General features: G+C 59.6%; 50 protein-coding genes (2 of these 50 cut by a window edge). 43 read left to right on the top strand and 7 right to left on the bottom strand.

Translation table 11 applies throughout. The features are described 5' to 3' along the window. Both hisS and aspS read left to right on the top strand, forming a co-directional pair. Nucleotides 1-803, top strand: partial view of a histidine--tRNA ligase gene (gene hisS, locus HMPREF3175_RS09335; RefSeq protein ID WP_070492234.1) — the 3' portion only. 559 nt of this gene lie to the left of the window's left edge; only the last 803 of its 1,362 coding nucleotides appear in the window; its start codon lies off the left edge, out of view; it ends in the stop codon at nt 801-803. A 145-nt stretch (nt 804-948) separates the two neighbouring features. After that, the gene (gene aspS / locus HMPREF3175_RS09330; RefSeq protein WP_070492232.1) at nt 949-2,739 is read left to right on the top strand and encodes an aspartate--tRNA ligase; all 1,791 of its coding nucleotides are present in this window, start codon (nt 949-951) and stop codon (nt 2,737-2,739) included. A gap of 9 nt (nt 2,740-2,748) precedes the next feature. Here the strand turns inward: aspS and dtd are convergent, their stop codons facing one another. Next, a complete protein-coding gene (gene dtd, locus HMPREF3175_RS09325) occupies nt 2,749-3,189 on the bottom strand; it encodes a D-aminoacyl-tRNA deacylase (protein WP_070492230.1) in 441 nt (146 codons plus the stop codon). Nucleotides 3,190-3,350: 161 nt separating this feature from the next. Here dtd and HMPREF3175_RS09320 point away from each other — a divergent pair, with 161 nt between their 5' ends. The 26 genes from HMPREF3175_RS09320 (at nt 3,351) to HMPREF3175_RS09195 (ending at nt 31,823) form a co-directional block, all read left to right on the top strand. Further along, nucleotides 3,351-4,760: a replication-associated recombination protein A gene (locus HMPREF3175_RS09320; RefSeq protein ID WP_070492227.1), complete on the top strand. Its 1,410-nt coding sequence runs from the start codon at nt 3,351-3,353 to the stop codon at nt 4,758-4,760. 235 nt (nt 4,761-4,995) lie between these two features. After that, nucleotides 4,996-5,619, top strand: coding sequence for a 30S ribosomal protein S4 (gene rpsD / locus HMPREF3175_RS09315; RefSeq protein WP_035755153.1), 624 nt, complete (start codon nt 4,996-4,998; stop codon nt 5,617-5,619). A 132-nt stretch (nt 5,620-5,751) separates the two neighbouring features. Next, on the top strand, nt 5,752-6,099 hold the full coding sequence (locus HMPREF3175_RS09310; RefSeq protein ID WP_035755155.1) for a DUF948 domain-containing protein: 348 nt from the start codon (nt 5,752-5,754) through the stop codon (nt 6,097-6,099). Between the two features lie 98 nt (nt 6,100-6,197). After that, on the top strand, nt 6,198-6,437 hold the full coding sequence (locus HMPREF3175_RS09305; protein ID WP_035755157.1) for a hypothetical protein: 240 nt from the start codon (nt 6,198-6,200) through the stop codon (nt 6,435-6,437). A gap of 109 nt (nt 6,438-6,546) precedes the next feature. Further along, on the top strand, nt 6,547-9,240 hold the full coding sequence (gene alaS / locus HMPREF3175_RS09300; protein WP_070492224.1) for an alanine--tRNA ligase: 2,694 nt from the start codon (nt 6,547-6,549) through the stop codon (nt 9,238-9,240). Then, a complete protein-coding gene (gene ruvX / locus HMPREF3175_RS09295; RefSeq protein ID WP_256276355.1) occupies nt 9,233-9,769 on the top strand; it encodes a Holliday junction resolvase RuvX in 537 nt (178 codons plus the stop codon). The genes alaS and ruvX overlap by 8 nt, the downstream gene beginning before the upstream one ends. Before the next feature lie 106 nt (nt 9,770-9,875). Continuing rightward, entirely contained in the window at nt 9,876-11,480 is a 1,605-nt protein-coding gene (gene mltG / locus HMPREF3175_RS09290) for an endolytic transglycosylase MltG (protein ID WP_176745156.1), read from the top strand. Continuing rightward, entirely contained in the window at nt 11,431-12,432 is a 1,002-nt protein-coding gene (locus tag HMPREF3175_RS09285; protein ID WP_141742524.1) for a shikimate dehydrogenase family protein, read from the top strand. Before mltG ends, HMPREF3175_RS09285 begins: the two co-directional genes overlap by 50 nt. A 7-nt stretch (nt 12,433-12,439) precedes the next feature. Then, nucleotides 12,440-13,669: a chorismate synthase gene (gene aroC / locus HMPREF3175_RS09280; protein WP_083289546.1), complete on the top strand. Its 1,230-nt coding sequence runs from the start codon at nt 12,440-12,442 to the stop codon at nt 13,667-13,669. After that, nucleotides 13,653-14,282 (top strand): shikimate kinase, encoded by a 630-nt coding sequence (locus tag HMPREF3175_RS09275; protein ID WP_176745155.1) that lies wholly within the window; start codon nt 13,653-13,655, stop codon nt 14,280-14,282. The genes aroC and HMPREF3175_RS09275 overlap by 17 nt, the downstream gene beginning before the upstream one ends. A 14-nt stretch (nt 14,283-14,296) precedes the next feature. Beyond that, nucleotides 14,297-15,385 carry a 3-dehydroquinate synthase gene (aroB, locus tag HMPREF3175_RS09270; protein WP_070492218.1) on the top strand — a complete coding sequence of 363 codons (1,089 nt, stop codon included), beginning with the start codon at nt 14,297-14,299 and terminating at the stop codon, nt 15,383-15,385. Next, nucleotides 15,382-15,924 (top strand): tetratricopeptide repeat protein, encoded by a 543-nt coding sequence (locus HMPREF3175_RS09265; RefSeq protein WP_035755164.1) that lies wholly within the window; start codon nt 15,382-15,384, stop codon nt 15,922-15,924. The genes aroB and HMPREF3175_RS09265 overlap by 4 nt, the downstream gene beginning before the upstream one ends. A 101-nt stretch (nt 15,925-16,025) precedes the next feature. Then, nucleotides 16,026-16,589, top strand: coding sequence for an elongation factor P (efp, locus tag HMPREF3175_RS09260; RefSeq protein ID WP_035755167.1), 564 nt, complete (start codon nt 16,026-16,028; stop codon nt 16,587-16,589). Further along, the gene (gene nusB, locus HMPREF3175_RS09255) at nt 16,586-17,008 is read left to right on the top strand and encodes a transcription antitermination factor NusB (protein WP_035755170.1); all 423 of its coding nucleotides are present in this window, start codon (nt 16,586-16,588) and stop codon (nt 17,006-17,008) included. The genes efp and nusB overlap by 4 nt, the downstream gene beginning before the upstream one ends. 133 nt (nt 17,009-17,141) lie before the next feature. Next, nucleotides 17,142-17,762: a bifunctional pyr operon transcriptional regulator/uracil phosphoribosyltransferase PyrR gene (pyrR, locus tag HMPREF3175_RS09250; RefSeq protein WP_070492215.1), complete on the top strand. Its 621-nt coding sequence runs from the start codon at nt 17,142-17,144 to the stop codon at nt 17,760-17,762. Further along, nucleotides 17,762-18,730, top strand: coding sequence for an aspartate carbamoyltransferase catalytic subunit (locus HMPREF3175_RS09245; protein ID WP_070492212.1), 969 nt, complete (start codon nt 17,762-17,764; stop codon nt 18,728-18,730). The genes pyrR and HMPREF3175_RS09245 overlap by 1 nt, the downstream gene beginning before the upstream one ends. A gap of 2 nt (nt 18,731-18,732) precedes the next feature. Then, complete coding sequence (locus HMPREF3175_RS09240; protein ID WP_035755177.1) at nt 18,733-20,049, top strand: dihydroorotase; 1,317 nt, start codon at nt 18,733-18,735, stop codon at nt 20,047-20,049. Then, complete coding sequence (locus HMPREF3175_RS09235; RefSeq protein ID WP_052048312.1) at nt 20,046-20,621, top strand: PH-like domain-containing protein; 576 nt, start codon at nt 20,046-20,048, stop codon at nt 20,619-20,621. Before HMPREF3175_RS09240 ends, HMPREF3175_RS09235 begins: the two co-directional genes overlap by 4 nt. Continuing rightward, nucleotides 20,622-21,791 (top strand): glutamine-hydrolyzing carbamoyl-phosphate synthase small subunit, encoded by a 1,170-nt coding sequence (carA, locus tag HMPREF3175_RS09230; protein WP_070492209.1) that lies wholly within the window; start codon nt 20,622-20,624, stop codon nt 21,789-21,791. It begins immediately after the preceding gene. 7 nt (nt 21,792-21,798) lie between these two features. Then, entirely contained in the window at nt 21,799-25,095 is a 3,297-nt protein-coding gene (gene carB, locus HMPREF3175_RS09225) for a carbamoyl-phosphate synthase large subunit (protein ID WP_070492207.1), read from the top strand. 3 nt (nt 25,096-25,098) lie between these two features. Continuing rightward, nucleotides 25,099-25,977, top strand: a complete 879-nt coding sequence (gene pyrF, locus HMPREF3175_RS09220) for an orotidine-5'-phosphate decarboxylase (RefSeq protein WP_070492204.1) — start codon at nt 25,099-25,101, stop codon at nt 25,975-25,977. Between the two features lie 49 nt (nt 25,978-26,026). Next, entirely contained in the window at nt 26,027-26,614 is a 588-nt protein-coding gene (gene gmk, locus HMPREF3175_RS09215) for a guanylate kinase (RefSeq protein ID WP_070492201.1), read from the top strand. 129 nt (nt 26,615-26,743) lie between these two features. After that, the gene (rpoZ, locus tag HMPREF3175_RS09210; RefSeq protein WP_070492198.1) at nt 26,744-27,016 is read left to right on the top strand and encodes a DNA-directed RNA polymerase subunit omega; all 273 of its coding nucleotides are present in this window, start codon (nt 26,744-26,746) and stop codon (nt 27,014-27,016) included. 56 nt (nt 27,017-27,072) lie between these two features. Beyond that, nucleotides 27,073-28,365: a bifunctional phosphopantothenoylcysteine decarboxylase/phosphopantothenate--cysteine ligase CoaBC gene (gene coaBC / locus HMPREF3175_RS09205; protein ID WP_070492195.1), complete on the top strand. Its 1,293-nt coding sequence runs from the start codon at nt 27,073-27,075 to the stop codon at nt 28,363-28,365. 44 nt (nt 28,366-28,409) lie between these two features. Beyond that, the gene (metK, locus tag HMPREF3175_RS09200; RefSeq protein ID WP_070492192.1) at nt 28,410-29,612 is read left to right on the top strand and encodes a methionine adenosyltransferase; all 1,203 of its coding nucleotides are present in this window, start codon (nt 28,410-28,412) and stop codon (nt 29,610-29,612) included. Between the two features lie 36 nt (nt 29,613-29,648). After that, nucleotides 29,649-31,823, top strand: coding sequence for a primosomal protein N' family DNA-binding protein (locus HMPREF3175_RS09195; protein WP_070492189.1), 2,175 nt, complete (start codon nt 29,649-29,651; stop codon nt 31,821-31,823). A 6-nt stretch (nt 31,824-31,829) separates the two neighbouring features. Here HMPREF3175_RS09195 and HMPREF3175_RS09190 read toward each other — a convergent pair whose 3' ends face one another. Continuing rightward, the gene (locus tag HMPREF3175_RS09190; RefSeq protein WP_070492186.1) at nt 31,830-32,795 is read right to left on the bottom strand and encodes an alpha/beta fold hydrolase; all 966 of its coding nucleotides are present in this window, start codon (nt 32,793-32,795) and stop codon (nt 31,830-31,832) included. A gap of 58 nt (nt 32,796-32,853) precedes the next feature. On the opposite strand from HMPREF3175_RS09190, the gene HMPREF3175_RS09185 reads away from it, so the two are divergent. Further along, on the top strand, nt 32,854-34,785 hold the full coding sequence (locus HMPREF3175_RS09185; protein WP_141742523.1) for a glycerol-3-phosphate dehydrogenase/oxidase: 1,932 nt from the start codon (nt 32,854-32,856) through the stop codon (nt 34,783-34,785). Between the two features lie 55 nt (nt 34,786-34,840). Here HMPREF3175_RS09185 and HMPREF3175_RS09180 read toward each other — a convergent pair whose 3' ends face one another. After that, nucleotides 34,841-35,638: an NUDIX hydrolase gene (locus tag HMPREF3175_RS09180; protein ID WP_070492183.1), complete on the bottom strand. Its 798-nt coding sequence runs from the start codon at nt 35,636-35,638 to the stop codon at nt 34,841-34,843. Nucleotides 35,639-35,937: 299 nt separating this feature from the next. On the opposite strand from HMPREF3175_RS09180, the gene glpK reads away from it, so the two are divergent. The 6 genes from glpK (at nt 35,938) to holA (ending at nt 45,891) form a co-directional block, all read left to right on the top strand. Further along, nucleotides 35,938-37,470, top strand: a complete 1,533-nt coding sequence (gene glpK, locus HMPREF3175_RS09175) for a glycerol kinase GlpK (RefSeq protein WP_070492181.1) — start codon at nt 35,938-35,940, stop codon at nt 37,468-37,470. Nucleotides 37,471-37,604: 134 nt separating this feature from the next. Continuing rightward, nucleotides 37,605-40,094 carry a leucine--tRNA ligase gene (gene leuS / locus HMPREF3175_RS09170; RefSeq protein WP_083289543.1) on the top strand — a complete coding sequence of 830 codons (2,490 nt, stop codon included), beginning with the start codon at nt 37,605-37,607 and terminating at the stop codon, nt 40,092-40,094. Between the two features lie 77 nt (nt 40,095-40,171). Next, nucleotides 40,172-41,098 carry a DegV family protein gene (locus tag HMPREF3175_RS09165; protein WP_176745154.1) on the top strand — a complete coding sequence of 309 codons (927 nt, stop codon included), beginning with the start codon at nt 40,172-40,174 and terminating at the stop codon, nt 41,096-41,098. A 210-nt stretch (nt 41,099-41,308) separates the two neighbouring features. Continuing rightward, nucleotides 41,309-42,136, top strand: coding sequence for a helix-hairpin-helix domain-containing protein (locus HMPREF3175_RS09160; RefSeq protein WP_052048318.1), 828 nt, complete (start codon nt 41,309-41,311; stop codon nt 42,134-42,136). Between the two features lie 346 nt (nt 42,137-42,482). Continuing rightward, complete coding sequence (locus tag HMPREF3175_RS09155; protein WP_176745153.1) at nt 42,483-44,810, top strand: ComEC/Rec2 family competence protein; 2,328 nt, start codon at nt 42,483-42,485, stop codon at nt 44,808-44,810. A gap of 46 nt (nt 44,811-44,856) precedes the next feature. Continuing rightward, entirely contained in the window at nt 44,857-45,891 is a 1,035-nt protein-coding gene (gene holA / locus HMPREF3175_RS09150) for a DNA polymerase III subunit delta (protein WP_070492175.1), read from the top strand. 144 nt (nt 45,892-46,035) lie between these two features. Here holA and rpsT read toward each other — a convergent pair whose 3' ends face one another. After that, nucleotides 46,036-46,296, bottom strand: coding sequence for a 30S ribosomal protein S20 (gene rpsT, locus HMPREF3175_RS09145; RefSeq protein WP_035755205.1), 261 nt, complete (start codon nt 46,294-46,296; stop codon nt 46,036-46,038). A 253-nt stretch (nt 46,297-46,549) separates the two neighbouring features. Beyond that, entirely contained in the window at nt 46,550-47,182 is a 633-nt protein-coding gene (locus HMPREF3175_RS09140) for a type II toxin-antitoxin system PemK/MazF family toxin (protein WP_070492172.1), read from the bottom strand. Between the two features lie 191 nt (nt 47,183-47,373). Here HMPREF3175_RS09140 and lepA point away from each other — a divergent pair, with 191 nt between their 5' ends. Continuing rightward, nucleotides 47,374-49,224: a translation elongation factor 4 gene (gene lepA, locus HMPREF3175_RS09135; RefSeq protein ID WP_070492169.1), complete on the top strand. Its 1,851-nt coding sequence runs from the start codon at nt 47,374-47,376 to the stop codon at nt 49,222-49,224. Further along, nucleotides 49,224-50,477 (top strand): radical SAM family heme chaperone HemW, encoded by a 1,254-nt coding sequence (gene hemW / locus HMPREF3175_RS09130; protein WP_070492166.1) that lies wholly within the window; start codon nt 49,224-49,226, stop codon nt 50,475-50,477. Before lepA ends, hemW begins: the two co-directional genes overlap by 1 nt. Before the next feature lie 9 nt (nt 50,478-50,486). Here hemW and HMPREF3175_RS09125 read toward each other — a convergent pair whose 3' ends face one another. Both HMPREF3175_RS09125 and HMPREF3175_RS09120 read right to left on the bottom strand, forming a co-directional pair. Further along, nucleotides 50,487-50,888 (bottom strand): DUF4870 domain-containing protein, encoded by a 402-nt coding sequence (locus HMPREF3175_RS09125; protein WP_035755211.1) that lies wholly within the window; start codon nt 50,886-50,888, stop codon nt 50,487-50,489. Nucleotides 50,889-51,075: 187 nt separating this feature from the next. After that, nucleotides 51,076-51,927 (bottom strand): DUF3097 family protein, encoded by an 852-nt coding sequence (locus HMPREF3175_RS09120; RefSeq protein WP_070492164.1) that lies wholly within the window; start codon nt 51,925-51,927, stop codon nt 51,076-51,078. Between the two features lie 331 nt (nt 51,928-52,258). Between HMPREF3175_RS09120 and hrcA the strand changes: the two genes are divergently transcribed. The 6 genes from hrcA to HMPREF3175_RS09090 all read left to right on the top strand — a co-directional run. Continuing rightward, nucleotides 52,259-53,305 (top strand): heat-inducible transcriptional repressor HrcA, encoded by a 1,047-nt coding sequence (gene hrcA / locus HMPREF3175_RS09115; RefSeq protein WP_070492308.1) that lies wholly within the window; start codon nt 52,259-52,261, stop codon nt 53,303-53,305. 90 nt (nt 53,306-53,395) lie between these two features. After that, on the top strand, nt 53,396-54,514 hold the full coding sequence (gene dnaJ, locus HMPREF3175_RS09110; protein ID WP_070492161.1) for a molecular chaperone DnaJ: 1,119 nt from the start codon (nt 53,396-53,398) through the stop codon (nt 54,512-54,514). Nucleotides 54,515-54,517: 3 nt separating this feature from the next. Beyond that, entirely contained in the window at nt 54,518-55,315 is a 798-nt protein-coding gene (locus HMPREF3175_RS09105; RefSeq protein ID WP_141742522.1) for a 16S rRNA (uracil(1498)-N(3))-methyltransferase, read from the top strand. Nucleotides 55,316-55,425: 110 nt separating this feature from the next. Continuing rightward, nucleotides 55,426-56,574, top strand: coding sequence for a PhoH family protein (locus HMPREF3175_RS09100; protein ID WP_070492155.1), 1,149 nt, complete (start codon nt 55,426-55,428; stop codon nt 56,572-56,574). Beyond that, the gene (ybeY, locus tag HMPREF3175_RS09095) at nt 56,571-57,047 is read left to right on the top strand and encodes an rRNA maturation RNase YbeY (RefSeq protein ID WP_035755217.1); all 477 of its coding nucleotides are present in this window, start codon (nt 56,571-56,573) and stop codon (nt 57,045-57,047) included. The genes HMPREF3175_RS09100 and ybeY overlap by 4 nt, the downstream gene beginning before the upstream one ends. A 3-nt stretch (nt 57,048-57,050) precedes the next feature. Then, a protein-coding gene (locus HMPREF3175_RS09090; RefSeq protein WP_070492152.1) for a hemolysin family protein crosses the window boundary here: on the top strand, nt 57,051-57,671 show its start. Its footprint extends 858 nt past the window's final position; the window shows 621 of its 1,479 coding nt (coding positions 1-621); its start codon is at nt 57,051-57,053; its stop codon lies off the right edge, out of view.

Genomic DNA, 57,671 nt, shown 5'->3' with positions numbered 1-57,671 from the left:
CAGCGGCGGTATTGCGCGAGATCGACAAGCTCGAAAAGATCGGCGCTCAGAAGGTTCATGAGGCACTCACTGCTCAAGGGTTGAACGATGACCAGGCGCAGAAGGCGTTGAAGCTTGCCTCGATCAAGTCCGCGGACGCTTCTTTCGCCCACGAGGTTGAAGCCCTCGGGGTTGAACACGAGCTGTTGAACGAGGGACTTGCTGAGCTGAAGTCGTTGATCGAGGTCGCATCCAAGATCAAGCCTCACCGCATCGTCGCTGATCTCTCTATTGCCCGCGGCCTGGACTACTACACGGGCACTGTCTATGAGACGACATTGATCGGGCACGAATCACTCGGTTCGATCTGCTCCGGTGGCCGCTACGAATCCCTAGCCACCAAGGGTAAGAAGAACTATCCAGGCGTTGGGCTCTCGATCGGGGTTTCCCGCCTTGTATCGCGTCTGCTTGCCACTGAGCATCTGGTGGCGCACCGTGCCGTCCCTACCGCGGTGCTCATGGCACTTCCAAGCGAGGATGATTTCGCTGAAGCCGTCGAAATCGCTGAAATGCTGCGCTCCCGAGCAGTGGCGACCGAGATCATGGGTAAACCCGAGAAGTTCGGTAAACAGATCCGTCACGCTGACCGCCGAGGTATCCCGTACGTGTGGTTCATGTCCAAAGACGCTTCCGGCAACCGTGTGCACGAAGTCAAAGACATCCGTTCAGGTGAGCAGGTTACCGCCGACCCACACACCTGGATGCCGGCGCAAGTTGATCTTCGGCCCACGGTAGGCCCGAGCGCCGATGCCAGCTCGCGCTGATCAGCTATTAGACTGATTCGTAGTTAATTCATCACTGCCGACTAGGTTTCTCTGTAGACAACCGGCCCACCCCAGCGTGTACGTCGCCTAACACCGTGACGAGTGAACGTATAGCAAGGTGGACCGCTGAAAGGATTTCATCACCGTGCTCCGTACTCATGACGCCGGTTCCCTCAACGCCTCGCTCGTGGGGCAGACCGTGACGCTTGCTGGTTGGGTTGCTCGTCGCCGTGACCACGGCGGTGTCGCGTTCCTCGATCTGCGTGACGCCTCCGGTATTGCTCAGGTGGTTGTTCACGATGAGGAGACATTCTCGCCACTGCGTAACGAGTTCGTTGTGAACGTCACCGGTGAAGTCAAGGCACGCCCCGAGGGATCCGAGAACCCGAACCTCGCCTCCGGTGAGATCGAAGTTCATGCTGACACTCTTGAGGTTTTGAACGCTTCAGCAGCGTTGCCGTTCCAGGTTGACGAACACGTCGAGGTCGGCGAAGAGACCCGCCTGCAGTACCGCTACCTGGATTTGCGCCGCCCCAAGCCAGCCGCGAACTTGCGTTTGCGTTCCGAGGCCAATAAGGCTGCTCGTCGTGTGCTCGAGGAACGCAACTTCCTCGAGGTAGAGACCCCAACGATGACCCGTTCGACCCCAGAGGGAGCGCGCGACTTCATCGTTCCTGCGCGCCTTGCTCCAGGTAAGTGGTACGCGTTGCCGCAGTCGCCTCAGCTGTTCAAACAGCTACTGCAGGTCGGTGGCGTGGAGCGCTACTATCAGCTGGCGCGTTGCTACCGTGACGAAGATTTCCGTGCAGACCGCCAGCCTGAGTTCACCCAGCTGGACATCGAAGCATCCTTCGTTGACCAAGAAGACATCATCGCTTTGGGTGAGGCGATCGTGAAAGAACTGTGGAAGCTCATCGGCGTTGAAATTCAAACCCCGATCCCACGCATGACCTATCAGGAAGCGATGACCAAGTACGGCTCCGATAAGCCAGACTTGCGCTTCGATAACCCGATCACCGAACTCAAGGAGTTCTTCAAAGACACCGAATTCCGGGTGTTCCAGCAAGAATACGTCGGGGCCGTGGTCATGCCGGGCGGGGCGTCCCAGCCGCGCCGTCAGCTCGATGGCTGGCAAGAGTGGGCCAAACAGCACGGCGGCAAAGGCCTAGCTTATGTATTGGTTCAAGAAGACGGTGAGCTCACTGGCCCCGTGGCTAAGAACCTCACCGACTTTGAGCGTGAGAACCTTGCTGCGAAGGTCGGCGCGAACCCTGGAGACTGCATCTTCTTCGGGGCTGGCCCAACCAACTCGACCCGTCAGCTTCTGGGGCAAGCCCGCGTCGAAATCGCGCACCGGACCGGCATGATCAAGGACGGCGACTGGGCGTTCGTCTGGGTTGTTGATGCCCCAATGTTCATGTCCACCGCCGAAGCTGTCGCTGAGGGCGATGTCGCGGTCGGCGAGGGCTCCTGGACCGCGGTCCACCACGCCTTCACGGCACCGAAGCCTGAATTCCTCGACACGTTCGACACCGACCCGGGCTCGGCCCTGACTAACGCATACGACATCGTGTGCAACGGCAACGAGATCGGCGGCGGATCGATCCGTATCCACCGCCGTGACGTTCAAGAACGCGTGTTCAAGGTCATGGGTGTGGATGAGAAAACACAGCAGGAGCAGTTCGGCTTCCTGCTGGAGGGTTTCAAGTACGGTGCGCCCCCACACGGCGGTATCGCTTTCGGTTGGGACCGCGTGGTCTCACTGCTAGCAGGTGAAACCTCGATCCGTGAAGTCATCGCGTTCCCGAAGACCGGCGGCGGATTCGATCCACTCACCGCAGCACCGGCGGAGATCACGCCTCAGCAGCGTAAAGAAGCCGGCGTGGACGCCAAGCCTGAAAAACAGAAGAAGGGCGCTACTGAGTCTGGTCAGTAAGTGTTGCCACTAGAGAGCGAGCTCGGCTGAGTCGATGATCACGGTGACCGGCCCGTCGTTGGTGAGGGTGACCTCCATCTCGGCCCCGAACACGCCGGTTCCGACGTCCAAACCGAAACCACGGAGGGTAGCGGCGACCTCTTCATAGAGATCCACAGCAGCCTCAGAGCGGGCGGCCTTCGACCATGAAGGCCGCCTGCCCTTTCGCACATCCCCGTAGAGGGTGAAGTTGCTGACCACGATGACCGGCGCCTGCGCGGTGACCGCGGACTTTTCGGCCTCCAGAATGCGAAGGTGCGCGATCTTCGAAGCGACAGCTGCGGCTTCGGCGTGTCCGTCATCGACCGCAACCCCGAGCAGAACCACAAGTCCCTGGCCTTCAAACTCGGCCACCACCTGCCCCTCAACCACAACGCTTGCGTTCTTGACCCGCTGCACAACCGCGCGCATATCCAACCTCTCTACATCTCTTCGATAGAGCCCCGCCGTGAAGCAGCGGCGCGTTCAATACCTTGCCCTAAGCGTAACGGGACTGAGAACCGTAGGAGGCCTGTGAAGCGTAACGGCCCTGAGCCCGGGGAAGCCGGTACCCGGGGCTAGGCTTGATAGCGATGGATCTTTTCTCTTCTGCCGACGATGACACCGATGATGACCGCGACCGTGATGAGGACCGCCCGCGCCCGCGTCCGCCTCTGGCTGTCCGGATGCGTCCTAAAACGATCGACGAGGTAGCGGGGCAGAAGCATTTGTTAGAGCCGGGCTCTCCGTTGCGTCAGCTTGCACAAAGCGATGGGGGCGGTCCCGCCGGGCTGAGCTCGCTCATCTTGTATGGACCTCCAGGGGTTGGTAAGACGACCTTGGCACATGTGATCGCCAACAGTCCGCATCGCACCTTCGTTGAGGTCTCAGCTATTTCTGCTGGGGTCAAAGACGTTCGGCAGGTCATGGATCAGGCTCGTGCTGACCGTTCGATGCGCGGCACCACGACAGTGCTGTTCCTCGATGAGATCCACCGTTTCAATAAGGCACAGCAAGATGCGTTGCTGCCCGGGGTTGAGAACGGTTGGGTCGTTTTGGTGGCCGCGACCACGGAGAACCCTTCATTCTCGGTCATCTCGCCGCTTTTATCTCGGTCCCTCCTGCTCAAACTCAAGCCGCTGGAGCGAGACGATGTGCGCCGTCTCTTGTTGCGGGCGCTTGAGAACCCTCGCGGGCTCGGGAACTCTGTTGAGTTACCCGAGGATGTCATGGATCAGCTCATCGACCTATCCGGCGGAGATGCTCGCCGTGCTCTGACAAGCCTTGAGGCGGCGGCCGCGGTTGCGCTGGAACGCGCCCGCCACGAAACGCAAGACTCCGACCAACAAGCAAACACGGTGCCTGTTGTGACCCGGGAAGACGCTGAACGCGCAGTCGATACCGCTCTGCGACGCTACGACAAACAAGGGGATAACCACTACGACACCGCGAGTGCTCTCATCAAGTCGATCCGCGGTTCCGACGTCGATGCGGCCTTGCACTATGCCGCGGTCATGATGGAGGCGGGGGAGGACCCACGCTTCCTCGCCCGCAGACTCGTGATCTCTGCATCGGAAGATATTGGGATGGCCGACCCAACAGCGTTGCAAACAGCTGTTGCCGCGGCGAACGCCGTACAGCTGATAGGCATGCCGGAGGCGCGCATCGTTCTCGCCCAAGCCGTGGTTCACTTAGCGAGCGCACCGAAATCAAATGCCGCCTACCGCGCGATCGATCGCGCTATCGCCGATGTGCGCGCAGGCAAGGGAAGCGGTGTTCCGGCGCACTTGCGCGACGCCCACTATTCAGGTGCTAAAGCGCTTGGTCACGGCAAAGGCTACGTGTACCCCCACGATCACGAACTCGGGGTTGTCCCGCAACAGTATGCGCCGGATGACCTGCAAGGTATCGACTATTACGAGCCGACCCAGCACGGATTCGAGCGAACCGTATCCCAGCGCATCGACTCGATTCGTTCAATCCTGCGCAACAACGGAGCATAGATTCAGTCTGGGCTGAGTTCGAATCGGAGCAGAGATCTTCTCATGACTTAAGTTCTGGTACTTAAGATCTGATAAGCTAGACCGTTGGCTGGCAAGCCGTCCATGTGAGCGTGCCCGATGGGGCCCACTCGGTACGTGAGGCGGTTGCAGATTCGAGGAAGCGGGTTCCCTCATCTCTCCACGTGACCGGAGGCCAGAACCATGAGCTCGCAGACATACGAAAGAGGACACATTCGTGGCCAATAATCGTCAACGCAACACCGTGCGTTTGTCCCGTGCCCTCGGCATCGCTTTGACGCCGAAGGCAGAGAAGTACATGGAGCGCCGTCCGTACGGCCCAGGTCAGCACGGCCGCGCGCGCCGCCGCCAGGACTCTGACTACGCAGTTCGCCTTCGTGAGAAGCAGCGCCTGCGTGCACAGTACGGCATTCGCGAAGCCCAGATGACCCGCGTCTTCGACGAGGCTCGCCGCGAGGCTGGCCTGACCGGTGAGAACCTGATTGAGCTGCTGGAAATGCGCCTCGATGCCCTGGTTCTGCGCGCTGGTTTCGCACGCACCATCCAGCAGGCACGCCAGCTGGTTGTTCACCGCCACATCCTGGTCAACGGCCAGATTGTTGACCGCCCATCCTTCCGCGTGAAGGAAGGCCAGCTCATCCACGTGAAGGAGCGCTCTGAGAAGACCGTTCCATTCCAGATGGCTGCCCAGGGTGAACACGCCGCCGTTCTGCCGGCTGTCCCTGAGTACCTGGACGTCAAGCTGGATCAGCTGCAGGCTAAGCTCGTGCGCCGCCCTAAGCGCGCTGAGGTCCCTGTTCAGTGTGAAGAGCAGCTCGTCGTTGAGTACTACGCTCGCTAATCTTTAGTAGCCGATGCCGCGGTTCCGTTATCAACGGGACCGCGGCATCGTTCTTATCTGCTGGTCATCTTTGCGGCCAACGTTCGGTAGGCTTGACTGGCAGACACCTGCGCACACACTCGAGGAGAGAACATGAGCATTGGCGACATCGCCGGTTTGATCGCTGCAGGATTCTTCGCGATCCTCGTCATTCTTTTGGCTGTACCGATCATCAAGCTGGGGAAAGTTTTCGACGAATTGCGGCATTCGGTCAAAGACCTCACGGAGGAGACCACGCCGATCCTGCAAGAGACCGCAACTACGGTACGTAACGGTAACCAGCAGCTTGAACGCGTTGATGCGATCACCTCGAATGTTCAGGACGCAACCGCCAACGTCGCCTCGGTGACCTCGCTGACCGCCGCCGTTGTGGGCCGTCCACTGATCCGCGCGGCATCGTTCACTGCGGGTGTGCGCGCCGCATTCTCGCGTCGCCGCTAGCAGTCGATATTTGCCCTTGCCTTCGGTTGTAGCTTCAACCGGACGCTAACCGTTTATGCGCTCATGAATGGCGCCCCAAAGACTCGTTAAGGAAGACCATGAAGAAGCTTTTTTGGCTGACCCTCGGCGTCTCCATCGGTGTGATGGCTAGCCGCCAGTTGCAACGCATCCGCACACAGGGTGTGCGTTCGAGCGCAGACTCAGTCCTGGACCGCACCGCGAGCGTTGTCGAGTCCACGATCGCGGCCTTCAAGGAAGGCTCTGCCGAGCGGGAAGCTGAGCTGCGTTCCGCCCTCGGAGTTGACAAGGCTCCATCCGGGCGCCGCGCTGCACGCTAAACCCAACCCATATTAAGGAGCCCACTCATAGTTGGGCTTTATTCAATGTAGGGCGTCTTCGCCCATTTCAATACAGGGCGTCTACGCCCATTCGGAGAATCCAAACCTCATGAAATCTCAGGAAATCGCACAGCGGTGGATCGACTTTTTCGTCAAGCGCGGTCACACGCATGTTCCTAGCGCATCGTTGGTTTCCAACGACCCGTCGCTACTGTTCACCGTTGCGGGCATGGTTCCGTTTATCCCGTACCTCACGGCTGTTGAGCCGGCTCCGTACCCTCGGGCGGTCTCGGTCCAGAAATGTATTCGCACCGCGGATATTGAAGAGGTTGGCAAGACGGCCCGCCACGGTACGTTCTTCCAGATGAACGGTAACTTCTCGTTCGGTGATTACTTCAAGGAAGAAGCAATCACGTGGGCGTGGGACCTGCTCACCACGTCAACCGCCGATGGCGGTTATGGTTTGGATCCTGAACGCTTGTGGGTCACGGTGTATGAAGACGGCGATGACCGCGATGCCGAGGCCCGCCGCATCTGGGAAGAGAAGGTCGGTGTCCCGCGTGAACGGGTCATCGGCACGGGTAAGGCCGATAACTACTGGAACACCGGCCAGCCTGGGCCTGGTGGTCCATGCTCTGAGATCTATTATGACCGTGGTCCCGAATACGGCGAGGAAGGCGGGCCGGCGGTTGATGAGACACGCTACATTGAGATCTGGAACCTTGTGTTCATGCAGTACCGTCTCTCCGCGGTACGCTCCAAGACCGATTTCGATGTCGCTGGTGAACTTCCACAACGCAACATCGATACGGGCCTTGGGCTTGAGCGTCTTGCGATGATTCTGCAGGGCGTTGAGAACATGTATGAGACCGATCAGGTCCGCCCTGTTCTTGACCGGGCAGCTGAGCTTTCCGGTAAAACCTATTCTTCGACTGAGGATCCTGAGGATCCAAGCTACGCAGACGATGTTCGTCTGCGGGTGGTGGCTGACCATGTGCGCTCAGCGCTCATGCTCATCAGCGATGGGGTGACTCCATCGAATGAGGGCCGCGGCTATGTTTTGCGGCGCCTGATTCGCCGTGCGGTGCGTGCGATGCGCCTCATGGGTGTCACTGAACCGGTGCTACCTGAGCTGTTGCCGGTCTCCCGGGACGCGATGGCTGGGGTGTATCCGGAAGTTGCTGAGGATTATGAGCGGATCTCCCGCATCGCCTATGCCGAGGAGCGTGCGTTCCGCCGCACGATCGCATCCGGTACTGCGCGGTTGGATGAAGCGATAGCGGAGGCCAAAGGCCACGGCGCGAACCTCTCGGGTGAGGACGCGTTCCAGTTGCACGACACATACGGTTTCCCGATTGACCTGACTCTGGAGATCGCCGAGGAAGCTGGCTTATCGGTTGATACTGAGAAGTTCCGGGCTTTGATGGCTGAGCAGCGTGAACGTGCTAAGGCTGACGCTAAAAAGAAGAAGTCAGGCCACTCCGATATCGCGATTTATCACGAGCTGGTAGAAGAAGGAAATACGCATTTCACCGGTTATGACGAGCTTGTCACCGAATCGCGTGTGCGCGGGCTGATTCGCGATGGTGTTCGTGTTCCTGTTGCCGAGCAGGGTAGCACGGTTGAGCTCGTCCTGGATGAAACCCCGTTCTATGCCGAAGCCGGCGGTCAGGCCCCTGACACCGGTGTGATCACCGGCGATGGTTTCGTTCTTGAAGTCACCGATGTTCAGGCGCCGGTGAAGGGCTTGTCGGTCCATACGGTGACGGTGCGTGAGGGTGAACTACCGGAGAACGCTGTGGTGCGTGCCGCGGTGGATGCCCAACGCCGCCACGCAGGCGAAGAAGCGCATACCGCGACCCACTTAGTTCACGCGGCTTTGCACGAGGTGCTTGGCCCGGAGGCGTTGCAGTCCGGTTCCTTCAACAAGGAAGGCTATTTGCGCTTCGACTTCACGTGGGCTGAGGCACTCTCGCGTGCAACCCAGTCTGAGATTGAAGAGGTCACCAACAAGGCGATCGACCGGGACTTCGAGGTCATCACGCGCGTGATGAAAAAGGACGAAGCCCTTGCGCTGGGTGCCACGAGCCTCTTTGGTGAGAAGTACGGCGATACGGTGCGTGTGGTTGAGATCGATGGCGCTTGGTCGCGTGAATTCTGTGGTGGCACCCACGTTGCACGTACTGCAAAGGTCGGTACGCTCTCTCTGCTCGGTGAGGCTTCAGTGGGTGCGGGTAACCGACGTGTCGAGGCACTCGTGGGCATGAATGCTTTCCGCCACAACGCCGCTGAGCGTGCGCTGGTCTCTGACCTCACGGAGATGCTGCGCGTGCCTGCCGATCAGTTGCGCGAACGCATCGACCAGACAGTTCAGCGTTTGCGTGCTGCCGAGAAGGAGATCGACAAGCTGCGGCGTGAACAGCTACAAGCCGCATCGGCCGCGCTGGTTGATACCGCCGAAGACGTAGGTGGAGTCCGCTTGATTGCCCACGACGCTGGCCACGTCGAATCCGCGGATGACTTGCGTTCGCTCGCGTTGCCTTTGCGTGACCGTTTGGGCTCAGACGCTGCCGTTGTCGCAGTGATCGGTGTTGCTAAGGGCAAGCCTATGGTTCTGGTGGCCACGAATGAGGCAGCTCGTTCTGAAGGCATCAAGGCTGGTCAGTTGGTCCGTTCTGCTGCGAAGACTCTTGGCGGGGGCGGCGGCGGTAAGGACGATGTCGCTCAGGGCGGTGGCCAGAACGCTGAGGCGGTCCCGGAGGCATTGGCAGGTATCCGCCACGAGGTAGCTGAGCGTGGCTGATTCTTTGGCGCCGGAGGCTGATTCCGAGGGCGGGGGCCACGTTTTCGTTGAACGTGGCCCCCGCATCGGGGTCGACGTCGGCAAAGCTCGCGTGGGGGTAGCCAAAAGCGATCCTGACCGGGTCATGGCTAACCCCGTGGCAACATTGCCACGCGATAAGAAACAGCGCACTGACTTGCGGTTCATCGCTGATCTAGCACGCGAGTATGAGGCGGTGTGCGTCTATGTTGGGTTGCCGGTGAATCTGGGTGGGGAACACACTCCGTCCACGAAGGACGCTGTACGGTTCGCCCGCGGCTTGGAGCGCATGCTTGATGGGATCCGTGTCCGTTTGGTTGACGAACGGCTCAGCACGGTTTCGGCGCAGCGCCAATTGCATCAGGCAGGCCGTAGCGTGAAGTCCTCACGGTCAGTGATTGACCAGGCCGCGGCAGTTGAGATCCTCGAGAATGCTTTGGATGCAGAGAAACGGCTCGATAGCTGGGCAGGTAAGACCATCGCCGATGGCTATAACGGGTTGATTGTCTGAGAGATAGCTCCAAAAATTCACTGGTTGGGGCTTTTGCTCGTCTTTTCGATAAGCTCGTTGTGCGTTATGGTTTCGTTATCTGCAGATGACACGTAAGGATTACTCAGTGACATACATACCACCAGAGGGTTATTCCTCGCGTCGAGCGCGCCGCCGTGCCGAATCGACGCGCTCTCATGGTGCTTCGCGTTTCACCGGTGTGGGGCGTCACTGCCGGGTCACTGATGCGGTCATCGAGATGCATTTGGCGGCACAGCTTGAGCCGGTGGCTCCCTTAGATACCCGCCTGGACGAACCTTTAGAAGCTGACTACTCAGACGAATACGATCTGCAGGACACTCCTTCTTTTGAGAACCACGTTGATGACGAGCTCGATTTAGCTCCAGGTGGGACTTCGACTCTCGCTGTGGTTCCGGGTGCCGCACCAGCAGGCGCAGCGTCTAACTCGCATGCTGCTTTTTCTTCCCGGCCAGAACCTGACGCTGATTTTGATGAGCGTGAATGGCTTTCACAAGCCGATGCAGAAGCTGCTGAACACGACACTGAAGATGTTGGGTTCGCTGGCGCATTAGCTCGGCATTTCGACGATGTGCCGGCGGGATATCTTCCGGCCGAGGATTTCTTCTCTGAATCCGAGGCTGATCTCACCGAGCGCCGCCGCCGCCGTAAACGCCGCCGCTTCAACCTCGTGGCGGTCGTTTTAGTTTTGATCCTGGTTGTCGGTGGGGCTGGTTTCTTCCTGCATCGCGAGCTGAATAAACCGGATCCTGACTATGTAGGAAGTGGTCAGGGGCAGGTTGATGTCTCGATCGAGCAGGGGTGGACCACCCGCCAGATTGCCGCTCACCTTCAAGACCGTGGCGTTGTGATGGACGCATCCACGTTTGTGAAGAAGGTGGGTGCGAGTTCACCAACACCGGTCTTCCAGCCTGGCGAATACAAGTTGCGTAAAGAGATGTCCTCTGACGCGGCAATCAAGATGTTGACTGACCGTGAGGCAGTCACGTATTTCGCACTACCTGCCAACGTGCGCCTGGATGCTGCTTTGCAAGCGATAGCTGAAGGAACCGATATTCCAAGAGCCACATTGGAAGAACTAGCTAACGACCCGGAACGCTTCGGCCTGCCTGAGGAAGCGAAGAACATTGAGGGTTATCTGCATCCGGGGGACTACCGCTTCCCGTTGAAGACTAAACCTGAACAGGTCCTTCAGACCCTGATTGATAAGACCAAGGAAGAACTCAAGAAGAACGGCGTGACGGACCCCGCTGAGCAGTACCGTGTGCTCAAGATCGCCTCGATCATCGCAGGCGAGGCTCCGCGGGATGACTACCCGCACGTTGCAGGGATCATCGAGAACCGCCTGCACAAGGACAACCGAGAGACCGGCGGATACCTCCAGCTGGACTCGACAGTGGCCTACGGCCTGGATAAAACTACGGTCCACTTGACCCAATCCGAGTTGGAAGACAAGAAGAACAAGTACAACACCTACACCCATCAAGGCTTGCCCCCAACCCCGATCGGTTCCCCTGGCCCTGTCGCGATCGCTGGCGCTGCGAAGCCTGATGAGAGCGGCGACTATTACTGGGTTACGGTCAACCTGACCACGGGTGAGACGAAGTATTCGGATAACCTCGAGCAGCACGAACGCTACGTGCGTGAGTACCGCAAGTGGTGTGCTGATCATCCGGATGAATGCAATGCCTGATGTTCCGCTGGAGCGTTCATTGGAGGCTCCTGCAGGGGTGTTCCGGGCTGCTGTGATCGGTGACCCTATCGATCATTCGCGTTCCCCTCAGCTTCATACCGCGATGGCGAAACTGCGTAACGCTGTAGCGAGCGATGTAGCAGCTGAGGTCGTCGAGTTGCATTACTCCCGTATCCAGGCCCAGCCGGAGGATGCCCAACACTTAGCTTCGATGCTTCGTAGCGAACCTGGCTGGGTGGGGTTATCGGTGACGATGCCGATGAAGAAAGCCATGGTCCCGTTCATGGATTCGGTATCAGAACGGGTTAAGCTCACGGGTGCGCTGAACACCGTGACGGTCAGGCACACACCCGATGGCGAACTCGCCTTGGTGGGGGATAACACTGACGTCGATGGCATCAAGCAGGCGTTAATGAGAGCAGGTTTTGAGCCTGAGCGTCTTCGCAACGAACCCGCGGCGATTTTAGGCGGTGGTGGCACAAGCGTTGCCGCTATCGCTGCCCTCATGGAGTGGGGAGCATCCAGGGTCGTGGTAGCAGTCAGGGATCCGCAGAAAGCCCGCGACGAACTCTCCGGCGTGATAGCAGCCTATGGCTTGCACATTGAACTGTGTGAGCTGAGATCACTGACTAATTCGCTGTTGAAACCAGCTGTCTTGATCTCTACGCTTCCTGCGCCAGCTATCCAACAGTGGAGCGAACAAGCAGCCCACCTTGTCTCACCGGATTCTTACCTGTTGGATGTCGCCTATGCCGGTTGGCCATCGGAGCTTGCCGAGCTGTGGCGCGAAGGCGGCGGGGTAGCGGTCCATGGTCTCTCGATGCTTGTTCATCAGGCCGTTGAACAGGGCCGCAGATTCATCGGCTTTGAGCCAAGCGAAGCATCGTTGGCAACGCTTTGTGACGTAGTGGGCATCACATCAGACGGTACGGACACGGTGGTTGTGGGATGATGGCACAATGTTGCGTTGGCTTACAGCAGGTGAATCCCACGGTAAAGCGCTGGTCGGCATCCTTGAAGGCTTGCCTGCCGGTGTAGAGATCACGACGCCTGAGGTTCAGGCGGCCTTGGCTCGCAGGCGGCTCGGTTATGGCCGCGGCGCTCGGATGAAGTTCGAGCAAGATGAGGTCACGATGCTGGGCGGTGTCCGCCATGGCGTGACGATGGGTGGGCCTGTTGCTATCGAGGTGGGTAACACCGAGTGGCCTAAGTGGCAGGATGTCATGAACCCGGACCCGGTCGATCCTTCGGTTCTGGAGGGTAAAGCCCGCAACGCGGCTCTGACGCGTCCTCGTCCGGGGCACGCTGATCTGGCCGGTATGCAGAAGTACGGTTACGCAGAGGCCCGCCCGGCACTTGAGCGCGCGAGCGCCCGCGAAACAGCCACACGCGTGGCTTTGGGGGCAGTCGCGTCGAAGTTCTTAGCCAGCCTCGGCATCGAACTCGTTTCGCATACCACCGCGATCGGCGAGGTCGCCTCCCCAGCTGACGCGTTGCTGCCTACCAAAGCCGATGTTGAGGTACTTGATGCTGATCCGTTGCGGTGCTTTGACCCTGAAACTTCCCAGCGGATGGTCGCTGAGGTCGATGCGGCACATTCCGAGGGCGAAACCCTCGGTGGTGTGGTTGAGGTCATCGCTACCGGTTGCCCGGTTGGTTTGGGTTCTTTCGTGCACTGGGATCGTCGGCTGGATTCTCGCCTTGCCGGAGCGCTCATGGGGATCCAAGCGATTAAGGGTGTCGAGGTCGGCGATGGTTTCGAGACCGCTCGCCGCCGCGGGTCCCAGGCCCACGACGAGATTTCCCTCGACGCTGAAGGCCACGCGGTGCGTTTGAGCAATCGCGCTGGCGGTATCGAAGGCGGCATGACCAATGGCGAGCCGGTGCGTGTGCGTGCGGCCATGAAGCCGATCGCCACGGTTCCGCGGGCGCTGAGCACCATCAACGTGGCTACCGGCGAGCCCGCCAAAGCGCATCATCAACGCTCGGATGTGTGCGCAGTTCCAGCAGCCGGTGTGGTTGCCGAAGCGATGGTCGCGTTGGTTCTTGCTGACGCGGTCCTTGAGAAGTTCGGTGGCGACTCTGTTGAAGAGGTCTGCGCCAACATCGAAAACTACTGCGAGACCGCTGATGACATTTCGGCTCGCGCATCTGATCCTGACACATCTGCTGATGACGCAACACACTGAACCACCTGCCGTCGGGCGTAGCGAGCCGGTCCTGAACTGCGCAGCTTCTGCGAGTTCACAGCCTGCAGCCCTTTCCCGGCATATCGTCTTGATCGGTCCGATGTGTTCGGGTAAGTCCGCGGCGGCGCGGTCCTTTGCTGAGCTACTGGGCTGCGCTTGGACGGATCTGGATGATGAGTTCGTCACAGAGCACGGCCCGATCCCGGCATACATTGAACAACACGGGATGGAAGCGTTTCGTGTAGCGGAATCAGTGATTTTCGCGCGTGCTTTGGCACGCCAGAAGCCACAGATTATCGCGACCGGCGGCGGTGTGGTGCTCGCCGCGAAGAACCGTGAACTCCTGCAAGATCAGGTGACTTTCTGGCTCGATGTTTCCCCGCACGTCGCCCGCAGCCGTATGCGCGGGGGAACCGGAAGACCCCTTCTGGCAGGGGATGACCCGTTCGCGCGCTGGCAAGCGATTAGAACCGAACGCGAACCGCTGTATCGCGAATGCGGCATCGGCCCGATCGACACTTCCACAATGCGTCCGGGAGAAGTCGCACAAACCCTGCAAGGTATGCTCGATGCCGCATCAAGCACTCATTCCGTATCCACCCGCAATCCTTAGAGGAGTACACCGCTATGACTGAGCGCGTGAGCACCGTCCGCGTCGACCATTCGGATGGAACTGGTTACGACGTGGTGATTGGCCGTGGCCTCTTAAACCGTTTGCGTCCCATGTTGGGTGAGAAGGTCCAGAAGGTCCTCATCATCCATCCGCGTGCTTTGCGCGCCACAGGCGAAGCCGTACGTGAGTTCTTGCTTCAAGACAACGTCGAAGCCCTTTCGGCTGAGATCCCCGATGCGGAAGAAGGCAAACGGGTCGAGGTTGCGTCTTTCTGCTGGCAGGTCATGGGGCAGGCGGATTTCACACGCACCGACGCGGTGGTATCGGTCGGTGGAGGCGCGGTGACTGACCTGGCTGGTTTCGTTGCCGCAACCTGGTTGCGTGGTGTCCGTATTGTACATATCCCAACCACATACTTGGGCATGGTGGATGCTGCGGTGGGCGGCAAAACCGGTATCAACACCTCTGAAGGCAAGAACCTCGTGGGTGCTTTCCACCCGCCGGCAGGCGTTCTTGCGGACCTCGATGCGTTGCAGACCTTGCCGGGAAACGAGCTCGTGACCGGAATGGCTGAAACCGTGAAATCTGGTTTCATTGCCGACCCTCGGATTCTGGAGCTCATCGAAGAAGACGTTGTCGAAGCCACCGATCCGGCAAGTGAACGCCTCTTCGAACTGATTGAGCGCACCATCAAGGTCAAAGCGGACATCGTGTCTCAGGACCTCAAGGAAGCGGGCCGTCGTGAGTTCCTCAACTACGGCCATACGCTCGGGCACTCGATCGAGCATGCCGAGCGTTATCAGTGGCGCCACGGAGCGGCGGTGTCCGTGGGGCTTGTCTTCGCAGCGGAACTGGGCCGGCTCGTCGGCCGGCTCGATGATGCGACAGCGGACCGCCACCGCGAAATCCTCACTTCGTTGGGGTTACCTGTAAACTACCGGGGAGACCGCTGGCAAAGCTTGTTAGAAACCATGCGACGTGATAAAAAAGCGCGCGGTCGCTTGCTGCGCTTCGTCGTGCTGGACGGTCTTGCGCGACCGGGCATCCTTGAAGGCCCGGAGGATCACCTATTGTTTACAGCATTCCAGGAGGTTGCTGCGTGAGGAAGACGGAAAGCATTAGCACGGGCATCCCGGGTGTTGAGTTCCGCCTACCCGACTTGCGGCCCATCGTCGTGGACGAGCAGCTGGCTCAAGAGACCGCGCAGAACGGGGAAGCCGGAGACCGCGTTGTGGCTTTGATCGCTCAAGGCCGATTGGCAGCTGCATCCGAACTTGTTGCCGATGCCCGCCTCATGGACCCACGCAATATCCGCTTACGACTGCTGGACACGGAAGTGACCCGCTGGAGCGGAGACCCGGAGCGAGCGATCTACCGGCTGCAGCAGCTACGCAAGGAGTTCGACGGCACGGTTGACGAAGTCGATATCGTCCAGAACCTCGGCGCGTGCTTCTACAGCATCGGTGACATGCTCGCAGCGACTTCACGGTATAAGTCAGCGTTAGAAGGCCGGGAGCAGTTCAACGCATCCGAAGTTCTGCGCAACGCTTCCCGTGCCGCCTATGAGTCGCTGCTGAACGAAGTGAACGCCCCGGACGAGGCCGTCCAAGTTTCGGTATTGCCGGACACCTCCAACGCATAGGCTGGCGAAAGCGTAAACTAGGCCTGAGTGTTTCGCGACCAGATCAGTGTTGCGCAACGAATTCACCATGTACTGCTGTAACTAATTTTGAAGGAGCCAACGTGGCAACCAGCAATGACATCAAGAACGGTAGCGTTCTTCGGATTGACGGCCAACTGTGGAGCGTGGTCGAGTTCCAGCACGTCAAGCCGGGTAAAGGTGGCGCGTTCGTGCGCACCAAGTTGCGTAACGTCGTCTCCGGTAAGACTGTCGATAAGACCTACAACGCTGGCGCCAAAGTTGAGATGGCTACCGTTGACCGCCGCGACTACCAGTACCTCTACCAAGACGGCGCTGACTACGTCTTCATGGATTTGGAAGACTACGATCAGCTGACCGTACCCGGCGAAACTGTGGGGGACGCCGCCAACTTCTTGCTGGAGAATCAGAACGTTCAGATCGCGCTGAATGACGGCCAGGTCCTCTACATCGAAATGCCGCCGTCGGTGATCCTTGAGATCACCTACACCGAGCCAGGTCTGCAGGGGGATCGTTCCAACGCCGGCACCAAGCCAGCAACCCTGGAAACCGGCCACGAGATCCAGGTTCCGCTCTTTGTCGAGCAGAACACCAAGGTCAAGGTTGACACCCGCACCGGCGAATACTTGGGCCGCGTTACAGAGTGACCAGGCAAGGGGAGAGCACCCGCTCGAAAGCACGCCGCCGCGCACTCGAAATCCTCTTCGAAGCCGAGCAGCGTGGGATCGAGGCGGCAGACGTGTTGCAGCGCCGCGACGAAGACGGCGCTGCCGTCAACCCGTACACTCGTGAGCTCGTCGGTGGAGTGAGCACGCACACGACCCAACTCGATGAGGTCCTCACGACCTACGCACAAGGGTGGACGCTGGATCGTATGCCCGCAGTAGACCGTGCCGCATTACGGATTGGTCTCTGGGAGTTGCTATATAACGACGAGATCCCCGACGCGGTTGCAGTCGATGAGGCTGTACGGCTCGTGCGTGAGATGTCCACCTCGGAGTCACCGGACTTCGTCAACGGATTACTTGGCCGCCTGCAACGCATCAAGCCCACACTGATCCTCTAGCGGCACTGCAACTGAGATCACACGTGCGCGTGGGTAACGAAGCCCGGCGCTAGCCGATGCGACTGGTAGATTAGAGAACCGCAGAAGACAGCCTTTAACAACCGTCCAGTGAGGCGGGGAAGGAGGTCGGCGCATGGGTAACACCTCAGCTGAAATCGCTGAAGTGATGAATGCATCCGACATTGATCGCGCCCTCACGCGGATCGCTCACGAGATCGTTGAGAAAAACCGCGGCGGAGATGATCTTGTGGTCCTGGGGATCCCTTCTCGTGGAGTCCCTTTGGCGCAACGGCTCGCTGAGAAACTTGAGCGCATCATCAACCGTCCAGCCGCTTCTTTCTGCGGCTCGCTTGACATCACGATGCACCGCGATGACGTCCGCCGCCGCGCTCCGCGCGTACCCGCGCCAACACGCTTGCCGGACACCGGGGTCGATGACCAAACCGTGGTCTTGGTCGATGACGTCCTCTTTTCAGGCCGCACGATCCGCGCGGCCCTTGATGCGCTCGTTGACTGTGGCCGCCCGCAAGCGGTGCGTCTTGCAGTCTTAGTGGACCGCGGGCACCGTGAACTTCCGATCCGTGCCGACCACGTAGGCAAAAACATCCCCACCTCACGCACCGAATCTGTGCGTGTAGAACTCACAGAGATCGATAGCGCTGACCGTGTGATCATCGAACGTCCTGCCGCGTCCCAACCTGACACAGACGACACCGCGCAAGCTGAGTCTGCAACGGGGAAGGCCGATAACTGATGCGCCACCTCCTGGACACTAAAGACCTCAGCCGTGAAGAAGCGATCCGGATCTTAGATATCGCTGAATCCATGACGGATTCCACAGGTAAGGAAATCAAGAAGTTCCCAACCCTGCGCGGCCTGACTGTTGCAAACCTCTTCTTTGAAGACTCAACCCGCACGCGCATCTCGTTCGAAGCTGCCGCGAAAAGGCTTTCAGCCGACGTGATCACGTTCAGCGCGAAAGGCTCGTCCGTCTCCAAGGGGGAATCCCTCAAAGACACCGCCCAGACACTCGAAGCGATCGGTGCTGACGCGATCGTCATCCGCCACAGCTCCTCAGGTGCGGCTTACCGCCTCGCTGAAACCGACTGGATCGACGCCGCAATCGTCAACGCAGGCGATGGAACCCACGCACACCCAACACAGGCGCTTCTGGACGCATTCACGTTACGCCGCGAACGTGCAGCCCTGAAGGGTGAACCCTCGCTCGGGCAGGGCCTCGATGGCGCGCGCGTTGTGATCGTCGGCGATATTCTGCACTCGCGTGTGGCCCGCTCCAACGTGTGGCTGCTGAACACCTTGGGTGCCGAGGTCACACTGGTTGCCCCTCCAACACTGATGCCGCACAGCGTCGGTGATTGGCCGGTGAGAGTGACCCACGACTTTGATGAAGCACTCGCGAGCGAACCTGATGCCGTGATGATGTTGCGTGTTCAGGCTGAACGGATGCACGGGGCCTTCTTCCCATCGGCATCTGAGTATTCACGCCGCTGGGGATTGACACCCGCGCGTCACGCATCCATGAAGCAAGGAGCCATCGTGATGCATCCGGGCCCCATGAACCGAGGCCTAGAAATCAGCTCCACAGCAGCGGATGCCCCCAATTCCCGTGTACTCAACCAAGTCTCCGCAGGTGTAGCCGTCCGAATGGCTGTGCTTTACCTGGTTTTGGCTGGAGATTCGACCGACACTCAGAAGGCCTGATCATGACGACCACGTTGATTCAATCCGTCACGCTCCCTAACGGGAACACCGCAGACATCCTGCTGGCCGAAGGGGATATTCGCGATATTGCCGAGGCCGGCAGCATCACCGCACCTTCCGACGCAGAAGTCATCAATGCTGAAGGGCTCATCGCGCTTCCAGGTTTGGTTGACCCTCACACCCACCTGCGTGAGCCAGGCCGCGAGGACGCCGAAACCGTTGAGACCGGAACCCAGGCCGCGGCGGCCGGGGGTTTCGTTGCGGTGTATGCGATGGCGAATTCGATGCCGGTTGCAGACACCGCCGGTGTTGTTGAGTCGGTACGCCAGCTGGGTGAAGAAGCCGGGTGGGCGGAAGTACGCCCGATCGGTGCTGTGACCCAGAGGCTGGCAGGGGAGCGGCTCGCCGAACTCGGCGCTATGGCTGATTCCCACGCCCAGGTCCGTATGTTCTCCGATGACGGCATGTGCGTGTTTGATCCGGTCCTGATGCGCAGGGCTCTTGAATATGTCCGCTCTTTCGACGGTGTGGTGGCCCAGCACGCCCAGGAGCCGCGCCTGACAGAGGGCGCACAGATGAACGAAGGCATCGTCTCCTCAGAGCTTGGACTGACCGGCTGGCCTGCCGTTGCAGAGGAATCGATCATCGCCCGCGATGTGTTGCTGACCCAGCACGTCAACTCGCGTTTGCACGTATGCCACGTCTCAACTAAAGGTAGCGTGGAAATCATCCGTTGGGCAAAGTCCCAGGGGATCGATGTGACCGCCGAGGTAACCCCGCACCACCTACTGCTCACTGAAGAGATGGTTCGCGGCTACGACCCGGTGTTCAAGGTCAACCCACCGCTGCGTACTAAGGAAGACACCCTCGCGCTACGTGAGGCTGTTGCTGACGGCACGATCGACATGATCGGAACCGACCACGCACCTCACACCTCGGAGACCAAGCAGTGCGCTTGGAACGAAGCCGCGATGGGCATGACCGGTTTGGAGACCGCTCTACCAGTGGTGCAGAAGACGCTCGTGGATACGGGCATGATCACGTGGGAAGACGTCGCACGCATCATGTCCACCGCACCAGCCAAGCTCATCAAGGCCACTAACCACGGCCAGCCCCTGGAAGTCGGGTCAGTAGCGAATGTGACGCTGTATGATCCGAGCGCGGTACGCGTCGTGAACCCTGAGGAACACCACACCAAGGGCCGTAACTCCCCGTATAAAGGCCTAGAGTTGCCAGGCAAGGTCATGCACACGTTCTATGCAGGCCACGCCACAGTCGTTGATGGCGAACTCGCTAGCCCACGCAAGGTGATCGCATGACACAGGGAGAGTTCATTGGCCTGATCGTGACCGTCGCGATCTGTGTGATCGCGATCGTATTGATGTTGCTTGGTTGGTCACACCGAAAGAAACGCCAGTCCGGGATCCAGGCGCCCGAACAATTGCCCGCGAGCTTGACCGAGCCCCGCGCCGAAGGCGAAGGCACCTACGTTGTCACGACCTTCGCGGGCCAGCATCTCGAAAGGATCGCGGCACACGAGCTTGGCGTGCGATGCGCGGCAGCACTCTCTATAGGGGATGACGGCGTGTCCGTCTACCGTACGGAAGCAGAGAACTTCTTCATCCCGGCCGCCAATATCGCAGGCATCACCACGGTGCGCGGAATGGTGGGTAAGTTCGTTGAAGACGGCGGGATCATCGTGATCCGCCATAAACTTGGCGAAACCAGCGTCGACACCGGATTCCGCGCCGAAACCCGCACCGTACACAGCACACTCTTGGCGGCTTTATACAAGCTCGCCCCAGAAATTCAGACGCATCCGGAAACTGACACCACCGCGGCAGAGCACGCGGGCAACGCTTCCGGGCACCACCCAGAAAGGACGGCATAGGTGGCACACACCGATCACGACAAGGCACTACTTGTCACCGAAGACGGCCGCGTATTCCGCGGGCACGCCTACGGCAAACGTGGCCAAACCCTCGGTGAGCTCGTGTTCACCACAGGCATGACCGGTTATCAGGAAACCTTGACCGACCCGTCCTATGCAGGCCAGATCGTCGTCCAGACCTTCCCCCACATCGGCAACACCGGCGCGAACCCAACCGATAACGAATCGGCACGCATCTGGGTCGCCGGCTATGCAGTCCGCGAACCGTCACGCATCGCATCCAACTGGCGTTCCGAAACAACGCTGGATGACGAGCTTGAACGCGACGGCATCGTCGGGATCGCCGGGATCGACACCCGGGCGGTAACCCGCCACATCCGCTCTGCAGGTGCAATGAAGGCCGGCATCTTCTCCGGCGAGGCCGCAGACAAACCGGTCGAGGAACTCATCAAGACCGTCAAAGACCAGCCGAGCATGCAAGGCCAACGCTTCTCCGAGACCGTGACCACCAAGGAAAGCTACTGGGTTGATCCTGCTGAACACGGATGGGAAGGCGAACCGCTAGCGACCGTTGCCGCACTCGACCTCGGTATCAAAGGCATGACCCCGCGCCGCCTAGCAGAACGCGGCGTACGCGTGCGCGTTCTGCCTGCCGCATCGACTTTTGCCGACATCAAGGCAGAGAACTTCGACGGTGTCTTCATCTCCAACGGCCCGGGCGACCCGTCCCAGGCTGACCCGGAAGTGAAGTTCGTACGCGACGTGCTCGATGCCAACATCCCACTGTTCGGGATCTGCTTCGGCAACCAGATCCTCGGCCGGGCGCTAGGCTTCTCGACCTATAAACTGCCGTTTGGCCACCGCGGCATGAACCAGCCAGTGCTTGACAAGGCGACCGGCCGCGTCGAGATCACCTCCCAAAACCACGGCTTCGCGATCGATGTGCCGATCGAGGGCACTGTTGAAGCCCCAGAGTCACGCTTCGGGCGCGTCGAGGTCTCTCACATCGGTCTCAACGACCAGGTCGTCGAAGGTCTCCGTTGCCTCGATATCCCGGCGTTCTCCGTCCAATACCACCCGGAATCCGGTGCGGGCCCGCACGATTCCTCGTACCTTTTCGACCGTTTCATCGAACTCATGCAAGCGCACACCTCGCAGAAGGAAGGCTGAAACCTCCATGCCAAAGCGCACTGACATTTCATCCGTCCTTGTCATCGGATCAGGCCCGATCGTGATCGGCCAGGCCGCCGAATTCGACTACTCAGGAACCCAAGCGCTACGCGTCCTCAAGGAAGAGGGCGTGCGTGTGATCCTGGTGAACTCGAACCCGGCGACCATCATGACCGACCCTGCGATGGCGGATGCGACCTACGTCGAACCGATCACCCCGAACGTAGTCGCCAAGATCATCGAGAAAGAACGCCCGGACGCGCTTCTGCCAACCCTGGGTGGCCAGACCGCACTCAACACCGCGATCGAGCTCGATAAATCCGGCGTGCTCGCTGAATATAACGTTGAGCTGATCGGCGCGAATATCGAAGCCATCGAACTCGGTGAAGACCGCGAGAAGTTCAAAGGAGTTGTGGAACGCTCCGGCGGCGAATCAGCCCGCTCAGCGATCGTTCACACCATGGAACAGGCCTTCGAGGCCGTCGAGGAACTCGGCTATCCGGTCGTGGTCCGCCCGTCCTTCACGATGGGTGGGCTTGGCTCCGGAATGGCCTATAACGAAGAAGACCTACGCCGCATCTGCGGTGCCGGGCTTCAGTATTCACCAACCAGTGAGGTGCTCCTCGAGGAGTCCATCCTCGGCTGGAAGGAATACGAGTTCGAGATGATGCGCGATAAGAACGACAACGTGGTTGTTGTGTGCACCATCGAAAACTTCGATCCGGTGGGTGTCCACACGGGTGACTCGATCACCGTGGCACCAGCTATGACGCTGACCGACGTCGAGTATCAGAAGCTGCGTGACATCTCGATCAACGTGATCCGTGAAGTCGGTGTCGACACGGGCGGTTGCAACATCCAGTTCGCAGTAGACCCAGCAACCGGCCGCGTGGTCGTGATCGAAATGAACCCACGCGTCTCGCGTTCCTCGGCCCTGGCGTCCAAAGCCACCGGCTTCCCGATCGCAAAGATCGCCGCGAAGCTCTCGCTGGGCTATACCCTCGATGAGATCCCGAACGACATCACGCAGAAAACCCCGGCGTCCTTCGAACCGGCTCTTGACTATGTGGTTGTGAAGGTTCCGCGCTTCGCGTTCGAGAAGTTCCCGGCAGCTGATGCCACACTGACCACTACCATGAAGTCGGTCGGTGAAGCGATGGCTCTGGGCCGCAACTTCACCGAAGCGCTGCAGAAAGCGATGCGTTCGCTTGAGCAGAAAGATGCCGAGTTCAGCTTTGAGAAGCCGGACGAAGCCGAGATCGCTCAGCTGCTGGCCAGCTCCGAGCGCGGCTCAACCGAACGCATCTATAACGTTCAGCGCGCCCTGCTAGGTGGTGCGAGCATCGAACGCGTCTACGCCTCTACCGCGATCGACCCGTGGTTCCTCGATCAGTTGCAACTGATCAACGAGGTTGCACAAGAGATCGCAGCTGATCAGGACCTCGCGCCAGAGACCCTGCGTTTGGCTAAACGTCACGGTTTCTCCGATGCCCAGATCGCTAAACTCTCACACCGCCGTGAAGACGTTGTGCGCGGCATCCGGCAAGCACTCGGCATCCGTCCGGTGTATAAAACCGTGGACACGTGCGCCGCTGAGTTCGAGGCGTTCACGCCATACCTGTACTCCTCATATGATGAGGAATGCGAACTCGAACAGCACGATAAGCCATCCGTGATCATCCTCGGCTCCGGGCCTAACCGCATCGGGCAGGGCATCGAGTTTGACTACTCGTGCGTCCATGCGACCATGGCGCTGCGCGATGCCGGCTATGAGACGGTCATGATCAACTGCAACCCGGAGACCGTCTCAACCGACTACGACGTCTCCAACCGTCTGTACTTCGAACCGCTCACGCTTGAAGACGTCTTGGAAATCATTCAGGCGGAGCAGGCTACCGGCGGCGTTCTGGGTGTCTACGTTCAGCTCGGCGGGCAGACCCCGCTCAAGCTCGCCGCAGAACTCGAAGCCGCAGGAGTTCCGATCCTGGGCACGAGCCCAACCGCGATTGATCTTGCCGAGCACCGCGGTGAGTTCCAGCGCGTGCTTGATCGCGCGGGGCTGACCGCGCCGAAGAACGGAACCGCCGTATCCTTCGATCAGGCCAAGAGAATCGCGGACGAAATCGGTTACCCGGTTCTGGTCCGCCCGTCCTACGTTCTGGGTGGCCGCGGCATGGAGATCGTCTATGACGAAGCCCAGCTGGCAACCTACGTTGAGAACGCGACCGAGATCACCGCTGATCATCCAATGCTCGTGGACCGCTTCCTTGAGGACGCGATCGAGATCGACGTTGACGCACTCTTCGATGGTAGCGATCTGTTCATCGGTGGCGTCATGGAGCACATCGAAGAAGCCGGTATCCACTCCGGTGACTCGGCGTGCACCCTGCCGCCAACCACGCTTTCGCAAGAGACCCTCGATCGGGTCTCGGCAGCAACCCGAGCTATCGCCGAAGGCGTTGGCGTGCGCGGCCTGATCAACATCCAGTTCGCTCTCGCCTCCGATGTCCTCTACGTCATCGAAGCGAACCCACGCGCATCCCGCACGGTCCCGTTCGTCTCGAAGGCAACCGGTGTTGAGCTCGCTAAAGCCGCCGCACTCATCGGTGTGGGCGCCACCATCGCCTCGATGCGTGGCGGGATCCTGCCAGCTGAAGGCGACGGCGCGTCCTTACCGATGGGCTCAGCGATCGCCGTCAAGGAGGCAGTCCTGCCGTTCGCCCGCTTCCGGACCGAGGATGGCCGCGCGGTCGACTCTCTGCTCGGCCCGGAGATGAGGTCCACAGGCGAGGTCATGGGTATCGACAAGCACTTCGATACCGCTTTCGCGAAGTCCCAAGCCGCCGCCAACAATCCGTTGCCAACCGAAGGTAAGGTCTTTGTCTCGGTAGCTAACCGCGATAAGCGATCTGTAGTGATGCCGGTCAAGCTCTTGGCGGACCTCGGATTCGAGATCGTCTCCACGGGTGGCACTGCCGATGTGTTGCGCCGCAACGACATCAAGGCGACCGTTGTGAACAAGGTTCACGAGGCTGGGAATGAGCGTTCGATTGTCGACCTCGTCACTGACGGTGAGATCGCGATGATCATGAACACCCCATCCGGTGGTGGGGATTCCCGCTCCGATGGCTACGAGATCCGCGCCGCGGCTACCTCTGTAGGTACCCCGATCATCACAACCGTTGCGGAATTCAGCTCAGCTGTCATGGCGATCGAGGCGCTACGGACCTATCCGTGGGAGGTTGCAAGCCTGCAAGAGCATGCCGTACGTCTCGCCGCGATCCGCGCAGGCGAAGAAGGCTAAGCCATGACAACGGGTAGCACCGAGCCGTTCGGTTGCCGGCTAGCTCACGCCCTTGAGCGCTACGGCAAGCTGTGTGTGGGGATCGACCCACATCCTTCCACACTCAAGGACTGGGGGCTCGCCGATTCCGCTGACGGCGCGCTCGAATTCGGTTTGGCCGCAGTGAAAGCCGCAGCCGGCCGAGCCGGGATCATCAAACCGCAGGTCGCCCTGTTTGAGCGGTTCGGTTCTGCGGGCTTCGCGGCTCTTGAACGAGTCCAGGCCGAGGCGAAGGAACAGGGAATCCTTGTTCTAGCGGATGCCAAACGTGGCGACATAGGCTCCACGATGGCCGGCTATGCCCAAGCCTGGCTGGATCCTTCCTCACCATTGGTTGCCGATGCCGTAACGGTCTCCCCATATCTCGGTGTGGGGGCGCTCGGCCCGGTCTTCGATGTGGCCGCCGAATTCGGCGGCGGTGTATTCGTGCTTGGGTTGACGTCCAATCCGGAAGGCGCACGCGTTCAACACGCCGGCGGAAGCGACTCCGCGGCACGCCGCGTCATTACCGATGTCGCGGACATCAACGAACGGATGCGCAAGGCTCAGACTCGGACGCAGGCCGAGACAGTAGCACCAGCGCTTGGTGACGTTGGCCTCGTTGTTGGCGCAACGACAGGCGATGCGGCACGCAACCTCGGCATCGACCTCGCTACCGGTAAGCCGCCACTTCTGACCCCAGGCTATGGGGCGCAAGGTGCCACCGCATCGGACCTCGCAGCAGCCTTCGGGGATGTGTGGGACCAAGTGGTCGTTCCGGCGTCACGATCATTGGCCAAACCATATGCGATGGAAGCCGCGATCGAATCCGCACAAGAGGACCTCGCTACAGCAATCAACTAAAATCAGTGGGGCTAAGGCCCTACGATTCCCTTGCAACGGAGGAATGTCTATGGCACAGGCTGAAACCCAAACGAACCCTACGCGGGTCACGGTGCTGGCTGGACCGACCGCAGTAGGGAAGGGAACCGTCTCGACCTTCATCCGGGAAAACTATCCTGACGTGTGGCTTTCGGTGTCTGCGACAACTCGGCAACCGCGCCCAGGCGAAATCGATGGGGTGCACTATCAGTTTGTATCCCCTGAAGAGTTCCGCCGCATGATCGATGCCGGCGAGATGCTCGAATACGCGATCGTGCACGGGCAGAACACCTACGGTACCCCGCGGGCATCGGTTGATGCTGCTGTTGCCAAGGGTAAGCACGTTCTTCTGGAAATCGATCTACAGGGTGCCCGGCAGATCCGCGAAACCCTGCCTCAAGCGCGTTTCGTGTTCCTGGCCCCTCCATCCTGGGATGAGCTGGTCGCACGGCTGATTGGCCGCGGTACAGAAAGCGAAGAAGAACAGAACCGTCGGCTTGAGACCGCCAAGAAGGAACTTGCGGCTGAAGCCGAGTTCGACCACACGATCATCAACGACGAGGTCGAGCGCGCGGCAGCCGAACTCGTGCAGATCATGGGGATCGAGCCCACTCATTGACGTTTGCGTTGCCGCGAAGTCTGAAGCCGCGGCCGCAAGGTTGTAGAATTATAGTTTGCACCTCACGGTGCTCTCGAGAAGAGACGGCGCTGTTGACAAGGCCTGTCAATATCAATTCAAGGAGACTTTGTGTCTGAAGAACTGCCAGGTATCACCGACCCTTCGATCGATGAACTGCTGACCCACGTTGATTCCAAGTACGCGCTGGTGATCAATGCCGCCAAGCGTGCCCGCCAGATCAACGCATACTACTCGCAGTTGCACGAGGGACTGTTCGAATACGTTGGCCCGCTGGTTGATACCCAGCCGAACGAGAAACCGCTTTCGATCGCGTTGCGCGAATACAACGACGGCCTCCTGGATGTGAAGCCTCTCAACGAGACGCAGCAAGCCGCTGAATAAAGCCCTGCGCTCAGTGGCGTAGATAGCGTACCGGTTGAGCGAGATAGGGGATTGGTATGGCTCGGATTGTCGTAGGCGTTGGCGGGGGTATCGCCGCATATAAAGTCCCGGGCTTGGTGCGTGAGTTCACCGAGGCCGGTCATCACGTTGATGTGATCCCAACCGAGTCCGCCCTGAACTTTGTTGGTGCCGCAACCTGGGAAGCGTTGTCTCACAATCCGGTGAGGACCTCAGTGTTTGAAGCCGTCGATGCGGTCAACCACGTACGCCTAGGCCAAGAAGCTGACCTCGTGGTGGTAGCGCCTGCCACCGCAGACCTTCTAGCCCGTGTGGCTGCAGGTCGCGCCGATGACCTGCTGACTGCCACCATCCTAACCACAACATCACCGGTGTACATGGCCCCGGCCATGCACACGGAAATGTGGCTTAACCCCGCAACGCAAGCGAACGTATCGACTCTGCGTAGCCGCGGAATTGCCGTGCCTGACCCAGCGGTAGGCCGGCTCACGGGCAAAGACTCCGGGCCGGGCCGTCTCGAAGAAATCCCGGTCATCGCGCAAGAGGCACTCGCGTTGCTCGATAGCGCCACCCCACACGCCGGCGAGGCACCTCTTGCGGGCGTCCGGGCGCTTGTGAGCGCAGGTGGCACGCGTGAACCGTTGGATCCGGTGCGTTTCCTCGGCAACCGTTCTACCGGCCGTCAAGGGGTCGCCGTGGCGGAGGCTTTGCGCGATGCCGGCGCCGAGGTCGAGCTCGTCGCAGCTAACATCGAAGTTCCGGCACCCGATGGGGTAGAGGTCACCTCTGTGACCACGGCAGCCGAGCTGGAACAAGCGATGCGTGCATCTGCTAGCGAGGTTCACATCGTTGTCATGGCTGCTGCAGTAGCTGACTTCAGGCCTAAAGAATATGTGGGCAGCAAGATCAAGAAGAACCCGGAAGACGATTCCGCGCCCGTGATCGAGCTGGTCCGCAATCCGGACATCCTGAAAGGGCTGGTGGAGGACCGGCGCTCACGGGCTAAGGATCGGCGCGCGCCGGAGCAGGGTGGTCAGCAGGCCAGCGCTTCACAGGATGCGGACCTCCTGCCCCGCCTCATCGTTGGTTTCGCCGCGGAGACCGGCGATGAGAACGCAAGCGTTCTGGAATACGGCAGAGCCAAACTTAAACGCAAGGGTGCGGATCTTCTCGTCGTGAACGAGGTGTCGGAAACGCGTGGGTTCGGCACACCAGACAATACGGTCGCCGTGCTTGCCGCCGACGGCGAGGACGCCGGTGAGGTTTCAGGCTCGAAACGTTATGTTTCTGAATTTATCGTGGATGCGATTGTAAAGCGCTTGGCGCGCTAAAGTCCTGGGTAGATCGCTGAAGCACTAAAGAATCGATAATTGTTATGTTTACTTCTGATAGTTTGCGGCTTTTCACCTCGGAATCCGTGACGGAAGGTCACCCGGACAAGATCTGTGACCAGATTTCCGACGCGATCCTGGATGCGCTCTTGGATAAAGACCCTGAGTCTCGTGTTGCTGTTGAGACTTTGACGACCACGGGGTTGGTTCAAGTTGCCGGTGAGGTTACGACTGACGCCTACGTTGAGATCCCCCAACTTGTGCGCGATACGATCCTTGATTTGGGCTATGACTCCTCCGCGAACGGTTTTGATGGTGCCCGCTGCGGGGTGAATATCTCTATTGGGCAGCAGTCCCAAGAGATCGCCTCTGGTGTGTTCTCGTCTCTTGAAGAACGGCTTGGGAAAGCCAAGGATCCGCGTGATGCTCAGGGCGCTGGTGATCAGGGCATCATGTTCGGTTATGCGACCAACGAGAATGATTCTTTCATGCCGACCCCGATCCATTTGGCGCATCGGCTCTCGCAGCAGTTGACGCGTGTGCGCCGCGACGGGGTGTTGCCGGGCCTTCGCCCAGACGGTAAAACGCAGGTCACGATCGGCTATGACGGGAACAAGCCTGTCTCTATTGAGTCTGTGGTGGTCTCAAGCCAGCATGCCGAGGACTATGACTTGGTTTCGGTTCAGTCTGATCTGCATGATTTTGTGGTCAAGCCGGTTCTTGCGACCGAATCGTTGGATTCATCCAATGCCGAGGTTCTGTTGAACCCTTCGGGTAAGTTCATCATCGGTGGCCCGGTGGGCGATGCGGGTCTGACTGGCCGCAAGATCATCGTTGACACCTATGGCGGTTTCGCTCGCCATGGTGGTGGCGCGTTCTCTGGTAAGGACCCATCGAAGGTTGACCGTTCGGCGGCTTATGCTGCACGTTGGGTAGCTAAGAATGTTGTTGCGGCTGGCTTGGCTGATCGAGCTGAGATTCAGGTTGCGTATGCGATTGGGCAGGCCGCCCCGGTTGGTCTCTATGTTGAAACGTTCGGTACCTCCCAGGAGGATCCGGTCAAGATCGCTAGCGCGATCCGTGAGGTTTTCGATCTGCGTCCACTCGGTATCATCGAGGACCTCAACTTGAAGCGTCCGATCTATCGGAAGACGGCCGCGCACGGCCATTTCGGTCGCCCGGACCCTGATTTCACGTGGGAGAACCTGGACCGGGTTGATGCGCTCAAGTCGTATTTCAACCTCTGATTCCCCCATCTAGATCGTGTTGAGCTGGGAGGCCTGTTGACTGAATCGCCAGACGGCGTTTTATTCGACGCCTCCCAGTTCCGTACTCCGGCTGGTGTCACAGACGCGAAGCCGAAGAAGCCCTCTCAGAAGAAGCCTCGTATTGGCGCTGATCAGTACGCTGAGCATCTCCCGTATGCTCGGGTTCTGGTGGATACCCCGGTTCCGCATCTTGACCGCTTATTCGATTATGCGGTGCTGAAGGAGCAGGATTCCGATGCGGTTGCCGGTGCGCGTGTGCGGGTGGTTTTCGGTGGGCGCAGGGTTAACGGTTATATCGTGGAGCGGGTTGCCCAGTGTGATCCTGAGGTCACCCCTAGGCCGCTCACGACGGTTTTCTCACCGCTACCTGTTTTCTCTTCTGAGGTGCGTTCGCTGTGTGAGGCGGTCGCTGACCGGTATGCCGGTACGGTGGCCGATGTTGCGAAGTCTGCTGTGGTTCCTCGTATTGCCAGGATAGAGAAGGAGCCTTGGGATGGCCCGGTTGAGCTTCCGCTCGCTTGCCCTGATACTGCTCGGTGGGCTAAGGCGTGGGAGGCAGAGGACCCTGAGGCGTGGTTGCTCACTGAGTTGTTGGCAGGTGAGGCTCCCCGGGCTGTTGTAGCGGTCACCCCAGGGGAAGCAACGGCGGAAGCCACGGCGCAGACCACGGCGGATGCTGCCCTGCACAACCAGTCGAGTGATACACCGCATCACATCGAGGGCTGGGCGGTGCGCTTGGCAACAGCTGCGGCGGCAACGCTGGCTTCGGGTCGAGGCAGTGTTCTGGTGGTCCCGGATGCCCGAGATCTTGATGCTGTGACGCGTGCGCTGGATGCTGTGGTGGGTGCGGATGCTTATGCGCGGCTATCGGCTGAGGACGGCCCGAGCGCTCGCTACCGGTCCTTTCTTGAGGTGGTGACGGGGCAGAGGAGGATTGCTGTGGGTACGCGGTCTGCGGCTTTCGCTCCGGTGTGGAACCTGGGTTTGGTTGCTATGTGGGATGACCATGATCAATCCCATGTTGAGCAGCGCGCCCCGTATCATCATGCCCGCGAGGTCCTTTTGTTGCGTGCTCAACACAGCGGTTGTGCGGCTGTCTTCGCGTCCTTTGCTCGTAGCTCTGAAGCGCAGCGGCTTGTTGAGACCGGTTGGGCCAAACCATTAGGTGCCGCTCGTCCTGTGTTGCGGGACCGTACCCCGTGGGTCAGGGCGACCTCGGATAGTTATGAGTCGGAACGGGACCCTATTTTCCATTCGGTCAGGCTCCCTCGTTTAGCTTTTGAGGTTGCCCGTGCCGGGCTTGAGTCCGGGCCTGTTCTGGTTCAGGTGGCACGCACCGGGTTCATTCCCTTGTTGCGGTGTCAGCGCTGCAGAATGCCTGCCCGCTGCCGGCAGTGTCAGGGCCCGCTGCAGTTTTTGGGAGCGAATGATCCTGCGCCGACGTGTGGCTGGTGCGGCTTGATCGAGCGCGCTTTCGCGTGTGAGGAGTGTGGTGGCCGGAGTTTGCGTGCAGGCCATGTTGGGGCACAGCGAACGGTTGAGGAGTTCGGTCGGGCATTCCCGGGAGTACCTGTGGTGCGTGCGACTGGTGCGGATGCACTCCATCACGTGGATGCTAAGCCTCAGTTGGTGATCGCAACACCGGGTGCTGAGCCTCTCGTGGATGGTGGCTATGCGGCCGCGTTGCTCTTGGATGCCGATGCGATGCTTGCCTCCGGTGGGTTGCGTTCGGGGGAGGACGTGGCGCATCGGTGGTTTGCTGCTGCAGCTTTGGTGCGTGGGCGCGAGGCAGGCGGCCAGGTTGTTCTAACGGGCCACCCTTCGCCTCAGGGTAGGGCTTTAGTCCGGTGGGATCCGGCTGGGCTGGCCGCCCAGGAGCTCGCGGAGCGGGCTGAGGTGGGTTTGCCTCCAGCGGTGCGCACGGCGTCGTTGTCTGGGCCGCGTGAGGCCGCGCAGCAGTTCTGCCTCGACATCCAGGCCGTGGATGGAGTGCGCGCTGTAGGGCCAACGCCGGTACAGGGCAGCTCCGAAGACGGCGTTACGGATACTGCCGAGCAACGGTGGCTGTTGTTCTTCGACTACGCGGCCGGACCCACCGTAACGCACGCGCTACGGCGACGTAAGGCACTAGGGTCGCTGCGGCGCGACCCCAAAGTCACGGTCCGGGTCGACGACCCAACCGAGCTCTAGCCTCACCTATTCGGGCCTGCCGAGCCACGCGCGTATCGCTCTTGCCGCGGCACGTGGGGTTTCATAGTGAATCAGGTGACCCACCTGCGGAATCATCACGAGCCGCGCGTTGGGAAACAGTGCTTCGAGCGCTGTCTGGCTTGCCACCGTGCCGAGCGGATCCCCGGCCCCTGCGATCAGCAGTGTCGGCGCATCGACCTCGGCGGCGGCATCGAGCACCGTGGTGTGCACCGAGGATTCATAGGTTTCCAGTAGCACTTCGGGGCTTGCGAAGCCGCTCATATATGCCCGATGCTGATGCCTGACATACTCCCTCGTGGCCTGATCACGGCTTGTGGTCATGGTGAGGCTCGCCCCGTCAACGAGTGCAGTGGAGCTCAATACCGCGGTGCGCCAGCGCGCTGGAACCCGGGTCCCGAGCTCATAAAGCAAGCGGGTTGCCTGGGTCAACACGATGTGGCGGCCTGCCAGCGGCGGCTCGGAGATCGGGTTGATCAGGATGAGCTGCCCGAAACGCCCCGGATTGGCGGCCATATAGGTTGAGGCGACGACCGAGCCGAACGAGTGGCCGAGCAGGACCGTCTCAGCATCCAGCTCGAGGGCATCGATGAGGGCGTCGATGACTTCGTGAAAGCCTATAGCGCTGTGGCGTGCCTGTTGGGTATCAAACGCGCTAGAGACCCCGTAGCCGGGTAGATCCGGGACAATCCAGGTGTGCTCAGGCATTGCGTTGATGAGGCGGCGTAGGCCGTGATGGTCCCCGCGGAAACCATGGATCGCAAGCACCACACGAGATCCCGCAGCGCCTTGTTCACCTGATGCATTCTGCTGCGCTGGATACACCCACGTGCGCATGCGTGAACCGCATACCGTGAGGTCGAAATACAGCGAGTCCCGGTCATCGTCTAAAGGGCTTGCGGCGAGCGCGAGAGAGTCGGGGTACGGGTGTTTGGTGATGCTGGGTTTACTCACGTTTTAACCTTATGTGTCCAGTAGGTGTTATTGCGGTTTTCGTCTGAGGTTGCGCTTGTTGCCTGAAGTTCATCCGGGCAAGATGGTCGGTATGCATTCCAAGGACCACCACGCCGATACTGATCCAGCCGGCTCTGCTCCAGCCTGCTCCGCTCCACTTACTTCATCTGGGCTCGGCTCTGCTCCGGTAGATCCATCATCCTCGCTTGCTCCACCATTGAATCTAGCAAGGGGTAGGCATGCGGCGGGGACAGCGCCGGTGCGGGCCTCGGTCCAGCGGATCGCGCAGCGTCCGGAAACCGATGTTTTGATCCTTGGTGGCGGTATCAACGGCGCGGCAGCGGCGCGTGAGTTGGCGTTGCAGGGCATCGACGTTGTGCTAGCGGAAGCTCATGACTTCGCATACGGGGCAAGTGGCGCATCCAGCCATATGATTCACGGCGGTATCCGTTACTTGGAGTATGGCGAGTTCCGGCTAGTGAAGGAGTCGGTCCAGGAACGTAACCGTCTTTTGCGTCATGCCGGGCATCGGGTGCGCCCGTTGCCCACGTTCATTCCTTTGCGTACAACCCTCACGGGTCTTTTGAATGCTCCGCTACGTTTTCTCTTCAAGGACTATCGCGGCGTCCCGGCTGAACGCGGGGCGTTGATGATCAAGGCCGGGCTTGTGCTCTATGACACATACTCCCGTGCGAGTAGGAAAGCGGCAGGCCTTAAACGGCATTCCTTCTTGCTGGGGCGTCAAGCTGTACGGCGCGCGTTCCCTGACCTGCGCCCAGATACTCGCTTTGTCGCGCAGTATCAAGACGCTCAGGTCGAAAGCCCTGAGCGTCTCATTATCGATCTGCTGAGTGAGGCCGAAGATCACGGGGCCCGCATCGCAAATCAGCTGGCGTTGACCGGCACCACAGCAAGCACTATCGATGCATCCGATGGGATCACGTTGACTGACCAGCTCACTGGCCAACACATCCAGGTTCGGCCCCGCGTCATCATCAACGCCACCGGTAGCTGGGTTGACCTCACTAACCGTGATTTGGGGCATGAAACCTCGTTCATGGGTGGAACCAAAGGTGCACACTTGGTTCTGGATCACCCTCAACTACTTGAAGCATGCCGCGGCGGCGAGATTTTCTTTGAACATCAAGACGGCCGCATCGTGTTGATCTGCCCCCTGGGCGAACGCGTACTCGTCGGAACAACCGACTTACCCGCGGACCCCGGGGAAGTACCCGAATGCTCCGATGAGGAATACGAATATCTGCTTGAGCTCGTCCAGGACATGTTCCCGACGATCCCGATCAGTGAGGAGCACGTGGTCCACACTTTCGCTGGGGTGCGGCCGCTACCGCGATCAAACGCTGACGCGACAGGCGCCATCACGCGTGACCACCACATCGTGCACCTGAGCCACAGCATGCGAGGGACCCGCAACGGTCGGGTAAAGAGCATCGAGATCCCGCTGTTGTGCCTTGTGGGTGGAAAGCTCACTACGTTCCGTGCGGTCGGGGAGCAGCTCACCGATCAGGCTCTGGATCAGCTTGACCGTGACCGCATCAGAACCACGCGCGGTCGGGACATCAAAGGGATGATCCGTGGTGATGACCCCACGAAGGACTGCGAAGCAGTGGTTGGTTCCACCTACGCCCGCGCTCTCGTTAAGCGCTACGGTTCGTATGCGAACGAGGTCGCAGACTTCATCGCACACCTCATCGACTCAGGAACAGATCCCGACGCTGCACACCCTCTTGCGCACACGCGGGAGTTGCTGAGAGGCGAGGTCGCGTGGATGGCGGAGCGCGAACACGCCACGAACGCCGAAGACATCCTCAGGCGCCGCACAAACCTGCGTTTCAATGGGATCGTGAGACAGGACACAGCCCTCAGCGTTGAAGCCGGTAAAGATACTGCGGCTCAAGGCGATGTGGGGGAAGATGCACTCGTGCGTGAGATCGAGGAGATCTTGGAGGCCAGTACGGCGCGGGCGTGAGGCCCCTTTGGCTTCACCGCCGAACTGGCACGAGCGTGACCGGCAGGGTCCCCACTTAGGGTGACTCAAGCGTGTAAAGCCTCGGCGGCCTGTGTTTGGTGCCCTCCAGGAATTCTGAGGTGGCTTTGATCCGAGGCTGGTTTTTGATGCTGCGTTGAAAGTTCCCAGGGTCCAGCTGTTGCCCCTGGATGGTTTCGACGAGTTCACGTAAGTCAGCGAGGATGAACTTCGATGGCAGGCTCGCGTGAGCGAGCTCGTCCAATTCGATTTCGCGCAAGGCTTGCCGGGCTTGAGCGATGATGTGGCTGTGATCGAAGGCCAGAGGCGGCAAGTCATCGATGTCCCACCAGCTTAGCCGTGGGTCCGCTTCAGCGACTTGATACGCGGCATCAACGTCATCCAGGCGCACCATGGACCAGTATGCAACCGTGACCACCCGCAAGCTGCCCACGTGCAGGGAATCCTCTGAGATGTCGGGAGGGAGCCCATCTTGCCCAGGGGTGCGGCGCTGGCAAGCGGCGCGATAGAGGCCGCCGAACGTGTGTAGCTGTTGCGGCTGATAACCGTTCAAACCGGTGACGCGGGTGAAGATCTCCGCTGCAGAATCATCGAGGGAAAGCGCAGCTTGAACCGGTGCCCCGGGGATCGCGTGGCGGCCGCGGAAGGGCTCACGTACCCGTTCTATGAGCGGAATCTGAATGCGATAGGGCAGTGCTTCAGAGTGGTTTTTGAGCTGAGAACTATCGGTGTTGTTGGAGTCTGCCGGCTTCTTGGAGAAAGCGAAAATGATCACCGAAACCGCCAGTTCGGGCTGGAGGTTACGGCGTTCAGTGACATTAGCCCAGGTGTGCATGCAAGCAACTCTACCTATATATTGTCATGCAAACAATTACATATTGCCGCCACGGCAGGTACTTAGTGTCACTCGCGCAATTAGTTATTGCCACCTATACAATTAGTTCCGGTCAGATGCACAATAAGTTGTTGTCGCGGCGACAGTAAGCGAATGTCACCCGGACAATTACTTATTGTCACTGCCGCAATAAGCAGGTTTTACTTTGCCTCGAAGCATGCCTGACGTCGCGCTCACCTCGCGCGCTCGCTACGATGCTTTGAGACTCTTAACAACCCACGCACATCATCGAGGGCTTCATGACACAAAAACTTATTGTGGCGATCGATCAAGGCACCACATCCTCCCGGGCTATCGCCTTCGATGAACGCGGTCAGCAGCAAGCAGTGGCGCAACGTGAACATCAACAGCACTTCCCCCTGCCAGGCTGGGTCGAACATGATGCGACCGAAATTCGGGACAATGTCACAGCCGTATTAGCCGAACTGTTGAATACCCTCGGGGAGAGGGCCAGCGCCGTCCAGGGAATCGGCATCACGAATCAACGCGAAACCATCCTTGTATGGGACGCCGCAACCGGCGAGCCCGTAACCCCAGCCATCGTGTGGCAAGATGCCCGCACCCAACGCATCGTCGATGAGATGGAAGAAGACGGTGGGCTCGACCGCTACCGCGAGGTCACAGGCTTGCCGCTAGCAACATACTTCTCCGCAACCAAGCTGCGCTGGATCCTCGATACAGACCCGCAACTGCAGAAACGCGCAGAAGCCGGGGAACTCCTTGCAGGAACCATGGACACCTGGGTCATCTGGAATCTCACAGGCGGCCCAGACGGAGGCCTGCACGTGACCGACGTGACCAACGCGTCTCGAACCATGCTCATGAACCTGCGCAAACAAGCATGGGAACCCAGCATCCTCAACGACTTCAACATCCCTGAAGCGATGCTGCCCCGCATCGTGACATCATCCGGGCACATCGGGCACATCAGTAGCGGTAACCCCGGGGCAGGCCTTCCCATCGCAGGAATCCTCGGTGACCAACAAGCAGCCCTCTTCGGACAAGCAGCGTTCAAACCAGGCCAAGCCAAAAACACTTACGGAACCGGCTGCTTCGTTATGTACAACACCGGAACCACACCGGCACGCAGCACCAAAGGCCTCTTGACAACGATCGCCTATCAGCTCGACGGTCAAGAACCCGTCTACGCCTTGGAAGGTTCCATCGCAGTAGCAGGCTCGCTGGTTCAATGGCTACGCGACAACCTCAAGATGTTCGAACACGCCCCACAGATCGAAGAGCTAGCGAGCGAAGTTGAAGACTCCGGCGGCTGCTACATCGTCCCGGCCTTCTCCGGACTCTACGCTCCGTGGTGGCAGCCCGAAGCCCGCGGTGTCATGACTGGGCTCACCCGGTACGTGACCCGCGAACACATCGCACGCGCCGTACTGGAAGCGACAGCCTTCCAAACCGCTGACGTTTTCGACGCCGCCGAAGAAGACGTTGACGGCAAACTCACCGAACTGCGAGTGGACGGCGGCATGGTCACCAATAACGTCCTGATGCAGTTCCAAGCCGACCTGCTCGGTGTCGATGTTCTACGGCCGGCCGTCACCGAAACCACGGCACTCGGTGCCGCTTACGCCGCCGGGCTCGCCGTTGGCGTCTGGAATTCACTGGACGAAATCGAGGAGAACTGGCAATTGGAGCGCACCTTCAGCCGTTCCATGGACCAACAAAGAGTCGAGCGGAAGAAACGCATCTGGCGCAAAGCCGTCCACCGCAGCTTCGACTGGGTTGATGAAGACGTCCAAGCCGATTCAGGAACCTGATACAGCCGTTATGTGACATGCACTAAACATGCAGAAACCCGTTTCACACGTAGAATAGGGAACTGCTTTGACTCCTGCCACACGCGCACGAGTTGTCTACGCACAAGCTGACCCACACAGAAGAGGAATACCAGTTGGCTCAGGCCCCTACGCCACAAGAGAACGCCACCTACGATGCGCACGCCATCGAGAAGCGCTGGGCGGGTTATTGGGAAGAAAACAACGTTTTCACACCAGCGGATGACGGCTCCCGCGAACGTAAATACGTCCTCGACATGTTCCCTTACCCGTCGGGGGACCTTCACATGGGTCATGCTGAGGCCTTCGCCATCGGTGACGTCGTAGCACGCCACTGGCTACACCAAGGCTACGACGTCTTCCACCCGATCGGTTGGGACTCTTTCGGCCTGCCAGCTGAGAACGCCGCGATCAAAAACGATCAGCATCCGGCCGAATGGACATATAAGAACATCGACACCCAGGCGGAATCGTTCAAACGGTATGCGATTTCCGCAGACTGGAACTCACGCCTTCACACCTCCGACCCGGAGTATTACCGCTGGACCCAGTGGCTATTCCTCGAGCTGTTCAAGCACGGGTTGGCCTACCGGAAGAACTCGCCAGTCAACTGGTGCCCTAAAGACCAGACAGTGCTCGCCAACGAGCAGGTAGTCGATGGCGCATGCGAGCGATGCAAAACCCCAGTCACTAAGAAGTCGCTGAACCAGTGGTACTTCAAGATCACCGATTTCGCTGACCGTTTGCTCGACGAGATGCCTGCGCTGGAAGGGAAGTGGCCCGAGCGTGTGCTTGCGATGCAGCGCAACTGGATCGGCCGGTCCCACGGCGCCAACGTGAACTTCGTGATCGAAGCCAACGCCGGTAAAGACGAACACACCATCGAAGTGTTCACAACCCGCCCCGACACCCTCTACGGCTCAACGTTCATGGTCGTTGCCGTGGACGCCGACCTCGCAGACCAACTGGTCACAGACGAACACCGTGCAGCGTTCGAAGAGTATCGGGAATCAGTCAAAGCCGCCTCCGACATCGAACGCCAATCAACAGAGCGCAAAAAGACCGGCGTGTTCCTGGGCCGCTACGCAACCAACCCGGTATCCGGCGCGTCTGTACCGGTGTGGGCCTCCGATTACGTGCTGGCTGACTACGGAACCGGGGCGATCATGGCCGTGCCGGCCCACGATCAACGCGACCTCGAGTTCGCGCTCGCCTTCGATTTGCCAGTGCGCACCGTTGTCGATACGGGGGAGGAAGACCCAGCCGTCAGCGGTGTCGCCACCGTTGGCGACGGCACCCTCATCAACTCCGGCCCGCTCGATGGGCTGAGCAAGCAAGATGCGATAGCTCAAGCCATCGACATCGTCGAGAAGGCCGGTACCGGGCATGCGGCCATCACCTACCGTTTGCGTGACTGGCTCGTTTCCCGCCAACGTTTCTGGGGTGCACCGATCCCGATCATCCACTGCGCATCATGCGGTGAGGTCCCGGTCCCCGAAGACGAACTGCCGGTGCGCCTGCCAGAGGATCTTCGCGGTGAACAGCTTGCGCTCAAGGGCCGTTCGCCGCTTGCTGGGGCCGAAGACTGGGTCAACGTGACCTGTCCTGAATGCGGTGGTCCGGCTCTGCGCGATACCGACACAATGGATACGTTCGTGGACTCCTCGTGGTACTACTTGCGTTTTGCCTCACCACAGAATGACCAGGCTGCTTTCGACGCCGAGGCCGTCAAACGCTGGTTGCCGGTTGATCAATACGTCGGCGGTGTTGAGCATGCGATCCTGCACTTGCTGTATTCACGCTTCATCACCAAGGCGCTACAGAGCTTCGGCTACCTCGATTTCAGCGAGCCGTTCACAGCGTTGCTGAACCAGGGCCAGGTTTTGAACCAGGGCAAGGCGATGTCCAAGTCGCTCGGCAACGGCGTAAACCTCGGCGAACAGCTCGATCAGTTCGGTGTGGATGCCGTCCGTTTGACCATGGTTTTCGCATCCCCTCCCGAAGACGATGTCGACTGGGCGAATGTTTCGCCATCGGGTGCTACCAAGTTCCTGGCACGTGCCTGGCGTATTGCCCAAGACGTGAGCAGCGCGGCAGGAACGGACCCGGCTGGTGGAGATCAAGACCTGCGTTCGGTAACGCACAAGATCCTCGCCGAATCGCTCGAGAATCTTGAGAACGGGAAGTTCAATGTTGTTGTGGCTCACGCGATGGAGCTCACCAACGCAACCCGTAAGGCCATCGATTCCGGTGCTGGCCCAGCGGATCCGGCTGTGCGCGAGGCAGCTGAGGTCATCGCATTGCTTCTGAGCCTCGTCTCCCCATACACCGCTGAGGACATGTGGCACATGCTCGGCCATAGCCAGCCGATTGCCCGCGTACCGTACCCAGCGGTGGATGAGTCCCTGCTCAAGGAAGAGACCATCACCGCCGTGGTTCAGGTCAAGGGTAAAGTCCGCGGCAAACTCGAGGTTCCGGTGGACATCTCTGAAGAGGATCTACAGGCCCGGGCGTTGGCGAACCCGGACGTTCAGCGGTTCTTGGGGGACCAGCAGATCCGCAAGATCATTGTCCGCGCCCCTAAATTGGTTTCGATTGTCGTTTAATGTCTGACCGTTTGCCATCCTTTACGCGAAGGTTGCCGCTTTCTTCCGAGCGGCAACCTTCGCGAGGACAGCCTCGTTTGGGCCACCGCATCGCCGCGTTGGCTCGCGCATATTCCGGGCGTAGACCCCGCACGTGGGTCATCACCGATTCCGCGGCAGGTTTGAGCGAAGAGGTTGTTGCTAGCTACCGCGGTTATCTCTCGGTCGTGCCGATGCATGTGACCGTTGGCGGTCAGGTGTATAACGATGGTGATCCGGACTTGCAGCGTGCTCTTGCGATGGGTTTTGCGCTTGGCCAGTCGGTTTCAACGTCCAGGCCCGCACCAGGGAAATTCCGCGAGGCTTACGATCATGCGGTAGAGAACGGTGCGGAGCGGATCATCGTGATCACGATGGCCGGCAGGCTCTCTAATACAGCCGATTCGGCGCGCCTTGCGGCAGAACAATGCACGGTTGAGGTCGATGTGATCGATTCCTGCAGCGCCGGCTTCGGTCAGGCACTCGCGGTAGTCTCGGCCGCCGATGCGGCAATGACATCCCGCGACCCCATTGAGGCCGCGGAACGCGCCATGGGTTCACATATCTGGCTCACCGTCCCGTCACTGGATGCGTTGCGTAAAGGTGGCCGAGTCACCCTCGCGGCTTCCGTTTTGGGTAATCTCTTGAGCATCCGGCCGATTCTGCGATTCGACGCGGCCGGAAGCATCAGTGTTTTAGACCGGATACGCCACACGGATCGCGCGTTAACCCGTATCTCTGAGCTCGGGATCGAACACGCCACCGGAGCGGCACCTGGGGATGTCCAGGTGGCGGTTCAGCATTTCGCAGCCGAAGAAGCCGCCATCGAAGTCGCCGATGCGCTTGAGCCCCATACGTCATGGCCCGTGACAATTTCGCCACTGCCATCGGTTCTGGCCGCCCACTGTGGGCCAGGCGCAATCGGCTTAGTAGTGCACCGAGTTGTGCACGAATCCAACCCAGGGAACCAGAATCTGGACAACTGAGGCACTGCGCTGAACGCCTCACCTGGAGTTCAGGGGTCAAGACCTTGCTTACAAGTCCTGGCCTGGAGCCCTGGGCTGAAGACCTGCGCTTGAGATTTGCCGTTGAGGCTCGCTCCGTAGGCGGCCGATCCACTATCCCCAGCGCTAGTGGCACCGGGGCCTCATCCACAGCCGCCGCATCGGGCTTGTGATTCTTCTTAGCCTGAGGGCATGAGCCCGCAACATCTACGCCAACCGAATGAGACAGATTCCTATGACGATTACGCATGGCTAGACGAACCACCTCGCCGCCCACTCCTTGGACGGTGGGGGATCGGCGCGCTCGCACTCGCTCTGTGTGTTCTGCTGGCTGTGCTTGGCTACCGCTTCTTCATTGCCAACAACGGTGCGCTCACATCAGCCGGCGTGGTCGCAGCTAACGGGCAAGCACCTGCACAGCCTGAAGCTGATTCTCGCTCGACACCTAGAGACGCCAGTTCCGGGCCGGGTAGTACAGATAGTCCTGACCACGCCCCCAAACAGGGGCCAGCTCAACAGGCCGCTGGCGGGCTTCTGCGGGTCCATGTTGTGGGTGCAGTGAAGAAGCCTGGCCTCTATGAACTGGATCAAGGTGCAATCACTGCAGACGCAATCAAGCAGGCGGGTGGGATGACCCGGGCGGCCGATCAAGCCGGCATCAACTTGGCGGCACCGGTCAACGATGGCGAACAAATTCGGGTACCACGCAAAGGTGAACACGCCAGCAACGGGCCTGTTAGCGGCGGTGGCGGGAGTGACGGTAGCGGCAAGACCGGCCGGCTCAACACCGGCGGGGGCTCCTCCGGACCAGGCGCCGGCGGGAAAATCATTGTGCGCATCAACTCGGCCAGCTCTGAAGAGCTTCAACAACTGCCAGGCGTTGGGCCAGCGCTCGCCCAAAGAATCCTCGACTTCAAGGCTCAACACGGACCGTTCCGTGGACCAGCAGATCTTGATGCGGTCTCCGGTATCGGGCCAGCGATCTTGAGCAAGATCGAGCCGATGGTCTCCTATGACTAGCGAACCACCTGCCCGATTAGGCGGCTATGCCGAACGCGCCGCCGTATCCTCAACCTCTCTCCATCCTCTAAAGCCATACCCTCAACGATCCCTCCAACCGTTAGCGCCAGCGCTTTTATCCGGTACTGCCGCATGCGTTGCGGTGTGCTGGGTCTATACGGTGCACGGCTTCCCACCCGGATTCGCTTGGGGAGCAGCCCTAACGTGTGCGGTGCTGGCCGGTGTCCTGTTCTTTGTGCTGCGCATGAGAACACATTCGGCGCATAGCCATCGCAGGCAACAGCGCCCGCGGCACCCTAGCTTTCGGGGCTCACATGCACTTTCTCATGCGATCCTGGCGTTGATTATGCTGAGCGCAACTTTCTCATCCTGCGCACTCGATGCTCAAGGCCGGCTGAACGCGCAAGCGTTCATATCGGATGCCCCGTTACAAGCCCGGCTCGAAGTCACGGAGGCCCCGCGGGATATTGGGCCATCAATGCTGACGCATGTTTCTGTAACGCCGTTAGTTCAGGCTGGCCCGAGCCTCAGAGAGGAAAGCAAGCCCCGCCACAATACGCCGAGATTCGAGGCCGTGATCTTTACGCCGAGCTCGCAGATTCCCGAGAACGCAGCGGTGGGTACACAGTGGACGGCGTGGATACGTGTGAAGGCTCACCGTGAACGTGCATCCGAACCCGTGTCCGTGGCTGTACTCTCGCCTCCGGTGGATGAGGCGTCCGCTCCCGCGGGGTTTAGCGCGTGGGTCAGAGCGAATCTGCAGAAGCTAGGGCAACGGTGGGGAGGCGAAACCGGCGCACTCATCCCAGGTCTGATTGTGGGGGATCGTTCCAGCCAGTCTGTAGAGCTGTCTGCGTCCATGGTCGTATCTGGGCTGAGTCATCTCACCGCGGTATCCGGGGCGAACGTTGCGGCGATGGTCCTCGTCGTGACCTCACTGTGTCGGCTTGTGCGGCTACGAGGTATAGCCCGCTATGCGGTGATCCTTGCGGTGATCATCACCTTCGCGCACATCGTGGGTCCTGATCCATCGGTCCTTCGAGCATGCATCATGGGCGCGGTGGGCGCCTTCGCAGTCACTGTTGGCAGACCAGCCGCCGCAATCGCTCTGCTAGCTCTGGCAGCAACAGTGCTTCTACTACTAGACCCCTGGATGCTGGTTGCACCCGCGTTCCAGCTCTCCGTCCTAGCGACATTCGGTATCTTGATCGGATCCCATCCACTTGCGCAACTGTTGCAAGGCCTCAAGTTTCCACGGCTCTTCGCCGAAGTCACAGCCGTCTCAGCTGCCGCAACCATCGCATGCACACCGGTCCTCGTGGCGATGGACCCTGCTCAATCCTTGTGGGTGGTCCCTATCAACGTTCTAGCGAGTCCCGCTGCCGCACTCGTTGGGCTCGCGGCTCCAAGTGTCATGTTGCTCGGCTGGATTCCCTGGCCGTGGGGCTGGCCATTAGCTGCATGTGTGGGGCTGCCGGCACACGTCATCACAATGCTGGCAGGGTTCTCAGCCGAACACGCACCCATGCATCACTGGCCGGAAATGCCGTGGGGTTTCTTGCTTGCGGCCATAACGTGTTGGGTTCTGCCCGCAACACTGCTGGTTCTTGCGCAACGCGCGCGGCCCGATGTTCTTCGGGCGTGGCTTTCGCACGTGCGTCTTGACCTCCAGGCCCGCCGCTCAGCGTCCACGATCGCAGCGGCCCCATCACCATATACAGGGCACCGTCAACCCGGGGTTGGCCACAGCCAGCGAGGGTTTAAACAAGGCCCACCCAAGTTTGGGCGGCGCCCTGCTGCGATCCTTCTCTCGGCTTCGGTCATCGTTTCTTTCGTGTTTGTTCTGGCGAGCTTCATCCGAGCACCTGACCCAGCCCTGAGCCGCGCTCAGGCTGGGGACATCCTGTTTTGCGATGTCGGGCAAGGGGATGCGCTCGCGGTGATAGGGGATGAGAACAACGCGCTACTGATCGATGCAGGGCCAGACCCAACACACATCGATGCCTGCTTGAGCCGAGCCGGCATCACCAAACTCTGCGGCGTGGTGATAACCCACCTGGACCTTGACCACGTGGGTGGGCTTGACGGCGCTCTCAACACGCGAGAACTCAGTGGGGAGGTCATCTATGGGACAGCTAAGAGGCGTCCTCCCGTCGAGCAGGCCCGGCGAGCGCTGGAAGGGGAGCAGATGACGTGCGGTCCGTGGAGCGTCGATGTGCTGTGGGCACCGCAGCAGGCCAGCAGTGAGAATGGTGCATCTGTCGTGACGCGTGCCCGCATGATTCACGGTGATGGTTTGGGGGTCGAATTGATCAACACGGGTGATCTGGAGTCCGAGCAAGCTCAGCTGATGTTGCGATCGCATAAGTTGGAACGATCTACCGGTGACCTGCGTGTTCTGAAGGTGGCCCACCATGGTTCGGCTACGGGTGGAACTGAGCTCATTGAAGAGTTTCAGCCTGACCTCGCGCTGATCGGTGTAGGCGCTGATAACGATTACGGCCATCCCCGCCAAGTCATTCTTGAGGCGCTGTATCGGGCGAATGTGAGCGTTCATAGAACTGATCAGGAAGGCACCATTATCGTCAGGCCTGTCTCAGGAACGGAAGAAGCTGATAACCGTGTGGGCGCGCAGGTGCTTCACGAGCGCTCCCCAGCAGGTAGCATTCGATAGGTAGAATCCGCGCTTTAGCGTTGCTCTATTCCGTTGAGGAGACACGATGACACCACCTGCCCGCTCGAAACGAGCCACCAGGTCCGCTGGTGGGCAGCGTGGTCCTAACTTCCGGTCAGCTGAACCGGCCCCGCTGGTGTTTCTTGACGGTGCCGATGATTATCAAGCCGCACGCGCTTTTGAAGTCGTCCGTTCCAAGGCCCGGGCTGCGGACCCGTCCATCGAGGTGACCCGGATCGACGGTGAGTCCTACGAACCTTCCCAGCTCATTCTCGCTTCGAGTCCGTCACTGTTTGGCGGTTCTCCGCTGATTGAAATCCACGGCTTGGAGAAGATGAACGAGGCCCTCCAGAAGGATTTGCTCAGCTATATTGAAGCGCCGCAGGAGGACGCTGTCCTTGTGTTGCATCATAGTGGTGGGCAACGCGGAAAAACGCTAGTCAACGTGTTGAAGAAACGCGCTAGTGTGATCGATGTTTCCCCTCTCAAGAAGGACCAAGAACGTCAAGACTTCGTGCTGGGGGAGTTCAAGAGTCTGCGCCGTAAGGTGGATCCTGAAGCGGTGAGGGCTTTAGTGGATTCGGTAGGTAGCGATGTAGCCGAACTGGGAGCCGCCGTGTCCCAGTTGGCTTCCGATATCGACGGACCCATTACCGTGGATGCGGTCACCACGTATTTTGGTGGCCGGTTAGAGACCACAGGCTTTGCGGTGGCCGATGCCGCTGTGGCAGGTAGGGGAGCCGAAGCAGTCAGTCTCTTGCGTTATGCGTTAGCTAGCGGACTTGACCCTGTTCCGCTGCTTGGCGCGATTGGCGGTAAGGTCCGGCAGATCGCGAAGGTAGCCGGCAGCTCCGCACCCGCAGGACAGTTGGCATCCGAACTTAAGATGGCGCCGTGGATGGTCAAGCAAGCGCAGGCTTCGGCGAGGCGGTTCTCTGCTTTCAATATCGCCAAAGCCGTTCAGTTGATCGCTGCAACAGACCACATGCTCAAAGGCGCTTCACGCAACCCCGAGTATGCGTTGGAACGCTGCGTTATTGCTATCTCTCGGATGGCGGCGGCCGGGCCGCGCGCTTCCTAAACCTCGCCACCCAGGTGAAGGGAGTGCGGCCGGGCTAGTGAATACCGAGCATTTTCGCCCGCAACACAAACCAGGGGCCCATCCGAGTGGATGGGCCCCTGGTCACGTATCCGGTGTTCTCACCGGTTACTCAAGGTTGATCGTTTAGAGACCGTTGACGGCCTGAGCGAGCTTCGACTTACGGTTTGCAGCCTGGTTCTTGTGAATAACCTTCTTGGTTGCTGCCTTGTCGAGCTTGCGGCTTGCAGCCTGAAGAGCTGGGATGGCGGCGTCCTTATCGCCGGCCTCAACTGCAGCGCGGACCTTCTTCTCGAAAGTGCGCAGTTCAGACTTGACCGCCTGATTGCGCTGGCGCGCCTTCTCGTTGGTAATGATGCGCTTCTTCTGCGACTTGATGTTCGCCACGTTGTTCCTTCGTGTTGAAGATGAATTGGGTCTGAGGGTTCCGTAGCTACCACGACTGAGAGAGTGGGGAACTGGGTCCGGTAGCTACGAGTGCCCGTCGACCACGCGCGGACACACTAGCGACCATCCTAACATTCATTGAGTGTTCATGCCGCATGAGCCGCACCACAGTGGCCCACGTTCGCTTGCGCTTGAACCGTGGCTTGGGGATCGGGCCTACCCCTCTCCAGTGACTCTCCAGTGACGCGCCCTTTTAATGGTGGCGGTTGTACTCGCTGATCACCAGGTCAAAGCGGCTTTTATCGAGAATCGCGCCAACACGACGGACCGAGTCAGGGTTGATGCGGATCACCCGTGAGATCCGCGCTTCGCTTGGTCTGCGTTCTTTATCCCACGCGCCTGAGCCGATGTCGACGAACTCGGCGTGATCGCGGCGGTCATCGTGGTCTTTCGAGGTCAGCATGAAACCGAGCATCCACGGACCATCCCAACCGGCAAGCAGAACGGGCCGGTCCTTGCCTTGACTGTGGTCCTCTTCATACGGGACCCAGGCCCACACGACCTCGCCCGGGTCAGGATTGCCATCGGGATGCGGATCATAGACCGCGGTGAGACGGCCCGTATAGTCGCCCGGATACGCCCCTGCAGTAACGGGTGCCTTATGAGCAGAGGCGTTGCGGCTCGAGCTCGACTGGCGCTGAGGCTGTTTCGAACTCTGCTGCTGTTGCGAACTCTGCTGCTGGTGCGAACGGGAAGGACGCGGGGAGGATGACGGACGCGGACCACGCGTTGATGTTTGGTCACCGCTTTGGGATGAGAGGAAACGTTTGATGAGCGGGCGCGCCACGCGTAGAAGCTGGGTGAAGAATCGGCCTTGGGAAGACATGCCCACTATTTTATGTCCACAGCCGCCCTCTTGATACTCAACTGATACTCAACGGCTCCGGTAGCCCCTTGCAGCCGAGGCGTGCATCGTGAGCTAGCTTCGTCTCAGGCTCTAGGCCTTATGAGATGCTACTGAAGCTCATGAGATACTAAGGGAGTTCGAGTTTCGCAGTGTGAAGTGAGGCCCTCTCCGTGTCCCCTCAGGCCGTTACGCCGCAGGTCCCTTCGAAGACTCCTATGGAGGTCATTCGGAATTTTTGCATCATCGCCCATATCGACCACGGTAAGTCGACGCTGGCTGACCGTATGTTGCAGGCGACTGGTGTTGTTGAACCTCGCGAAATGCGCGCCCAGTACCTGGACAACATGGATATTGAGCGTGAGCGCGGCATCACCATCAAGTCGCAGGCAGTGCGTATGCCGTGGGAACTGGATGGTAAGACATTCGCTCTGAACATGATCGACACGCCGGGTCACGTGGACTTCACGTATGAGGTTTCGCGTTCATTGGCGGCGTGCGAGGGCGCCATTCTTTTGGTTGATGCTGCCCAAGGCATCGAGGCGCAGACGCTAGCGAACCTGTATCTGGCGATGGAGCATGAGCTCACGATCATCCCGGTTCTGAACAAGATCGACCTTCCGAATGCCCAACCTGATTTCTTTGCTGTAGAGCTTGCGAACCTGATCGGTTGTGAACCGGATGATGTCTTGCGGGTTTCGGGTAAAACCGGTGAGGGTGTCGAGGCATTGTTGGAGAAGATCGTCCGCGATGTTCCGGCTCCTGAAGGCACGCTTGACGCGCCGGCCCGCGCCATGATTTTTGACTCTGTGTATGACGTCTACCGTGGTGTGGTCACCTACGTCCGTGTTGTCGATGGCCGGCTCAAGCCGCGCGAGAAGGTCAAGATGATGTCTTCTGGCGTGAGCTATGAGCTGTTGGAGATCGGTGTTTCTTCGCCAGGCCCTATTCCGACTGATGGCCTGGCAGCTGGTGAGGTGGGCTACCTCATCACGGGTGTTAAGGATGTCCGCCAGTCGAAGGTTGGTGACACGGTCACGAACTTCGCGAACCCCGCATCCGAGCATTTGGCGGGCTATGACGAGCCTCAGCCGATGGTTTTCTCAGGATTGTTCCCGATCGATGGCTCGGATTTCCCGGTGTTGCGTGATGCGTTGGATAAGTTGCGTCTCAACGACGCCGCGCTCGTGTACGAACCGGAGACCTCCGCTGCGTTGGGCTTCGGTTTCCGCGTTGGTTTCCTCGGCCTGTTGCACCTTGAGATCATTCGCGAGCGACTTGAACGCGAGTTCAACCTTGACCTCATTTCCACAGCCCCCAACGTTGAGTACGACGTCGTGACTGAGGATGGCTCGCATGTTCACGTGACAAACCCGTCTGAGTTCCCGGATGGGAAGCTGAAATCGATCACCGAGCCGATGGTTTCAGCGACCGTGATTACCCCGGCTGAGTTCATCGGCGCGGTCATGGAGCTGTGTCAGAGCCGCCGCGGCAACATGATGGGCATGGACTATTTGTCCGAGGAACGCGTGGAGATGCGTTACCGCTTGCCGCTGGCTGAGATCGTGTTCGATTTCTTCGACCACCTCAAGTCCCGCACCCGCGGTTATGCGTCACTGAACTGGCAGGCTGATGGCGCGCAGGAAGCGGATCTGGTAAAGGTCGATATCCTGTTGCAGGGTGAGCGTGTGGACGCTTTCTCCGCGATCACCCACAAGGACAACGCGTACTCGTATGGCGTGATGATGACTTCTCGTTTGCGTGAGTTGATTCCTCGTCAGCAGTTCGAGGTACCGATCCAGGCAGCGATCGGTTCCCGCATTATTGCGCGTGAGAATATTCGCGCTATCCGTAAGGACGTTCTTGCCAAGTGTTACGGCGGTGACATTAGCCGTAAGCGCAAGCTGCTTGAGAAGCAGAAGGAAGGTAAGAAGCGCATGAAGATGGTGGGGCGCGTTGAGGTCCCGCAAGAGGCCTTCATTGCCGCGTTGTCCTCGGACGATAACGGGGGCAAGAAGAAGTAATGGCGCAGCTGCCGGAGGGGGATCCCGCCCCAGCCGATGGAGCTCTCACGCGCGAGTCGGTCGCGGATGCGCATGAGCGTTCTTTGAGCCTCTACGTCCATATCCCGTTTTGCGCGGTCCGTTGCGGCTACTGCGATTTCAATACCTATACGGCTACTGAGTTAGGTCATGGCGCAAGCCAAGACACGTACGCGCTCGCTGCGGCGCGTGAGGTGGATTTTTCTGCCGAGGTTTTACGTCGCGCTGGTGCTGTGCCTCGCGAGCTGTCAACGGTCTTTTTCGGCGGCGGCACTCCGACCTTGTTGCCAGCAGGGGACCTGGTCATGATCCTTGAGCGTGCGCGTTCACTGTATGGTGTCGCACCCGATGCGGAGGTCACCACGGAGGCGAACCCGGACTCGGTCACGCCTGAATCGCTCGCTGAACTGAGGGCCGGTGGTTTTACCCGGGTTTCGTTCGGGATGCAGTCGGCGGTGCCGCACGTTCTGTCTACCCTGGATCGAACTCACAGCCCGGAGCGTGTACCGCAGGCGGTGCAGTGGGCGCGCGATGCTGGCTTGGATGTATCTGTTGACTTGATCTATGGGACGCCGGGGGAGTCCATCGCTGATTGGCAGGCTTCCATGGATGCGGCTTTAGCGTTGGAGCCGGATCATGTTTCGGCGTATTCGCTCATTGTTGAGCCTGGCACCAAGCTGGCTGCACAGATGCGCCGTGGCGAGGTCCCGATGGTCGATGAGGACGATCACGCCGAGAAGTATGAGCTGGCTGATGCGGTACTCGCCGATGCTGGTTTCAGTTGGTATGAAGTCTCCAACTGGGCGCGCTCTGAGCAACATCAGGCTCGCCATAACGTTGCGTATTGGCGTAATCAGGATTGGTGGGGGATTGGGCCGGGCGCACATTCGCACATCGGGGGTATCCGTTGGTGGAATGTGAAGCATCCTTCGGCGTATCAGCAACGCATCGACGCGGGCGTCTCGCCGGCGTTGGCGCGGGAAGTTCCTTCGGCTGATGCTCGCCATCTTGAGAACATTATGCTCTCGATTCGCTTGGCCAGCGGGCTTCCTGTTTCGATGCTTTCGCTCAGTGAGCGCGGGCGCCTACCCGGGTTCGTGGCGCGCGGCTTAGGTCACATCGTTGATGGTGCTGGCAACGAAAAGCCCACACCCGAAGATGGTGATCGGTTTATCTTGACGTTGAAAGGGCGTTTGCTCGCTGACGGTCTAGTGCTCGAACTGATCGAGAATTAGCGGCGAGAATTAGAACAAGCGCATATTGAAGCGGTACAGGTAAGGGCGGCCTTTGTTGACTTCGATGCCGGCGACGATTCCGGAGAACGTCATATACAGCCACACCACAACAAGTGCTACGGAGAAGATCGAACCGATACCTGGAATGAATATCGCCAGTAGCATCAGGACGAACATCAAGGCTGTGAGCGGGAGCGTGAAGTTCACGGCTTCACGTGATTCTTGGGCGGTGAACGGCCCGCGATCCTTGAACAGGTAGTGGATTATCATCGCGGGAATGAACCCAGCGATCGCCCCGAAATGTGAGACTGTGGCCCAGCGCCTGTCCTCGCTCGGGGCAAGGGGCAGCGAGTCAGTCGACGTCTCTTTATCCCGAGGCTGCTGAGGGCGCCCAGGTGTCGGGTTCGTCACGCTTTGTTCCTCTCTAGAAAACAGTTGTCGACTATATTACTCATCAGCTACTACAGCCTCATCAGACTGTAGTAGTACATGGGCTACTACTTCTGGACAACACTCAGCTGTGTCGCTTTTCACGTTCGCTGACTGTGAAGTTGTCTGTCCTCAGTTCTTCTTGAACAGTCCTATCAGCCGGAACCTCTTAGTCCTCAACTGAGACGAAGTCGATCATGTGTTCAACTTTGCCCAGCAGCTCAGGCCGCAGGTCAGCGTAGCTGGAGACGGATTCGAGGATGCGGGAGAAACCTGCCCCCACGTCGGCATCAGTTTCAGCAGGCCACCCTAGATGCCGCAGCATTCCGCGTTTCCAGTCTTGGCCGCGGGGGATCTGCGGCCACGTTCTGAGCCCCACTTTCTCAGGTTTGACTGCTTCCCACACGTCCACGAATGGATGCCCGACGATCAGGACGTGTTCGCGGGCTCCCGGAACACGCATCGCTTCGGCGGCGATACGGGTTTCTTTTGAGCCTTCGACGAGGTGGTCCAGTAGTATCGCGAGTCTGCGCTGCTGTGTGGGGGCGAACTCTTCGACGAGGCTTGCGAGGTCATCGGCGCCGTGCATCGGTTCCACGACGATGCCTTCGACACGCAGATCGTGGCCCCACACTTTTTCAATGAGTGCGGCATCGTGGATGCCTTCGACCCAGATACGTGCCGCGCGGGCTGTCTTGGCCCGGGCACCTTCGACATACACCGAGCCAGATGCCGAGATTTTCGTGACCGGTTCAGTTTCCGCTATCGAGGCAGGCTCGACGATTTCGACGGGTTCACCGTCGATCCAGAACCCGAAACCGGCAGGGAACGAACGGCGAGCCCCACGCCCGTCTTCCAACTCGAGGACCCGGACGCCACCGGAGCGTTCGGTCCGGATCACCTCGCCAACGAAACCGCTTTGAACGTCTTCGAGCACGAGCCCTACTTGGGCTGCGACCTTGCGCGGTGCTTTGCGGGCAGGGTGAGAGATCGAGCCGGGGCCCCATTGGCTCCAATCCATAGCTGGGCTCCTTTAGGTACATTCCGAGGTGGGCGGCTCTGCCGGTTCTAGTCTTTTACAGCCTACGATGCCCTAGCGCGTCCGCAGGGGACCTTTGCCTGCACGGTGCGGCGGGGTGGCGATGCGGCGGGGTGGCAACCCGATCCGGTAGGGCCCACAGCGGGACGGCAACCGATATAATTGGCACTCAGGCTATTAGAGTGCCAGAGTGGAACGTGAAGGGGTTTCCTGAAGAGTTGTAAGGTTCCTGAGGCTCTGGCAGGTAGTTGGCACGTAGTTTCCGGATGAGGCAGGAGGAGTTCAGGTGGTCCGCCCAGACAGCGATAAGCCGGTGAGCCGTGCAACCGCGCGCCGCGTGCATGTGCTGCGCGCAGTGGTTGACGATTACGTGAACTCACGCGAACCGGTCGGTTCTGCCGCACTCGTTGAACGGCATAACCTTGGAGTCTCGGCAGCCACGATTCGTAACGACATGGCGGTCTTGGAGGAGCAGGGACTCATCGAAGCACCCCATACCTCGGCCGGCCGTATCCCGACTGAGCAGGGCTACCGCTATTTCGTTGACCGTATCGAGGACATCAAGCCGCTTTCGGCGGCCGAACGTCGCGCGATCCACCAGCTACTTGAAGGCGCGGAGGAACTCGACGACGTTCTTGCGCGCACGGCACGCGCGCTGTCCGCATTGACCCAGCAAGTTGCGGTCATCCAGATCCCGAAGGTTTCTAACACGCGGATCCGGCACGTTGAGATCCTCACGATGGGGCCAGGCCAGGTTCTGGTCGTTGTGATCGCTAGCAACGGCGATGTGACCCAACGCATGGTGCCAGCACCGCACGAGGTCTCTGATGTGGACGTCGCTTTAGTGCGCGATCAGATTGCCGAGCACATCGTCGGGAAACCATTACACGCTGTAACCGGCGTGTTGACTTCGGTGTCTTCACCGCCACCTGGTGACCCAACTGGGTTCAACCTGCCGCGGCAGCTTCTGGACTTCGCCCACACCGTGGCCCGAGCGATCGCGTCCGCGTTGACAGCGCACCAGGTCGATAGGGTAGTGCTTTCCGGCACGGCGAATCTTGCCCGTTCACAACAGGACTTCCGTAAAGATCTGACAGGTTTATTGGAAACCCTTGAAGAGCAAGTTGTCTTGTTGCGTCTGCTTTCAGAGATGGAAGCCGACGACGACCAGGTTGTGGTCCGCATCGGAAGCGAGAACACCCACGCGGAACTCACGGACACCTCAGTTGTGGCCAGCAGTTATGGAACTAACGGTTCTGCGATGCTCGGGGTACTCGGCCCTACCCGGATGGACTATTCAGGTTCGATGGGCGCAGTACGAGCGATCGCGCGTTACCTCAGCCGCATCCTGTCCAGCTAGAGGCACAAAGATCCATATACGACTCATTCAGCTATCCCACTCAATCGACTAGACAACTAGACCAGCCAAGGAAAGCGACTTATTTACGTCATGGCTAACCACTACGAAACCCTGGGGGTATCCCAGGACGCTTCGGAAGAGGAAATCAAGCGCGCCTACCGCAAGCTTGCCCGTCAGCTCCACCCTGACTTGAACCCGGGTGAGGACACGCACGAGAAGTTCAAAGCGGTCACTCACGCTTATGAGGTGCTCTCTGATCCTGATAAGCGCCGCAATTACGATCGCACAGGCGATGAGAACGGCGCATCCGGTGGTTTCGGTGGCGGCGGATTCGGTGGCTTCGGGGATATTTTCGATGCGTTCTTCGGAGGCGGCGGTGGGGGTGGCCGCCCTCAACCAAAGTCACGGACTCAGCCGGGCCGTGACGGTCTAGTGCGGGTTCCGATCGATCTTGTCGATGCGGTTCAAGGTAAAGAGGTGACCATCACGGTTTCCACGGCTGTGGTGTGTTCGTTGTGCCACGGCTCCTGCACCGAAGGCAACACCGAGCCAGTCACGTGTGAAACATGCCACGGCTCCGGGCATATTCAGCGTCCGGTCCGCTCGATGCTCGGAGACGTCATGACTCTCTCCGAGTGCCCGGCATGTTCTGGTTTCGGTAGCCGTCTGGTCAAGCCGTGCCCCGAATGCAACGGTGAAGGTCGCGTTCGTGAGAAGACCGAGAAGACGATTAAGATCCCTGCGGGTGTCGACTCGGGTACGCGGATTCAGCTGCAAGGCGAGGGCGAAGCTGGTCCGGGTGGAGGCCCGAACGGTGACCTATACCTTGAAATCAGCGTCCGTAACCACGCGACCTTCGAACGCGTCGGCAACGACCTTCACGCGGTCTTGTCGGTCCCGATGACTCAGGCAGCACTTGGCACCGAGGTCACGCTGGAGACGTTCGATGGTGACCAAGAACTCGATATTCAACCTGGGACTCAGTCGGGCGAGACATTGACCTTGACTGGCTTAGGTGTGCCGTCTTTGCGTGGCGGGCGCCGCGGGGATCTGCGAGTCACCGTCAACGTTGAGACCCCTAAGAATCTTGATGAGCAGCAGCGTGAACTTCTCGAACAACTTGCCCAAGCCCGAGACGAGCAGTTCACACGCGGCAAGCTCGCCCAGCGTGGTTTCATGAGTCGTCTACGCGAGAAGTTCCGGGGTTGACCGGTGTCGCTGAAGTCGTTTATGGATCCCGCATCCACGCACTGGCAGCCAGGCGGTACGTATCAGCTGTGCGCCTCTGAGGCTCACCACGTGCGTGTCATGCGGTTTGAGCCGGGGGAGTCCATCCAGGTTGTGGATGGTTGCGGCCGGGCGGCGATCGTGACGCTGACCCGCGTGGATCCTGCAGGCGCGAGCGTTCTTGTCGACGAGGTCCACCAGGCGGCACCCGAGGTGAGGGTTGGCCTGATTCAGGCGCTATCGAAAAACGATCGTGACTTACAGGCCGTTGAAACCTGTGTCGAAATTGGTGCGGCGTCCTTCATCCCCTGGCAGGCGGACCGCTCGATTGTCCGTTGGCGTGGGGAGCGTGCTCAGAAGGCCCACCAGAAGTGGGTCGATACGGCAGTGCGTGCCACTAAGCAGTCACGCCGAGCTGATCAGCCAGCAGTGGGTCCGGTGGTCACCAGTAAACAGCTCGTCGACGCGGTTGCTCAGGCCAGCGAGCGCGGCGTCCTCGTTGCCGTGTGTCACGAGGAGGCCCCACAGCATCTTGTCGACGTTCTGGCCACCAGGGCCAGCAGTCTTCCTCATCAACCTTCAACATCCACTCCGCCACCGGAATGGGATGTGGATGTGATGCTCGCGGTGGGTCCTGAAGGCGGAATCTCTCCAGCGGAAGTCGAGGCGCTCACTCATGCCGGCGCGGTTTTGGTTTCATTGGGAAGTAATATTCTGCGTGCTTCCACAGCGGGCGCGGTGGGCGCGGTGCTGACCCGCCATATTCTTGGCGATAGGACCTAGGTGATGTGTTCCTAGAGAACGCAGGCAGCGCGTCTTAGACTGAAGATAGATCCCGGTTGACCGGAATTCTGCCGAACTTCATATCTACCGAAGCGAGGATGAGCACGCACGTGCCCTTCACAGCAAAGAACAGCTCAGCCAAACCCTCTCATCATGGTGTTGCTGGGGACCCTGGCATCGCACACGCCCGCATCGATTTCGAATCCGATCAGGCAATGGTCGCCAGTCTTGGCCCTGCCGATACGCTTTTACGGATTGTCAGCGGGGTGTGGCCAGAAGTCACGTTGGCTCCCCGCGGCGATTCACTCGAATTGAGTGGACCGCTCGCTGATGTTAAGGCTGTTCGGCGCGTCGTGGAGCAGGCTCGCGCCGCGGCAGCCGGTGGCAACGCCGTCACAGCCACATTGGTTGAGCGCTGGATCATGGCAGAACGTCAGCTCGCGGCAGCCAACCCCGACCCTGCGGTGACTGGCGAGATTCTGCGCCACCGAGGCAAGAGCATCCGACCTAAGACGAATAATCAGGCGGCCTACGTCGAGGCCATGGACGCCCACACGATTACGTTTGGTGTGGGGCCAGCCGGTACAGGTAAAACGTATTTGGCGATGGCGCGGGCGGTTGCTGCCTTGCAGTCGGGCGAGGTTGACCGCATTATTCTGACCCGCCCCGCAGTCGAAGCCGGCGAGAGCCTCGGCTTTCTGCCCGGCACGCTCTCTGACAAGATCGATCCGTACCTCAGGCCGCTCTATGACGCGTTGCATGACATGGTTGAGCACGAATCGATACCGAGGTTGATCGCTGCCGGAACCATCGAGGTCGCCCCGTTGGCTTATATGCGTGGGCGCACGTTGAACAACGCGTTCGTGATCCTCGATGAAGCGCAGAACACGACCGCTGAGCAAATGAAGATGTTTCTGACTCGGCTCGGTTTCCGTTCGCACATGGTCGTCACCGGCGACATCACACAGATCGACCTTCCGGGTGGCAAAACATCCGGGCTCGGGATTGTGTTGGACATCCTCGATGGGATCGATGACATCGCTATCTGTGAGCTTTCAGCCGAAGACGTTGTGCGCCACCGCCTCGTGGGCAAAATTGTGGATGCATATCAGCGTTGGGACGAAGACCACCAGCGCATCAGCACCGGCAAGCTCAAGCGTGCACGAGAGCCTCGAAGCAGTGGTGCCGAGCGCCGTAAAGCACCAGCAGCACAGTCCGCATCCGCATCTGCATCCGCAGGAGACTCTGAGTCAGCATGAGCGTCGAGATCCACAACGAGACCGAACACGAGTGCGATCTCGAACAGCTCGGAACCCTGGCCACTTTCCTCATGGATGAGCTCTATATCCACCCGGATGCCGAGCTGGGCGTGACCCTCATCGATGACGAAGCGATGGAACAGCTGCACATCGATTGGCTGGATCTGGCCGATACAACCGATGTTATGAGCTTTCCCATGGACGAGTTGCGGCCAGGTACCGTTCAGCATCCGAGCCCACCGGGTGTCATGGGCGATATCGTAATCAGCCCGACCGTAGCAGCTAAACAAGCGGAAGCCCAAGGGCACTCGACCCAAGATGAGATCTGTCTGTTGCTGACCCACGGATTCCTGCATCTGCTCGGTTTCGATCACGATGAGCCTGAGGCTAAAGCTGAAATGTTCGGTCTGCAGCGGGAATTGCTTGCGAAGTTTTTGAACCGCGAAGCACCTCAAGAAACTGAAACTAACTAACTCATGACTACCGTTGTCTTATTTCTCGCGGCCGGTGTTTTCTTCGCTCTGGCGTGGCTCTTGAGCACCGCGGAGGCCGCTTTCCTTGCGTTGTCCCGCCAAGCAGCTGAAGAGCTCACGGAACATCCACGCCGCAAACTTCTACCCAAGATCCTCGCGAAACCGACCCAACACACGTATGCGATCCGGTTCTGGAGAGTCTGGACCGAATCTTTGGCCGGCATCGCGTTGGCATGCGCGTTCTTCTTCGTGTTCGCACACCCGCTGGTGGCTGCTGGGCTTGCTGCATTAGTGACTGCGGTTCTGTCCATTCTTGTGGTTGGTTTCGCATCGCGTCAGTATGGGCAGCGCCATGCCGCAAAGACAGTGCTTTATACGGCGTGGATCGTTCGGTTCTTGACCTGGCTGCTTGGCCCGGCTTCTTCGTGGCTGGTTGCGATGGCTACCCCTAAGGGTGCCCGCCCTGGCGCGACTTTCCTCACGGAGGAACATTTCCGTGACATGCTGGAGCGCGCATCGGAAACCCAACAGATCGATGATGCAGAAGCCGAACTGATTCACTCTGTTTTTGAACTCGATGACACGCTAGTCCGTAGCCTCATGGTTCCGCGCACAGACATGGTC

The organism is Arthrobacter sp. HMSC08H08 (assembly GCF_001807575.1).
Classification (GTDB): Bacteria; Actinomycetota; Actinomycetes; order Actinomycetales; family Micrococcaceae; genus Pseudoglutamicibacter; species Pseudoglutamicibacter albus.
The sequence above is the reverse complement of the archived record's forward strand: the minus strand, read 5'-3'. Positions and strand labels throughout refer to the sequence as shown.

What these genes read in the sequence shown, in the direction of transcription:
- dtd (WP_070492230.1), bottom strand. Translation starts at nt 3,189, where the DNA reads ATGCGCGCGGTTGTGCAGCGGGTCAAGAACGCAAGCGTTGTGGTTGAG.
- HMPREF3175_RS09320 (WP_070492227.1), top strand. Translation starts at nt 3,351, where the DNA reads ATGGATCTTTTCTCTTCTGCCGACGATGACACCGATGATGACCGCGAC.
- HMPREF3175_RS09310 (WP_035755155.1), top strand. Translation starts at nt 5,752, where the DNA reads ATGAGCATTGGCGACATCGCCGGTTTGATCGCTGCAGGATTCTTCGCG.
- HMPREF3175_RS09305 (WP_035755157.1), top strand. Translation starts at nt 6,198, where the DNA reads ATGAAGAAGCTTTTTTGGCTGACCCTCGGCGTCTCCATCGGTGTGATG.
- alaS (WP_070492224.1), top strand. Translation starts at nt 6,547, where the DNA reads ATGAAATCTCAGGAAATCGCACAGCGGTGGATCGACTTTTTCGTCAAG.
- aroC (WP_083289546.1), top strand. Translation starts at nt 12,440, where the DNA reads ATGTTGCGTTGGCTTACAGCAGGTGAATCCCACGGTAAAGCGCTGGTC.
- HMPREF3175_RS09275 (WP_176745155.1), top strand. Translation starts at nt 13,653, where the DNA reads ATGACGCAACACACTGAACCACCTGCCGTCGGGCGTAGCGAGCCGGTC.
- aroB (WP_070492218.1), top strand. Translation starts at nt 14,297, where the DNA reads ATGACTGAGCGCGTGAGCACCGTCCGCGTCGACCATTCGGATGGAACT.
- pyrR (WP_070492215.1), top strand. Translation starts at nt 17,142, where the DNA reads ATGGGTAACACCTCAGCTGAAATCGCTGAAGTGATGAATGCATCCGAC.
- HMPREF3175_RS09245 (WP_070492212.1), top strand. Translation starts at nt 17,762, where the DNA reads ATGCGCCACCTCCTGGACACTAAAGACCTCAGCCGTGAAGAAGCGATC.
- HMPREF3175_RS09240 (WP_035755177.1), top strand. Translation starts at nt 18,733, where the DNA reads ATGACGACCACGTTGATTCAATCCGTCACGCTCCCTAACGGGAACACC.
- HMPREF3175_RS09235 (WP_052048312.1), top strand. Translation starts at nt 20,046, where the DNA reads ATGACACAGGGAGAGTTCATTGGCCTGATCGTGACCGTCGCGATCTGT.
- carB (WP_070492207.1), top strand. Translation starts at nt 21,799, where the DNA reads ATGCCAAAGCGCACTGACATTTCATCCGTCCTTGTCATCGGATCAGGC.
- pyrF (WP_070492204.1), top strand. Translation starts at nt 25,099, where the DNA reads ATGACAACGGGTAGCACCGAGCCGTTCGGTTGCCGGCTAGCTCACGCC.
- gmk (WP_070492201.1), top strand. Translation starts at nt 26,027, where the DNA reads ATGGCACAGGCTGAAACCCAAACGAACCCTACGCGGGTCACGGTGCTG.
- coaBC (WP_070492195.1), top strand. Translation starts at nt 27,073, where the DNA reads ATGGCTCGGATTGTCGTAGGCGTTGGCGGGGGTATCGCCGCATATAAA.
- metK (WP_070492192.1), top strand. Translation starts at nt 28,410, where the DNA reads ATGTTTACTTCTGATAGTTTGCGGCTTTTCACCTCGGAATCCGTGACG.
- HMPREF3175_RS09180 (WP_070492183.1), bottom strand. Translation starts at nt 35,638, where the DNA reads ATGCACACCTGGGCTAATGTCACTGAACGCCGTAACCTCCAGCCCGAA.
- glpK (WP_070492181.1), top strand. Translation starts at nt 35,938, where the DNA reads ATGACACAAAAACTTATTGTGGCGATCGATCAAGGCACCACATCCTCC.
- HMPREF3175_RS09160 (WP_052048318.1), top strand. Translation starts at nt 41,309, where the DNA reads ATGAGCCCGCAACATCTACGCCAACCGAATGAGACAGATTCCTATGAC.
- HMPREF3175_RS09155 (WP_176745153.1), top strand. Translation starts at nt 42,483, where the DNA reads ATGCTGAGCGCAACTTTCTCATCCTGCGCACTCGATGCTCAAGGCCGG.
- holA (WP_070492175.1), top strand. Translation starts at nt 44,857, where the DNA reads ATGACACCACCTGCCCGCTCGAAACGAGCCACCAGGTCCGCTGGTGGG.
- HMPREF3175_RS09140 (WP_070492172.1), bottom strand. Translation starts at nt 47,182, where the DNA reads ATGTCTTCCCAAGGCCGATTCTTCACCCAGCTTCTACGCGTGGCGCGC.
- hemW (WP_070492166.1), top strand. Translation starts at nt 49,224, where the DNA reads ATGGCGCAGCTGCCGGAGGGGGATCCCGCCCCAGCCGATGGAGCTCTC.
- HMPREF3175_RS09120 (WP_070492164.1), bottom strand. Translation starts at nt 51,927, where the DNA reads ATGGATTGGAGCCAATGGGGCCCCGGCTCGATCTCTCACCCTGCCCGC.
- dnaJ (WP_070492161.1), top strand. Translation starts at nt 53,396, where the DNA reads ATGGCTAACCACTACGAAACCCTGGGGGTATCCCAGGACGCTTCGGAA.
- ybeY (WP_035755217.1), top strand. Translation starts at nt 56,571, where the DNA reads ATGAGCGTCGAGATCCACAACGAGACCGAACACGAGTGCGATCTCGAA.